Origin of the sequence: Mesorhizobium sp. NFR06, from assembly GCF_900115245.1 — a bacterium.
In the GTDB taxonomy this organism is placed as follows: domain Bacteria; phylum Pseudomonadota; class Alphaproteobacteria; order Rhizobiales; family Rhizobiaceae; genus Mesorhizobium.
The window spans coordinates 55,611-111,953 of record NZ_FOVT01000007.1 but is presented as its reverse complement, the minus strand read 5'-3'; the positions used below and the strand labels follow the sequence as shown (position 1 = coordinate 111,953).

Below are 56,343 nucleotides of genomic sequence, written 5' to 3'. Positions count from 1 at the left end.
CTCCTCGATGATGCCGGTCTGCCGGCTGAAGGCCTGCTCGATCTTCTCGACGTCGGCGGCAATCGCGGCCGAGATGTCGCTGCTCCTGGCGGCGATCTGGTCGATATGCCCGGAAACCGAACGATCGATCTCCTTGCGCGCGTCGGCGAGCTTGACGAGGTCGTCTTCCAGCGCCCTGGCAAGAATATTGCGGCCTTCGGACAGTTTGCCGACATGGCCGGCGATGACGCCATCGATCTGCGAGCGGCTTTCGGTCAGCTTCTGAAGATCTGCCTCAAGAGCGCGCGTGAGGATGTCCCTGCCTTCGGCGAGCTTCTCGACCTGGCCGGCGACGAGGCCATCGATCGAAGCACGGCTTTCGGTCAGCTTCTCAAGATCTGCCTCAAGAGCGCGCGTGAGGATGTCCCTGCCTTCCGCGAGCTTATCGACTTGGCCGGCGACGAGGCCATCGATCGAGGCACGGCTTTCGGCGAGCTTGGCAAGGTCGGCTTCCAGCGCGCGCTTGAGGATGTCGCGCCCTTCCGCGAGCTTCTCGACCTGACCGGACACCAGGCCGTCAATGCCGGCGCGGCTTTCGGCGAGCTTGGCGAGGTCGTCTTCGAGCGCTTTGGACAGCGTCGCGCGGCTCTGTGACAGTTGGTCGGCGTGGGTCTCCATGAGACCGCTGGCATTGGCCATATCGGCCTGGAGCGCACGCGAAAGCTCGGCTCGGTGGCCGGTTATCTTCTGCGAATGATCGACGATCGCGCCCTGGATGGTGTTGAGGTCGGCTTCCAGCGCACGCTTGAGGATATCGCGACCCTCGGCGAGCTTCTCGACCTGGCCGGCGACCAGCCCGTCTATGCTGGAACGGCTCTCCGCCAGCTTGGCGAGATCGTCTTCCAGTGACTGCGATAGCACCGAACGGTCCTGGACGAGCCGGTTCTGGTGATCGGCGATGGCGCCGCTGACGGCCTGCAGGTCGGCGTCGAGAGCTTTCGACAGTTGCGAACGATCCTCCAGCACCTTGTCGGAATGTCCCGCAATGGCACCCTTGATGGTGTTGAGATCGGCCTCCAGGGCGCGCTTGAGGATATCGCGGCCCTCGGCGAGCTTCTCGACCTGGCCGGCAACCAGGCCGTCGATCGAGGCGCGGCTTTCGGCCAGCTTGGCGAGGTCGGCTTCCAGCGTCTGCGACAGCAGGCTGCGGTCTTCGGCGAGCTTGCCGGCGTGGCTGTCGATCAGGTTCCTGATGCCGATGATATCTGTTTCAAGCGCCTTGGCGAGCACGGCGCGGCCCTCGGCGATCTTCTCGACCTGACCAGCGACGAGGCCGTCGACGGAGGCGCGGCTGTCGGCCAGCTTGCCGAGATCGGCTTCCAGCGCGCGGGCCAGAATGTTGCGGCCTTCGGCCAACTTTCCGACATGGCCGGCGACCATTTCATCAATCATTGTACGGGCTTGAACGAGCCTGCCGGAGTCTTCGTTCAACGCCTGGGCAAGGCGGTTGCGGCCTTCCTCGAGCTGCTCCAGATGGCTGCCAAGCGAAGCGTCGATGGCTGCGCGCGACTCGTTCACCTTGCGCAGGTCTTCTTCCAGCGCGCGCGAGATCAGGCCGCGGCCTTCCGCCAGCTTCTGCACCTGGTTGGTGACGGCGGCATCGATTGCCTCGCGGCCCTCGGCGAATTTCGCCAGGTCCTCCTGCATGGCGGCGGCCATGCGCTCGCTGCTCTCGGAAAGCTTGCGGCTGTGGTTTTCGACGGCTTCCTCGATGCCGAGGCGGGCGTCGGCAAGCCGCTGGATGTCGGAATCGAAGGAGCGCGAAACCACGTGCCGGGCCGCTTCCATGCGGCCGGCGAAGTCAGAGGCACGGGCTTCGAGCATGGAAGATGTCGACGAGATGATGTCCGCCATATCGGCGCCGATCTGCGTCTTGCCTTGGTCGATCATCGAGGACAGCTGGTCCTTGCTCTCGGCGAAGGTGTGGGCAATCTCGCGGGCGCGCTCGACCAGCGTCTCGTTGATCTGGCGGGCGCGCGCCTCGAGTGCGGCATTGAGCTTCTGCGTGCCGGTGTCGAGCGCCTCGGCGCGGGTCTGGAATTCGCTGATCAGCGCCTGACCGCGTTCGGCCAGCGTCCGCTCGATGCCGCTGAGGCTCGTCTCGAATTCGGAACTCAAGGTGCGCGCCGCGCCGCCGAGCAGCGAGACCATGCCATTGGTGCGGTCGTCGAGCAGGTCGGTCAGCGAGCGGGTCAGGCCGTCGGTGGTGTCGGTCAGCTTGGCGATACGGGTGTCGAGCAGGCTGGCGAAAGCCTCACCGGAGGTCGAAAGCCGGTCGGTGATGTTGTCCAGGCGCGATTCGACCGAATCGAAGATCGACGTCGAGCTTTCATTGATGCGATCGATCAGCGTGTCGCCGGAATTGTTGATCGTCATCGACAGCTTAGTCGACGCGTTGAGGATGGAGTCGCGGATGATGTCGCTGGCCGCGCCAATCTCGTCGCGCAGCGTCTCGTGGGCGCTCGCGATGGAGGCGCGCACGCGCTCGGCATGCGTGACGACGGCCTCGCGCTCGCTGCCGAGACCGTCGACCAGCGAACGGATGCGGGCCTCGTTTTCGGAATAAGAGCGTTCGAGCTGGTTGACTTCGCCGTGGACGAGCGTTTCGAGCTCGACCGCGCGAGCCAAGGTGCGCTCGATGCCTTCGCCCATGGCCGCGACCTCGCGGCGAACGGCCTGGCCGATCATCATGACGCGGTCCTGCGCGAGGTTTTCGGGCTCGGCCAGGCGGAAGGCCACCTCGGTCATCGATTGCGCGGCGATGCGCATTTCCTGGGCGCGCCGGATCATGGCGGCGAACGCCCAGAACAGGATGACCGGGACGATCGCGGCAACCGCCAGGCCGATCAGTTCGGGACGGGCAAAGAACTGGTCGAAGGTGCGGATCTTCCAGATGCCCGGGCCGAACAAGAGGTTGGCCAGGCCGCCGGCGCCGGCGATCCAGGCCAGCGAGATAAAGGCGATCACCCAGTAAACGGTGCTCGACGCACGCCGGTTGAGGCTGTGCAGCAGCGTCTTGTAATCCTTCTGGCGGTCGTCATTGGCGGGCGTGAAGCCGTTGGGGGGCGTAAGGCCCGACGGCTGCTGGGCATTGCGCGATTCGAAGGGACGCAACTCGGCAGGCTTGGCCGCGGACGCGTTGGCGGGCTGGGGGGTGTTTGCCGGCTCTATCCTGTGGCCGCGACCCTCGCGCGCGAGTTCGTCGGCTGCCGCCGAAATCTGCGCTTCGAGATCCTCCATCGACGCCGCCATGTCGAGACCGCCGTCGCCGCTGTTAAGGTCAAGGTCAAGCGCCTTTTCCAGTTCAGCAGCTACGTCATTTTCGAGAGACTTCGTCGTGGTTGGTTTCTTAGCCATGCCTTCGCTACCCTGTACTAGCTGCCGCGGGACTTATGATTTTGGCCTGATTCTGGCTTGTCGATCCCGCGCAGGAGGCTGAAAAATGGACCTTCGTATCGTAATGACACACTGGGGTAAAGAAAACATGCATTCCGGGCGATACGTAAAACTTTAAATATAAGGTTAACGCAAGCGTGATCCGGACGCCTCCGTGACAACATTTTTCCCCTGCAACCGTTAACCCGTTGGCGACTGGAATCGCCTATTTTCATGGGCTCGTCTGCCCGCTTGATGGAGTTGCAGTGCGTATGCGTGGCGAAAGTGGCATTGCGTTTTCGATGCCGGGGGGCGACGCCTCCGGAACGGCCGGGGCCCGCCCCGTGGATCTCGCCCATCTGGCGCGCCAGACAATGGGCGACCGCGAACTCGAACGGGAAGTGCTGGCCCTTTTCGTCAACCAGTCGCTGTCCGTTCGCGACCAGATCGTCGACGCCGACACCGGGCAACGAGTTCTTCTGGCCCATGGTCTCAAGGGGTCGGCGCGAGGCATCGGCGCCTTCGCTGTCGCCGATTGCGCCGGGTTCATCGAGCAGCAGCCGGAAGACATGCGGGCTCTCAAGAAGCTCGGTACGCTGATCGAGGAAGTGCGCGACTTCATCGCCGGCATCAGCCGTTAGCGTTACCTTCTGAAAAACGTCATTTCGTGGCGCTTTCGCGCCGCAGTTGACTTGTCCGGTGAAGTGATTATCTCCGCTGCGACTCCTCAGGTGACTTAATGACCAAGCTGACTTACATCGCCCATGACGGGACCCGATTTGACGTGGACGCCGAGAACGGCTCGACGGTCATGGAAAACGCGATCCGCAATGCGGTGCCCGGCATCGAAGCCGAATGCGGCGGCGCCTGCGCCTGCGCGACCTGCCATGTCTATGTCGACGAGGCCTGGACGGCCGAAGTCGGCGAGCCGGAGGCGATGGAAGAGGACATGCTGGACTTCGCCTACGAGGTCCGGCCGAATTCGCGCCTCTCCTGCCAGATCAAGGTGCGCGACGCACTCGACGGCCTGATCGTCCGCGTCCCCGAACGCCAAGGCTAGAACGCCTGTCGTTTTTCGCAAACGGCCAACCGCTATACCTCGCGGGTTTGTCGCTATTCCGGACGGAAGCGCCACGGCGAAGTCGCCGGGCCTAAACGCTTCGCGCTTATCCTGGAGTTGCTTCCACTCCGGCTGCCCTTCTTCGATTTTGGGGGTGGGCGCTTGGCAGCAGGCCAATGCTCATGCAGTGTCGCGTCATTTCCGGACGAGGCGCCCGCATGACCGATACCATCAAGACAGACGTTCTCATTGTCGGGGCAGGGCCGGTCGGCTTGTTCGCGGTGTTCGAACTCGGCCTGCTCGATTTGAAATGCCACCTCGTCGACATTCTCGACCGCCCCGGCGGGCAATGCGCCGAACTCTATCCGGAAAAGCCGATCTACGACATTCCCGGCTGGCCGATGATCACGGCGCAGGGCCTCGTCGACAAGCTCATGGAGCAGATCCACCCGTTCAATCCGGACTTCACCTTCAACCGCATGGTTTCGAGCCTTGAAAAGCTCGAGGACGGCAGCTTTCGCGTCACGACCGACGAAGGCGAGGTGTTAGAGGCCAAGGTGGTGGTAATCGCCGCCGGCGGCGGTTCGTTCCAGCCCAAGCGCCCGCCCATTCCGGGCATCGAGGCCTATGAAGGCAAGAGCGTCTTTTATTCCGTCAGGCGCATGGAGGAATTCCGCGGCCACGACCTCGTCATCGTCGGCGGGGGCGATTCGGCGCTCGACTGGACGCTCAACCTGCAGCCGGTCGCCAAAAGCGTGACGCTGGTCCATCGCCGCCCGGAATTCCGGGCCGCGCCCGACAGCGTCAACAAGATGTATGCCATGCAGGAGATGAAGCAGCTCGAATTCGTGGTCGGCCAGGTCAGCGGTCTTGCCGGCGCCGACGGCCAGTTGTCATCGGCGACCATCAAGGGCGGCCCGGACGGCGACGTCGAGGTGCCGTGCAGCCGCATGCTGCCGTTCTTCGGCCTCACCATGAAGCTCGGGCCGATCGCCGAATGGGGCCTCAACCTGCACGAAAACCTGATTCCGGTGGATACCGAGAAGTTTCAGACATCGATCCCGGGCATCTTTGCCATCGGCGACATCAACTGGTATCCCGGGAAGCTCAAGCTGATCCTGTCGGGTTTCCACGAAGTGGCTCTGATGGCGCAGGCCGCCAAGCGCATCGTCAGCCCGGGCGAGCGCATCGTTTTCCAGTACACCACCTCGTCGACCAGCCTGCAGAAAAAGCTAGGCGTTCACGATTAATACACGCCGGCTTGGCAGAAAGATGCATTAAAACAAAGACTTGAAACGCGTCGCCTGATCCGGTTCGACGCGACGCGCTTGACGGCGTCATTCCGCCAGCACCGGTGCGGCGTGCTCATCACGGCCGCGCAACGGCTTTTCCGGCATCAATGCCAGCGTAGCCAGCGCCAGGACAAGCGTGATGCCTGCGGTGATGAAGATCATCACGAACGGCATTGCCGATGTCAGCTGGACATGTGTCTGCGAGCCTTCGGTGGCGATGGGCAGGCCAAAGCCAAGCGCGACGGCGCCAAGCATGGCCACACCCAGCGCGCCGCCCAGCGTGCGCAGGAAGGTCAGAACGCCGGTCGCCACGCCGAGATGCGCGCGGTCGACCGCGTTCTGGACCGAGACGGTGCTGACCGGAAAAGTCGTGCCGCTGCCCAGGCCGATCAGCGTCGTCAGGATTTCGACTTCGAGCAGCGAAGCGTTTCCGGCAATGGCGCTGAGCACGGCTAGGCAGACGATTGCCAGACCGACGCCGATCATGGCGATGCGCTTGTAATGGACGAAGCGCGGAATCATGCGCCCGCTGAAGGTGGCGCCGGCAACCGTGCCGAGCAGGAGGCCCAGCATAGCCGTGCCGGATTCGCTGACCGAAAGCCCGACGATCGATTGCAGGTAGATCGGCAGATAGACCGAGGCGCCGATATTCGCCGCCTGCAGCAGGAACATCGACAGCGTGCCGGCGAGAACGATCGGGTTGCTCAGCACCTCGAGCGAGATCAAAGGCTCGGCCGCCTTCAGCAGCCTCAGCGCGAACAAGGCCCAGAACACGGCCGAACAGGCGACCAGCCCAAGGATTTCACGGGAGAACCAGGGATAGGTGCTGCCGCCCCAGCTGAGCGCCAGAAGCAGCAGCGTGGTGGCCACGACCAGGAGCACGGCACCCAACCCGTCGATGCGGTGGTGCTTGGCCGCGATCGGCAGCTTCCTCAGCGGGTTGTTGATGATGGCCATGGCCAGGAAGCCGATCGGCAGGTTGATCCAGAAGATCAGCGACCAGTGTAGGTGTTCGGCAAAGACGCCGCCAAGCAGCGGGCCGGCGACGCTGGCGACCGCCCAGGTGCCGGAAATCCAGGCCGCGTAGCGGGCGCGCTCGCGCGGCGGCACAAGATCGCCGATGACGGTCTGGGCCAGCGCGAAGAGACCGCCGCCGCCGGCGCCCTGGATGGCGCGACCGATGACCAGCACCAGCATGTTGGGAGCGAGCGCGCTGACCAGCGACCCGAGCAGAAAGACGAGGATGGCGCCGTAAATGACGGGACGGCGTCCATAGACGTCGGAAATCTTGCCGTAGAGCGGCGCCATCGCGGTCGCGGTCAAAAGATAGCCGGTGACGATCCAAGGCAGATACTCGGCATGGCCGAGGGCGCGCGCGATCGTCGGCAGGGCGGGGGCGACGATGGTTTGATCAAGGGCCGCCAGCAGCATCGACAACAGCACGCCGCCGATGATGGCATTCTTCTCGCTCTCGCTCATCGGCGGCGCGGCTTTCGGCGCCATCGCCTGTTTCTCGACGGTCTGGTCCATGCGTCATTCTTTCAAAGGCTGATGCTCAGTGCGCCAAAACACACTCCAGCCGGCCCGTAGCGCGTCCGGGCGCCTGTCATCACTTTCGCGATTCGGGGCTCGGGGTGTTTCGAACCCGCTATATGTCGTTCGATATAGGCGGATTTCGACCGCTGCTCGAAAGTTTTTCCGGTCTGGCACCATGCTTGGGCGAAATTGGCCTTCGGCGCGGCCAGCCGCAGGTCAGGGCGGCGGCAGCTGGCCGGCTTGGACGCGCTGCATCCGGTATCGCATCAGCCGAAGGATACGGCTTTCGAAATTGACGCCCTCGACGCGGTCGAAGCGCACCTGGTCCTGATCGTGCATGGCGAGCTCAGCGGCCTGGATCGCGGCGGCCTTGGCCTTTGCCTGCTCGCACGTCTTTTGCGGCGGGGCCGCCTTCAGGGCATCCTCGAGCAATCGGGCATGGTTCTTGGCGATCTCGACATGGCGTTCCTCGTGCCGCTTGATGTCGGCCGAGAGCGTGTCCCAGAAAAGCCTGACATCGGCATCGGACTTGCGCGGGCGCCGCCACTCGGGGAGGATCACCTTGACCTTGACGGTGACGGCCGCGTCGGCAATGCGGCAGGACCCGGCGCTCTGCGCGTAGCTGATGCGGGTGGTAAAGGCCATCTTCGTGGCGCCTGGGTGGCGGGAGCCGGTGCTCTTCACCTCCGGGCCGTTTTTCGACAGCTGGTTTTGAATATCGCCGAGCGTGCGACCGCCGACGCTGAAATAGCTGTAGGTCTTCACCAGATTTGCCGCGCCCGCCGGCAGGGTGGCGAACGTGAGCATCAGGGCGCAGAGCAGGGTTTGCTTCATCATGTTGCCTCTTCACGCACCTTGCTTTAGGGCCGTTGCCGGCGCAACGGAATTGATTTCGCCCGGATCACACATGGTTGATGGACAATGACGACAAGGCGATGGCAGCTGGCGCATGGGCGCTCTCTCGACCTCGGTCAGAAAGCGGTCGTCGTCGGCATCCTCAACGTGACGCCCGACAGTTTCTCGGACGGCGGCCTCTTCATCGAGCCTGACAAGGCGGTCGAACAAGCGCGCCGCATGGTGGAAGAGGGCGCCGCCGTCATCGATGTCGGTGGGGAATCGACGCGGCCTGGTTTTGCCCCGATCACCGCCGAAGAAGAACAGGCGCGCGTGCTGCCGGTCATTGCGGCGCTCGCCGCTTCCGGCGAGGCGCTGATTTCGGTCGACACCTATCGCGAGGATACCGCGTGGCGCGCCGTCGCTGCCGGCGCGCATATCGTCAACGATGTCTGGGGCTTGCAGCGCGAGCCCGGCATCGCGCGCGTCGCAGCCGAGACCGGCGCCGGACTCATCATCATGCATACCGGGCGCGAACGGCAGAAACTGCCAGATGTGATCGAGGACCAGTTCCTGTTCCTGCGCAAATCGCTCGAGATCGCGCGCGCCAGCGGCGTTGCGGCCGGCCAGATCGTGCTCGACCCGGGTTTCGGCTTCGCCAAGGAAACGGCAGAGGAAAATCTCGATCTGATGGCCCGGTTCTCCGAGCTTCAGGCGCTTGGCTTTCCGCTGATGGCGGGGACGTCGCGAAAGCGTTTCATCGGCGGCGTCACGGGACGCGAACCTGCTGAGCGCGGGGTCGGCACAGCGGCCACCAGCGTCATCCTGCGGCTCAAGGGGGCCGATCTTTTTCGCGTCCACGATGTCGCAATCAACGTGGATGCGCTGGCGGTGACCGATGCTATGCTTGCGCGCGAAACCGAGCTTCCTCCCGGACACTGATCATGTACGTCATTCGCATGAAGAACTGTGCCTTTTTCGCCCGCCACGGCGTGCTGGACGAGGAGGAGACGCTTGGCCAGCGTTTCTATGTGGATGCCGAGTTGACCGTCGAGCCCAGCCGGCCGCTGGCGGAGGATTCCATCGAGGACACCGTCAATTACGGCCTCGCCTTCGCGGTTATCGAGAAGATCGTGACTGGACATCGCCGCTTCCTGATCGAGGCGCTGGCGCTGGAGGTGGCGAAGGCGCTGACCGAACGATTTTCGCAAATCAGGAAGGCCGAGATCACGGTGCGCAAACCGAACGCCCCGGTGCCCGGCGTGCTCGATCATGTCGAGGTGACCGTTGTCTGGCCAGAATAGCGCTGTCTATCTCAGTCTCGGCGGCAATCTCGGCGACCCGGCAAAGTCGATGGGCGCGGCATTGCGCATACTGGATGGCGACGACGCAACGCGCGTCACCGCCGTCTCGTCGCTCTACCGCACGCCGCCCTGGGGCAAGCTTGACCAACCCGATTTCCTCAATGCCGCCGCCGCGATCGAGACGTCGCGCTCGCCGCGTGCGCTGCTCGACCTTTGCCTCGACGTCGAGCGGCGGTTGAAGCGCGTGCGCGAGGAGCGCTGGGGCCCGCGCCTGATCGATATAGACATTCTGGTGTTCGGCGACCGGGTGATCCATGAGACCGGGCTCGAAGTGCCGCATCCGCGCATGCTGGAACGAGCCTTCGTGCTGGCGCCCCTGGCCGAGATCGCGCCAGGGCTTTCGGTCGGCGGCAGGAGCGTGTCGGAGCGGCTCGGCGCTGTCGACACGTCCGGGATCGAGCGGCTGCCTTCGGGCCGGGAGTGGTGGTTGGCTTAACGTCGCCTAATTCTCGACAACGAAAGTGCCGTCGGCGTCTTGGTAGACGAACAATTCGACGGCATCGTACTTTTGGCGGTCAGTCGATATCGCCAGGAAACCATGCTCGCCCAAATGCAAGATGACCTCTTGTTTGGTTGATGTAACGCGCTCGATTCCTGCCGCTGTATCGCTCATGCGCAGCGACACCTCCGTATGAACAACGAGCCCTGTCCCGTCGGTGAAAAGAACGCTGATTCCAAACCCCGGTTCGTTCCTTTCGACAGAGCGGATTGACTTGCCAATCATTCGCGCTTCGAAGCTTTTCACAACACGGTTCCCAATCTATGGTTGGCCGGATCAGCCGGAGAAACCACCGCCGTCCAGGAAGGCCTGCTCTTCGGCGGTGGTCGCGCGGCCAAGCATCCGGTTACGATGGGGGAAGCGTCCGAAGCGCTCGATGATCGCCAAATGCTCTTTGGCGTATTTGAGATAGTCCGGCGCTCGCGCGGCGGTGAGCTCCACGGACCGCTGCTGGTCCGCAATCAACTCCGAATGCTCGAAGGGCAAATAGAGGAAAACGCGCAGGCTCTCGTCGAGCACCAGGTCATGCCCAGCCGCGATTGCCTTGTCGGCGAAATACCGGGCCAGAGGATCGGTCGCGTACATGTGGCCGGTGCCGCGGAAGCAGTTGCGCGGGAACTGATCGAGCAGGATCATCAGCGCCAGCGATCCTTCGGGATGCGCGTTCCACTCGTCGCATTCGCGCCGCGCGGCTGCATAATGCAGCTCGAGAAAGCGGCTGCGGAAATCCGCATCGAAGGCGTCGTTCTTCTCGAACCATGCATCCTCGCCGGCATCGCGCCAGAATTTGGTGACGGAAAGCGCTCGCCCATCGAGTTCTGCCATGCGTTGCCCCTCAGTTCTTGGTCTCTGCGCTGTTCAGCACGACGGCGGTCTCCTCGTTCAACGCCCGGCCGGCGCGACGCGGCTGGGTCAGCGGCGTCGGGATCGGCGTGCCGATATTGCCCTTGAGGAAACGCTGGCCGGCGCGCACGCCCTCGGCCAATTGCGTCTCAAAGCGCGCTTCGTCGCGACGGCGGACGTCTTCGATGACCTCGGCCACTTCTTCCGGATCGACGCCAAGCGCCTCCAGCGCGGAGCCGCCGAAGACCAGCGCCGATTCGAAGGTTTCGCGCAGCTGATAGTCGACGCCGGCGCGCACAAGCCGCAGCGCCGTGCCGCGGTCGAAGGCGCGCGCCAGGATGGTGACCAGCGGGAATTCGGCCTTGAGCAACTGCGCGATGCGCACGGCGGCGTCGGGCTTGTCGACGCAGATCAGCACCGCTCGGGCCCGCCCGGCGCCGGCCGCATGCAGGATGTCCAGCCGGGTGCCGTCGCCGTAATAGACCTTGAAGCCGAAATCGGCCGCCGCCTGGATCATCTCCACCTCGTTGTCGATGATCGAGACGTCCATGCCGCGCAGCAAAAGCGGCTGGCTGGCGATCTGGCCGAAGCGGCCGAAGCCGATGATCAACACATTGCCGGTGAGGCCGTCGGCGATGTCGACGCCGTCGAGGGACTGCTCGTCGCGCGGGGTCAGGTAACGCAGCGCCACGATCGCCAAGGGCGTCAGCACCATGGAGATGATGATGATGGCGGTCAGCGTTGCGTTGGCCTGGCCATCAATGATGCCGACCGCGGCGGCGGAGGAATAGAGCACGAAGGCGAACTCGCCGCCCTGCGCCATGAAGACGGCGCGTTCGAGCGCCTCGCGGTGACCGCTCTTGAGAATACGCGCGACGATGTAGATGCCGAGCGCCTTCATCGCCATGTAGGCGACGACATAGATGGCGACCAGCCGCCAGTTCTGGGCAACGACGCCAAGGTCGAGCGACATGCCGACGGCGAGGAAGAACAGGCCGAGCAGGATGCCGCGGAACGGCTCGATATCGGCTTCGAGCTGATGGCGGAAGGTCGATTCCGACAGAAGCACGCCGGCGAGGAAGGCACCCATCGCCATCGACAGGCCGGAGAGCTGCATGGCCAGGGCCGATCCCAGCACCACCAGCAGCGCCGCGGCGGTCATGACTTCGCGGGCGCGGGCGTCCGCCAGGATGCGGAAGAGCGGATTGAGCAGGTAGCGGCCGGCCACGACCAGCCCGACGATCGCGGCAATGCCGATACCGACTTCGCTCAGCCGTTCCGAGAGGCTAGTCTCGGCGCCGCCGGGCGCGAGAAACGCGACCAGCGCCAGCAGCGGCACGATCATCAGGTCTTCGAGCAGCAAGATGGAGACGATGCGCTGGCCTTTTGGCGTGGCGATCTCGCCGCGCTCTTCCAGCAACTGCATGACGATCGCCGTCGAAGTCAGCACGAAGCCGGCGCCGGCAACGAAGGATTGCGCGATAGGAAAGCCTCCGGCCAGTCCGACCAGGGTCAAAAGCACGGCACAGACGCCGGCCTGGAGGGCGCCCAGGCCGAAAATTTCGCGACGCAGCCCCCAGAGCCGCGACGGCTGCATTTCCAGGCCGATGATGAACAGGAACATGACGACGCCGAGTTCGGCGACGTGGAGGATGGATTCCGATTCGGAAAAGATGCGCAGGCCGAACGGGCCGATGACCACGCCGGCGGCGAGGTAGCCGAGGATCGAGCCGAGCCCCATGCGCTTGAAGATCGGAACGGCGACGACGCCCGCGGCGAGCAGCGCCACCACCTGAACCAGATCGCTGCTCGACGCTTCAGCTGCCATGCCTCTTGTCCCTGTGTCTCGCAGCACTCCTTGCATGCACTGGGAGCGAGAGGCAAGGGCGGAGGGCCTGCCAGGAAGGCTGGGGTGCCGTTGAAGCGGCCTTCGCTTGCCTGCCGGACGTTCGGCATCTATATCAACCGAATGCCTGACTATTCGTCCCGATCGTCCTCGGCGCCACATATCCCGATGGATGCGCTCAGCGAAGTCCTGCAAGACTTTCGCTTGAGTGGCGTCAACTATGGCCGCTGTGAACTCCGACATCCATGGAGCATCGCCTTTCCGCAACAACCGCTGCTTCGCTTTCACTTTGTCGGCCAAGGTCCATGCTGGATTTATACCGAAGCGGAGGGCTGGCAGGAGTTGCGCGATGGCGATCTGGCGCTGCTGCCGCAAGGCATTGGCCATCGGCTGGCCAGTGCGCCGGACGTTGTTGGCGACTCGCTCGAGGGTTGCCAGGTGACCAAGTTGGGGAGCAATGTCTGCGAAGTGGTGCGGGAAGGGACGGGGGCGACAAGCACTCTTTTCTGCGGCTCCATGGCCTTGGGCGCTTGTGCGCTTAACCCATTGATCACGTTGATGCCGCCTATCATCAAAGGGTGCGACGTAGCTGGCAATGACCCGGTAGTTGGTCCTTTGCTGGCGGCTATGACGGCGGAGGCCGCGCAACCGCAGATGGGCAGCGCCACCATCTTGTCGCGTATGGCGGACTTGCTGACAGCCCGGCTCATCCGCTGCTGGGTCAATTGCACTGGAGCCTCGACCACCGGTTGGCTCGCCGCTATCCGCGACCCCCATATCGGCCGCGCGCTGGCAGCCATGCACCGAGACCCCGGCCATAACTGGACCTTGGAAAGCCTTGCCGCCCTGGCAGGCCAATCGCGCTCGATTTTCGCCGAGCGCTTCAGCGCTGTATTGGGGGAAGGCGCGGCCCGCTATCTCGCCCGTTTGCGTATGCAGCTTGCCCGCGAGTTGTTGGGGCAAAACGGCTTGTCGGTTGCCGAGGTCGCCACCCGATTGGGCTACGATTCCGAAGCATCTTTCGCGCGTGCGTTCAAGCGCATCACCAATGTCTCGCCGGGCGTTGTGCGTCGCTCAATTTCCGGACGAATGGACATGGATTTCGGATTTTAGGATACATATCATCCGGAAGGACTCGTCTATGAATATCTCCAATCCTTGGAGATCATTCAGTGACAGACACAACATTACAGCTTGAAGACGCGACGATAGATGCCGGTGCGCCAGCCGCGTGGAGCGCGGCCACCTGGTTCGCGGTCATTTCATTGGCGGCTACCAGCTTTGCTCTGGTGTCAGCGGAATTCCTGCCGGCAGGTCTGCTGACGCCAATGGCGCGCGACCTCGGCATCAGCGAGGGAACGGCCGGACAGGTCGTCACCGCCACCGCTTCCATCGGCGCCGTGACGGCCATGTTGAGCAATGTTCTCATCGGCCGATTGAACCGCAAGACGGTGATGGTTGGCCTCTGCGCCTTGGCGGTCGGTTCCAATATTCTTGCAGCGCTGGCCCCCAATTTCTGGCTGTTGCTGTTAGGCAGGGCCGGGCTCGGAATCTCTATCAGCGCCTTCTGGGCACTTTCGGTTGCCGTCGTGGCCAGGCTGGTGGGCGCCAATGCGACAGGTCGAGGCATGGGTATCGTCACCCTCGGCGTCTCGCTTGCTACCATCGCCGCACCGTCGATGGGCGCGTTGATCAGCGACTGGCTGGGATGGCGCAGTGCCATGGCCATGACAGCGGGACTGGCTGTGGTTGCCATGCTGCTGCAGTTGCTGAGCCTGCCGACCTTGCCTGCAACAGCCAGCAATAGTCTTGCGGACGTATTTCGGCTGACACGGCGGCGCGGCATTCAACTCGGCATGCTTGCCATTCTTTTGCTGATGACGGGGCATTTCGCCGGCTCTGTCTATGTGCGCCCCTTCCTCGAACACGTGACGCTCCTTGCAACCGGGCCGATTGCGCTGGCTTTGCTCGGATTTGGCATCGCCGCCGTGATCGGCAACGTTGCCGGCGGCCGCATGGCCGACGCCAATATCCGCTTCGCTCTGGTGGTTACTGCAGCGTTGATGGCGTTCGCGGGGTTGGCATTGGTGCTTTGGGGCGTGCACATCGGCGCCGCCTTCGGCTTCGTCACGCTTTGGGGCCTGGCCTTCGGCATGGGGCCGGTGGTGCTGCCGACCAATCTGTCCCGTGCGGCACCTGATGCGCTGGAAGCAGCTGGCAGCCTGATGGTCGTCTCTTTCCAGGTGGCCATCACCACCGGCGCGGTTGTCGGCGGCTATGTCGTGGACACCTATGGCGCCACGGGGCCTTTGACCCTCACCGCCGTCCTTGCCGTAGCGACCGTGGTGCTGGCTCTGCTGCAGCCTCGCGGGTGAACTTTGCTCCAGCTGATACAGGCGGGCTGAATCCGGAACGCCGCGATATTGCCACTCCGTTACACAAGTTTACGCGGCCCGGTTGTTGCGTGCCGATACAATCAGCGGTTATGGCACGTTCGGCTTCGGCCATCGGAGGCAGCGGCGATGGGCGGCTGCCTTTTTTGAGGAGATGATTGATATGAAGAAGTTTTTGCTCGTTGCCGTGGGTGTTGCGGCGCTGGCTGGTTCCGCGTGCTCCAAGGGACCTGAATGCACGCAGGAAATCGCCGCCAAGAAGGCACAGGACATGGCCGCCGCGCTGCAGGCGGCGATCACCAAGGATCCGAGCAAGGCGGCCGACCTGACCGCCAAGGTGCAGGCCGTGACGACGAAGTATCAGGGCGCGACCACGCTCGACGAAGCCTGCAAGGCCTATGACGAGCTGACCGCCACCATCAAGGGTTGAGCGCAGCCGTCGACAAATGCGAAGGCGGTGGCCGGACGGCCGCCGCCTTTTTGTTTGTGCGTCGCTTGGGTCAGCGCAATTTGCCGAGATGCCCTAAGCGATGGCCATTGCCCGCTTATGGTCGGCGATCTCGGCGAGCAGCCAATCCTGGAACAGGCCGGTGCCCGGCTTGTTTCCGATGCTTCGGCGCTGATGCAGGTAGATGCCGGCCGGATAGGTGTGGCGGGCGCTGAAGGGGGCGACGAGCTTGCCTTGCTGCAGAAGGTCTTGCGCCATGATCGTGTCGGCGAGCGCGATGCCGGCGCCGTTCATCGCCTCGCGCATGATCAAGGTGCAGTCATCGAGGGTCGTGCTGGATTTCGGCGTGGTGTCCAGGACGCCTTCCTGCTCCAGCCACCGCTTCCAGCGCATGGTCTCGCATTCGTGGATCAGGTGATGATTGACGAGATCGGCTGGCGTTCTGAGCGGTACCGGCCCCTCCAGCAGCGAAGGCGCGCAGACCGGCGTCAGAACCAATGGGACCAGCAGCGTCAAGGCCGGGCCGGCCTTGTAGACGAACTCGTCGACAATGGCCAAATCGAAATTGGCCCGCTTGCCGGACGTCGAGATCTCCAGGTCCACGGACGGGTGCAGCTTGCGGAAATTCGGCAACCGGTCCGCCAGCCAAAGGTTCAAGACCACCGGCACGCAGAGAACCCTGACACGCTGGGTCCTGCCGTGACCCGGGCCGTGGGCGAAGCTGACGTCGTCGGTGGCGCGCCAGATGGCCTCGAATGCCTCCGAGAGAGAGCGCGCGTAATACGAGCCCCTGGTGGTCGGGGTGATCTGGCGAAAGCCGCGCTCGAACAGGTCCTGTCCCAGGTTTCTTTCCAGTGCACGGATGTGGCGGCTGATGGCCGAGGGCGTCAGGTGCAGCTCTTCCGCCGCATCCTTGATGCTGCCGAGGCGCGCGGCGGCCTCGAAAGCGCGCATGCCATTGAGTGAGGGCAGGGCCATTGGCCAATCATGAATTGTCAGTTGAGTTTTTGTCAATCGACTTGGGCAAAATTGGCGTTTGATCGCCTGGCCGGTTCGGGGATACCCAAAAGACAAGAGCGACTAAGTCGCCTTAAGAAAACGCCTATTTGGGAACCTCGGTATCATTCCACCAAGGGCGGCGACCGGTTTGGCCGGCTCGCACCAGTGGAGAGCGGAGCTTTGCGCGTGACGCGAGCGGCCGGTCGCGCCGGAGTTGCCCGCAAAGGGAGAACGCCTGCCAATGCCTCAATCGCCAGTGCCTGTCTTCGAAGCGACGGACGAGATTTCCGCGGAGGCCTCTGTCGTCGTGATCTTGAGAACGGCCCAAACGGGCTTTGGTCCTCGGGCGGCGGCACTGGACGCTGAAATGGGCGGAATTCTGTCCCGTGCCTGTTCCGATCCTGCCGCGTTAGCCGAATCCGGCACCTGCATCGACGTGATCGCTCCGCAATCGGTATTGGCCCGGCGCGTGATCGTTCTGGCCTTGGGCAAAGCAGAGGCCTTGGACGCACTCTCGCTGGCGCGCGCCGGCGGTTTGCTTGCCGCGCATCTGGAAGGCAAATGCGAATGCGCGGCCACGCTTGTGCTTGACGCCATTCCCGGCGTCGACCTGCCGGCAGCGGAAATGCTGGCGCGGGTCGCGCTCGGCATGCGGCTGCGGCGCTATCGCTTCGACATGCGCAACCGGCGGCAAGGGGCTGGGGCGGATAGAACCCTGCGGGTGCAATTGATCGGCGCGGCCGGCCCGGACGTCAACGCGGCGCTGGCGCGGACCAACGCCATAGCGGACGGTGTCGAATATGCGCGCACGCTGGTCAACCTGCCGCCGAACCATCTCCACCCCGACAATTTCCATGATCATCTGGAGCCGCTGCGCGAGGCCGGCATCGATGTCGAGATCCTCGACACGGCGCGGCTGAAGGAACTCGGCATGAACGCGATCCTGGCCGTCGGGTCAGGTTCGTCGCGACCGCCGCGCGTCGCGGTCCTGCGCTACCGCGGCAAGGGTGCTCCCGCACAGCCATTGGCCTTCGTCGGCAAAGGCGTCTGCTTCGATTCAGGCGGCCTGTGCATTAAGCGTGGCGAGCAGATGTTCGACATGAAGGCCGACATGGGGGGCGCCGCCGCCGTGGTCGGCCTGTTGATCGCGCTGGCCCGGCAAGGCAGCCCGGTGCATGCCATCGGCGTTCTCGGCATTGCCGAGAACCTGCCGTCCGGCACTGCGGTCAAGCCGCGCGACATCATCACGACGGCGTCGGGGCAGACCGTCGAGGTGTTCGACACGGACGCGGAAGGGCGGCTCATTCTGGCCGATTGCCTCTATTATGCCGCTTCGCGCTTCAACCCGTCGGTGATCGTCGATCTGGCAACGCTGACCTATTCGGTGATGCGCGGCCTAGGCTCGGTATTCGCCGGTCTTTTCAGCACCGACGACACGATCGCCTCACGCATGATCGCGGCCGGGGAGAAGGTCGGCGAGCGGTTCTGGCAGTTGCCGCTCGACCGGGCCTATGACAAGGGACTGCAATCGCCCTTCGCCGATATCCGGCATCACGCCAAGGACATGGAAGACGGCGACGCGCCCTATGCCGCGGCCTTCCTGCGCAATTTCACGGAAGACCGTCCCTGGGTGCATCTCGACATTGCCGGCAAGGAGCTGGCCGACAAGGATCAGCCGCTAGGCCGAGAGGGCGCTACGGCTTTCGGTGTGCAGATGCTGGAAGAGTGGTTGCATTCCGGCCGGGCGGCGAACTAGGCGACAACAGCATGTCTTCAACCACGCAGGGAACCGGTATGTCGTCCGAGATCGTCAGCAAGGAAGGTCGGGCCGGCTTCGGCGCCTATGAAACCTGGTACCGGATCAGCGGTGAGCTGGACGCCGGCAAGGCTCCGGTCGTGATCCTGCATGGCGGCCCGGGCGCCGCGCATAATTACGTCGACGCCTACAAGCTTCTTGCCCGAGACGGTCGCGCCGTCGTCCACTACGACCAGCTTGGCTGCGGCAACTCCACCCTGCTGCCGGAAAAAGGCGCCGATTTCTGGACACCCAAGCTCTTCGTCGACGAACTGGAAAACCTCGTCGACCATCTCGGCATCCGCGGCGGCTTCCACGTGCTCGGCCAGAGCTGGGGCGGCATGCTGGGCGCCGAATATGGCGTCGCCCGGCCGAAAGGCCTGAAGTCGCTGACCATCGCCAACTCGCCGGCTTCCATGAAGCTTTGGGTGGAGGAGGCCAACCGGTTGCGCGCCGACCTGCCCAAGGACGTGCAGGAGACGCTGACCCGTCACGAACAGGCCGGCACGACGGACGATCCGGCCTATCAGGCGGCGACGATGGTGTTCTACGAGCGGCATGTCTGCCGGGTGGTGCCGTTCCCGCCCGAGGTGACGGAGACTTTCGCCCAGATCGTGCGCAACCCGACGGTCTACAATGTGATGAACGGCCCGAACGAGTTCCACGTCATCGGAGCGCTGAAGAGCTGGAGCATCATCGACCGCCTGCCGGCCATCGAGGTTCCCACACTGATCATCTCCGGCCGTCACGACGAAGCCACGCCCGCGACCGTGCAGCCCTTCAAGGACGGCATCAAGGGATCGCGCTGGCAGATATTCGAGCATTCCAGCCACATGCCGCATGTCGAGGAGCAGGATCTGTGCATGCGGGTGGTGGGAGACTTCCTGGACCACAACGACAACTGAAAAAAGGGGAACTATGACATGAAGAAGGTTCTTTTGGCGGCGTCGGCCGCGGCATTGCTGGCCGGCTCGTGGCTGGCTCCGGCGCAGGCCGAATATCTCAAGGAGCACCGAGGCGGCACCATTCGCCTCCTCGCCCGATCGGCGGCCGGAACGCTCGATCCGCATATCAATTACACGGACCAGGGCTGGCAGATGTACCAGCCGATCTATGACGGCCTGGTCGCTTTTCGCAAAGCCGAAGGCGTCGAAGGCTTCAGCGTCGTTCCCGACCTGGCCGAGGCCCTGCCGCAGGTCAGCAATGACGGCAAGACCTTCACATTCAAGCTGCGCAAGGGCATCAAGTTCTCCAACGGCCAGGATCTTGGCTTGAAGGACGTCGTCGCCTCCTTCCAGCGCATCTTCAAGATTTCCGGGCCGACGTCGGGCACCTTCTATGCCGGCATCGTCGGCGCCGACAAATGCCTGGCCGACGCCAAGAGCTGCACGCTGGAAGGCGGCGTTGTCGCCGACGAGGCGGCGGGCACCATCACCATCAACATCACCAAGCCGGATGCCGAGCTGCTCTACAAGCTGGCTTTGCCGCATGCCGTGATCCTGCCGGCCGACACGCCAGCGGAGGACATGGGCTCCAAGCCGATCCCCAGCACCGGCGCCTACATGATCTCGGCCTTCGATCCCAACAAGGGCATGACGGTTTCCCGCAATCCGAATTTCAAGCAGTGGAGCGAAGAAGCCCAGCCGGATGGTTATCCGGATGTCGTCCAGTATGATTTCGGCCTGTCGGAAGAGGCAGCCGTCACGGCGATCCAGAACGGCGAGGCGGACTGGATGTTCGACGCGCTGCCGAGCGACCGTCTCGGCGAACTTGGCAGCAAGTCCATGGACCAGTTGCACATCTCGCCGCTTTCGGCATGGTGGTACGCGCCGCTGAACACCCGCCTCGCGCCGTTCGACAACGAAAAGGCCCGCCAGGCTGTCGCCTATGCCGTCGACCGCAACACGCTGGTCAAGCTGTTCGGCGGCAAGGTGCTGGCTTCGCCGGTCTGCCAGGTCCTGCCTCCGGACTTCCCCGGACATGAGGACTATTGCTCCTTCACCAAGAATCCGGGCGCCAAATGGTCGGCTCCGGACGTTGACAAGGCCAAGCAGCTCGTCGAGGAATCGGGCACGAAAGGCCAGAAGGTGACCATCATCGTCGAGGATACCGCCATCTCGCGGTCAATCGGCGTCTATCTGCAGAGCGTGCTGACCAACATCGGCTACGTCGCCGACGTCAAGCCGATCTCGTCCAACCTGCAGTTCACCTATATCCAGAACACCAACAACAAAGTGCAGATGTCCGTCACTCAGTGGTACAAGGATTATCCCGCGGCTTCGGACTTCCTGAACATCCTGTTCAGCTGCGCGTCCTACCGCGAGGGTTCGGATGCTTCGATCAACATTTCCGGCTTCTGCGACAAGGATATCGACGCCCAGATGCAGAAGGCGCTGGACCTCGGCGTAACCGACCAGAAGGCGGCCGACAAAATGTGGGCCGAAATCGACAGGCAGGTCACGGACAAGGCGCCGGCGGTCGGTCTCTTCACGCCGAAGCGGCTTGATTTCGTCAGCAAGCGCATCGGCAATTTCAAGTTCAACCCGCAGTTCAACTGGATTGTTACCCAATCCTGGGTGCAGTGAGGGGCCTGGGTGCAGTAACGAACCGCGGAAGGCACATCCCGGTGTCCAGCCAAGTCGCCGCCATGCCGCGCAAGACGCGAGGGCCCTGGGCCGTCGCGTTTGCGAAGCTGGCTACGGACAGGGCCGCCATGGCGTCCCTGGCCGTGTTCCTGCTCATCGTTCTCGCCTGTTTCAGCGCGCCTCTCTATGCGAAATGGGCGGGCACCGACCCGTTCGCCTCGACGCTCGACGCCGTCATCCAGATCGACGGCGCCGACGTTCCGGTGATGGAGCAGTCGACCGAGGGGCTGGGGCTAGGCTACACGCCGATCGGCCCGACCTGGCGGCTCGGCAACTATTTTCTCGGCGCTGACAGCCAGGGCCGCGATGTCATGGCTCGGTTGCTCTATGGCGGGCTCAACTCGCTTTTGATCTCCGGCGCGGCCACCATCTTCACGCTTATCTTCGGCACGCTGGCGGGGCTGATCGCCGGCTATTTCGGCGGCGTAACCGACACGGTCCTGTCGCGCTTGCTGGACGTCCTTTGGGCGTTTCCGATCTATCTTCTGGCGATTTCGCTTTCCATCGTCACCATCGCGCAAGGCATCTCGATCGGCCCGATCGAGATCCAATCGGGCAGTCTGTGGCTGCCGATCATTATCATCGGCATCGTCTACGTGCCCTATGTGGCGCGCCCGATCCGCGGGCAAGTCCTGGCATTGCGCCACAGCGAGTTCGTGCACGCCGCGATCAATCTTGGCGTGCCGGGCTGGCGCATCCTGTGGCGTGATATCCTGCCCAACATCACCACCACGCTCATCGTCTTCGTGCCGTTGATGATGGCGCTCAACATGCTGACGGAATCGGCGCTGTCGTTCCTGTCGATCGGCGTGCAGCCGCCGGCGGCGAGCTGGGGCACCATCATCCAGGACGGGCAGGCGCTGCTTTACACCCGGCCGCTGGTGGCGCTGGTGCCCGGGCTGGCGATCGCGGTTTCCGTCATGGCGCTCAACGTCTTCGGCGACGGCCTGCGCGATGCGCTCGACCCGCGCTCCAAGGTCCGGCTGGGGCGCGACTGATGATCTACGCCATCCTGCGCCGTTTCGGTCAGATGCTGTTCGTGATGTTCGGCATCTCGGTCATCGTCTTCCTGATCTTCTTCGCGACCCCGGGCGCCGATCCGGCCGCGCGCATCGCCGGCCGCAATGCTTCGCCGGAAGTACTAACAGCGGTGCGCCACAGCTTCGGCTTCGACCAACCGCTCTATGTGCAATACACGCGGATGATGGAGAAGATCTTCGTCACCGGCGATCTGACCTCCTTCGTCAATCGCGGCTGGAAGGTGGTGCCGGCCGTGCTGGATTCGATCCCGGTGACGCTTTCGCTGGTGTTCGGGGCGGCGATCCTTTGGGTGGTTGTCTCCATCGTCATCGGCATCGTCGCCGCGGCCACGCGCGACAGCTGGCTGGACAAGCTCTTGATGGCATTGGGCCTGCTCGGCATTTCAATGCCGGTCTACTGGCTGGGCGAGGTGATGAACCTGATCACCCAGAGCCGTTATCACGACAGCTGGGCGTTCTCCTGGGTGCCGCCGCTCGGCTACAAGAATTTTTCCGACGATCCCAAGGGCTGGTTCCTGACGCTGGTCATCCCATGGATCACGCTCGCCATCCTCTATATCGGCATCTACGGGCGCGTGCTGCGCGCCGCCATCATCGAATCCCTGCAGGAGGACTATATCCGCACGGCCCGCGCCAAGGGCCTGTCGGAGACCCGCATCCTGCTTCGTCATGCGCTGCGCACCTCGCTCATCGCCTTCGTCACCTTGTTCGGTCTCGACTTCGGGGCCTTGGTGGGCGGCTCGGCCTTGCTGACTGAAGTGGTGTTCGGTCTGAATGGCATCGGCAAGCTCACCTATGACGCGCTGCAGAACCTCGACCTGCCTATGATCATGGCAACGGTCATGTACGCATCGATGTTCGTGGTCATCGCCAACGCGGTGGTCGATTTCGTCTACATCCTTCTCGATCCGCGCCTGAGGGCATCATGATACTGTCGGTGCGCGATCTTAGAGTATCCTTCCGCACCAATGAGGGGCTGGTGCGCGCCATCGACGGCGTTTCCTTCGACCTCGAGGAAAGCGAGATCCTTGGCGTCGTCGGCGAATCCGGATCGGGCAAGACGGTGTCGCTGCTCGCCGTGATGGGGCTCATCACCGACCCGAACGCGGTCATCGATGGCTCGATCCGCTACAAGGGCCGCGAGCTCGTCGGCTTGCCTCCGCGCGAACTGAGGCGCCTGCGCGGCAACGAGATCGCGATGATCTTTCAGGATCCGATGACGGCGCTGACGCCGGTCTACACCATCGGCTGGCAGATCGCCGAGCAGATCCGGGCGCATCGCGGCGTCAGCAAGGCCAAGGCGATGCAGCGCGTGGAACAGTTGCTGGCGGAGGTGAATTTCCCCAACCCGCATGAGGCGATGTCGCGCTATCCGCACCAGCTTTCGGGCGGCATGCGGCAGCGGGCGGTGATTGCAATGGCCTTGTCCTGCGATCCGGCGCTGCTGGTGGCGGACGAGCCGACCACTGCGCTCGACGTCACCGTGCAGGCCGGCATTCTCGACCTCGTGCGTAAGCTGCGTGCGACGCATAAATCGGCCGTGGTCTTCATCACGCATGACATGGGCGTGGTCTCCGAACTCGCCGACCGGGTCATGGTCATGTACGCCGGGCGCGTTGTGGAGCGCGGCACCCGCACGGAACTGTTTTCCGATCCGCGACATCCCTATACACGCGCGCTGCTTGGCTCGATCCCGCCGCTGACAGGCGACAAACCGCGTCGCCTGCCGGCCATCCCCGGTTCGCCGCCGTCGCTGCTGCGGCTGCCGCAAGGCTGCGCCTTCGGCCCGCGTTGCCCGGTTCGCTACGAGCCTTGCGAGGCCGACAAGCCAAGTCTCGGCAGCGGCGCGCATGCCGCCGCATGCTTTCGGGAGGCACAGGCATGAGCGAGCCGATGACCGATACAGATCGCCCGATCCTCGAGACGCGTTCGCTGGCAAAGCGCTTTTCGATCGGCAGCCGCTTTTCCGCCGAAGGCAGGCGAACCGTCCATGCGGTCGACAATGTTTCGCTGACCGTGCGGCGCGGCGAGACGGTCGGGCTGGTCGGCGAATCGGGATGCGGCAAGTCCACGCTGGCGCGCTGCCTGGTGAGGCTCCACGACATCACCGACGGCAAGCTTCTGTTCGAAGGCGACGACATCACCTCAAAGTCGTTGTCCGAACTCCGGCCGCTGCGGCGGCGCCTGCAAATGGTCTTCCAGGATCCGTCGGCCTCGCTCAATCCGCGCCGGCGCGTCGGCGACCTTGTGGCCGAGCCGCTGCGCATCCATGGCAAGCTCCCGTCTGCCGAGATCAAAAAACGTGTCGCCGGGCTGTTCGAGCTGGTCGGACTGCTGCCGGACCATGTGATGCGCTATCCGCACGAGCTCTCCGGCGGTCAGCGCCAGCGCGTCGGCATAGCGCGGGCGATCGCGTTGAACCCCGACCTTGTCGTGCTGGACGAACCTGTCTCAGCCCTCGACGTGTCGGTACAGGCCCAGATCGTCAACCTGCTTGCCGACCTGCAGGAGAAGCTGAAGCTCACTTATATCTTCATCGCCCACGATCTCTCGGTGGTGCGCCAGATCTCGACCCGCATCGCCGTGATGTATCTCGGCTCGATCGTCGAAGAGGGACCGGCGGAAGAGGTATTTGCCGCACCGGCCCATCCTTACAGCCAGGCGCTGATCTCGGCGGTTCCCGTCGTCGAGACGACGCCCGGCGGGACACGCAAGCGCATCATCCTCGCCGGCGACGTGCCGAGCCCGCTCAAGCCTCCGTCGGGATGCCGCTTTCACCCGCGATGCCCGATCGCGGCGGAACGCTGCCGCTCGGAGCGGCCGGAATTGAAGGAATATCGTCCAGGCCGCAAAGTGGCCTGCCACTTTCCGACGCTGACCTGATCTAGTGCCGGATGGCTGGCCGGCCGCGTTGGAGGAAAGCGCCCCCGCTGGCCGGATCAGTTCTTGGCGATGGCGCCGACTTCGACCGAATCGACCCGCTTCAGGCTCATGCCGATCACCGGCACCAACTGTTTGTCGACACGCACGGCCACCGTCACGGTCATCGAATTGTCGTCAGGAACGCGGGCCTGCATGACGCCGTTCAGCTGCTTGCGGTTGATGGTGAACACGACCTTCTGGGCATCGACGACATTGCCGCCGACGATATCCATTCCGTTGCCGGTCGAGCCGCCCATGAAGCTGCCCCGGTAGCCATCGCGGCCCTTGCGCTCGACGCTTGCCGACATCTTTTGCGTGAACACCCCGACCCGACAGTTGCCGTCGAGCGTCATGCCGAGCTTGCCGTCCGGGGTCGAGCCATTGAAATCGCAGGTGAATTTGGTGCCCTTGTACTTGCCGGCGATGATCTCGCCGGGGCCCACCCATCTGCCTTCGACGGAGCGGAAAAACTGCTTGTCCGGCTCTGCCCCAAAAGCCTTTTCGACGAGGCCGAGCGGCGCGGCGATCGCAACGCTGGCAGTCAGCACGCAGGACAGGATTACGCTTCTCATCGACGACACCCGGCACGAAAGAGTCTTATCTTGGGACCTGGCTGACCATGAAGAAGATTGGTTAATGCTTCGTCACTGGCGACGGTTTTGGCGTTTACCCTATTGCTCCGTCTGACCGTCCTTTTTTGCCGCGAACGACGTCAGCGCCGAGAGGAAATCCCCAAGGCCGGGGCGCTTCACGGCGATGAACGGCAAGGGCCGCGCCGTTTCCATCGCCGCGATGCCGATGCGCGCCGTCATCATGCCGTTGACCACGCCTTCGCCGAGCTTGGCGGAGAGTTTCGCGGCGAGGCCGTGGCCGACGATCTGCTGCACGAAACTGTCGCCGACCGCGATCGAGCCGGTCACCGCCAGATGTGCGAGCACGCCGCGCGCCAGGCGGAAGAAGCCGAGCGTGCCTGGACGGCCGCCGTAAAGCTCTGAAAGGCGCCGGATCAGCCGTCCGGCCTCGAACACGACATAGGCGATGTCGACCAGCGCGCGGGGGCTGACCGCCGTTATCAGGGACACGCGCTTCGCGGCCTCGAGAACCATGATCTTGGCGCGCGCATCGAGAGGCGACAGGATCTCGGTCTCGGCGAGCCGCACCAGATTGGCGCCGTCGATGATCTCGCCGCGTAGTTCGGCAAGTGAACGCCGGCCAGCCGCGGTTTCGGGCTTTGCGGCCACAAAGGCCGAGAGCTCGTCGACGAGGGCGCGCGCCGCCTTGGGATCGTCGCGCGCCACCGCGTCCAGGGCCCGTTTCTGCATCTTTTCGACTTCGGCAAGGCGGGCGATGGCGAGGAATTCGCGGATGAGGATGACGAGCAGCGACAGCAGCGCGATCGCCACCATGCCTGCGGCGACCCAGCCAAGCCACTCGGCCCGCGCAAACAGATCGCGGATCAACTGGTCGGCCCACAGGCCGACCGCCAGCGAGACGAGCGCGCCAACAGCGCCAAAAAACAGCCGGGCCAGAAGTGAACGTTTTCTCGGCGCCGTTGCCGGCGGCGGGGCCGCGGCCTCGACATCCTGTTCGTCGAAGACGTCGACTTCCGAAGGGATCACCACCGCCACATCGGCCCTTGCGGTGCGTGGCCGGCGCGCCAGCGGTTCCTCGCCGATGCGGCCCCGCGGTGCTTGCGGCCTCGGCTCAGCCTCGGGCTCGATGCGGAAGGCCGCCGGTTTGCGGGGCGCGGTCATGCCAGACGATCTCCAATCAGGAACTGCAGCGCGCGGTCGAGCCTTATATGCGGCAAGGACAAGGTGACGCCTTCGGCGGTGCGCTCTAGCTTCGGCGGTCGAAAGCGCACGAAGCGGATCGCCGGTTCGTCGATGTCCGGCGACGATCCCGAAACATCGAACACCGCATCGACCTTTTCCGGCAAATCGCCTGGGAATATGGCGGTTTCAGTCTTTCCGTCGAATGCCTCGCCGTCGATCCTTTCGCCCTTCAAGGGTGTGCCGATGATCACCGGCAGGGTCTCGCGTCCCTGTTTGACCGTGCCCTCGCGAGTCGAGCGAACCGCGGCCATGGCGGCGACATCGACGGCGGCGCCGCTGAAATTCGCCCTTGCGAGCGCACGGTCGGTCAGCCGGCGCACGATCGCCTGCAGCCGGTCATGGCTTTCGTGATGCAAATGGTCGGCCTTGGTCGCGGCCACCAGAATGCGGTCGATGCGACGCGAGAAGAAGTCGGTCAGGAAATTGCCCCGTCCGGGCCGGAAGCAGGACAGGATCTCGGTGACGGCGCGCTCCAGATCGGCCATGGCGGCCGGGCCGGCATTGAGCGCCTGCATGGCGTCGATCAGCACGATCTGCCGGTCGAGACGCGTGATGTGCTCGCGGAAGAACGGTTTGACGACATGCGTCTTATAGGCCTCGTAGCGGCGCTCCATCATCGCCTGCAGCGACCCGGAGCGGGGCCGGCCCTCGGAAAGGGTCATTAATGGCGCGAAGGTGAGCGCCGGCGAGCCTTCGAGATCGCCAGGCATCAGGAAACGGCCGGGCGGCAATGTCGACAGTGCTCGCTCGTCCAGCTTGCAGGCCGTGAGATAGGCGGCAAAGCTTTCGGCCAGCCGCCGCGCCGTCATCTCGTCGGCGTCGGCATCGGGATTGATGGTGAATGCCAGCTCACGCCAGGCTTGCGACAGGTCGGAGCGGACGGGCAGCGCGGCTAGCTCGACCGCCTCGCGCGAAAAATCGGCGAAGGATTTGCCGAGCAGCGGCAGGTCGAGCAGCCATTCGCCGGGATAATCGACGATGTCGACAGATAGTTTTCCGGCTGAAAACAGGCGGTTCCAGCCGGAAGCCGACTCATATTCGATGGTGAGCCGGAGTTCGGAAATGGCGCGGGTGGAGTCCGGCCAGACGCGGTCGTTCACCAGCGCCTCGACATGGTCTTCATACTGGAAGCGTGGAACGGCATCGTCCGGCTGCTCCTCGAGGCAGGCGCGGGCAATGCGGCCCGACTTCTGTGCTTCGAACAGCGGCAGGCGTCCGCCATGGATGAGGTTGTGGACGAGGGCGGAGATGAACACCGTCTTGCCGGCGCGGGACAGGCCGGTGACGCCCAGGCGCAAGGACGGAGAGAAGAGCCCGGTGGCGCGGCCGGACAAGGTGTCGAGCGCAATCCTGGCCTCGTCGGTAAAGCTGGTCAGCGATGATGCCAAATCGGGCCTCGGGTTGCGTCAGCGCCCGATATAGGCGTTGGGCCGCGCGTTTGAAATGGCCTCAGAGGTCGGCGGGCGTGAGAAAGGCTTCGAGATAGCCGTTGCCCTGCGCCGCTTCGGCAAGGTTGCCGGGAAAGCGCACCACCGCCAGGCCGGAGGTCGGAAAACCGTGGTTCATCATCCCGCGCGCGGCCTCCTCGCCGTCGCCCGACACCGCCAACGCCAGATCTTCAGTCATGGGGTTGTGGCCGATCACCAGCAACTGGTCGGCGGCGCCATTGCTGCGGATGATATCGAGATAGCCGGCGGCATCCTCGCTGTAGAGCGTGTCGAAAAACAGGACCCGGCCGGTGTCGGTACGCCCCGCCAGGCCTTCCAACGTCTGCCGGGCCCGTTTGGCGTTGGAACAAAGGGTGACGTCCGGTACGTAATTGCGGGCCCGCATGGCCTCTCCGATCGCTTCGGCGTCGGCCATGCCCGATTCGTCGAGCGGACGGTCGAAATCGCGGACGCCGGGCAGCGCCCAACCGGCTTTGGCATGCCGCAACAGATAAAGTTTGCTCAACCGGACCCCCATAGCGCCGCCTTCCCGGCAAAGTGCGATTAGTCACCAGAACCATGTCACGCACAATGGCCGGCGCCTGCAACTGCAACAAATCATGCGCGAATTCGTTGTCCGCCGTTGAAACAATGTCGTCGCTCGGGCCGCCGATGCGATACTAACAATTGCGTGAAACTGTCGCCGATAGCGCTTGTGCAGCCTCTTGTCCCCGAATATATAGGCGCCAAATTTGGGGTTGTTGGGTGAGTCGAATGAACGACATCGTTACCGCCGATTACGTACCCTCCGAAGACGAGCCGTTCATGAACGAACGGCAAAAATCGTACTTCCGCCAAAAGCTTATCACCTGGAAGAACGACATTCTCCGCGAAGCGCGCGAAACTCTCGAAATCCTGCAGCAGGAAAACGCCAACCATCCCGACCTAGCCGATCGTGCCTCCTCGGAAACAGACCGCGCCATCGAATTGCGCGCCCGCGATCGCCAACGCAAGCTCATCTCGAAAATCGACTCCGCGCTCCAGCGCATCGACGAAGGCACCTACGGCTATTGCGAGGAGACCGGCGAACCGATCGCGCTGAAGCGGCTTGACGCACGCCCGATCGCGACGCTCTCGATCGAGGCGCAGGAGCGCCACGAGCGCCGTGAGAAGGTCTATCGCGACGATTGACGCGAAGCGACTAGCAAGGAACGTCAAAAATGGCCGGATTTCCGGCCATTTTTGTTTTCGATACCAAGGGCGTGAAAAGGCTCGCCTGAGCCGGCAAGCCGGTGTTCGGTCAGCGCTTGTGGCTGCCCAACTCGCCAAGAAGCTTGGTCATCTCGTCGTCGAGCGAAGGCTTGGCCGCCGGCTTGCCGATTGCCGGCTGGGAATGCGACTCCTCGAGAGAAGTCTCGAGTTCGTGCATCAGCGTGTCGTCGATGGAATCGTTTGAGGGCGGCGGCGTGTGCCTGGTGCTGCCGTTCGTTGTCCCGTAGCTCGGCAGCGGCATGACCTTCGCCGTCGGTTGGCTCGGCTCCACCGGCCTGGGTGCAGGTGCAGGCGCCGGCGCACGCGGATGTGTGGCGACAGCCGGTTGCGCGGCAGGCGGCGGTGGCTGCCTGACTGGCGCGGGAGCCGGTGCCGGTTGCGGCGCGCGCGGGCGTGGCGCGGCGGTTGCCTGCTGCTGGCCGCTGTCGCCGGTCAACGCCGGGCGGCGCGGCGCGGCAAGCCTTATATCGCGCTCGACCACGACATCGGTCGGTCCGCCGATCAGGATCAGGTGCTCGATGTCGTCGCGACGCACCAGCACCAGCCGGCGGTGGCTGTCCACGGCGGTGGCGTCCATGACCGCAAGACGCGTCTTGCGATTTCTGCCGCCGGCCACGAAGGTGCCGAAGGTCAGGTTGCGAACCACCTTGATCACGAGCAGGACGACAACAAGCAAAACGAGCGCCGCGAACGTCCACAGGATCGCAGCGACATAACCCGGACCCGCCACGTTATCCAGCCACTGCAGCATCGGTGCACCCAATCGCCTTTTGAGGTGAGCGACACTAGACCGCGGTGGCGGCCCGCCGCAAGTTCACATCACCTATCGTGAACAGTTTGAAACGTGAATCGTTGATTTTATCGGACATTTGCCGCCGGGGTCTTTTCCGTTACAGGAGAATGTGATTCAACCGACCGTCCGCGCCCATCGGACACCGGAATCACGAGCAGGGGGAACATGGCCAAGGAAGCGCGCGGCGATTTCTATCCGGTACCGATCGTCGACCAGAACACGCGTCCGGGCGCCGTCACCAGGCTCATCGTCTTCATCGTCGTGCTGACCGGCGCCGCGATCGTCTTCGGCCTTTTCCGCGAGCGCCTCGGCGATCCTTTCCTGCTCGGCATGCTCGGCGTGCTGGCCATGATAGGCGTCGGCTTCCTGTTCGCGACGGCGATCGGCTTCGTGCAGATCGCGCCGCGTTCGACCGGCGACGAATTGTCGAAGGCCTTTGTCGACTCCATGTCGCAGGGCCTCCTGGTTACCGACACCAAGGGCCGCGTCGTCTATGCCAATCGCGCCTATGCCGACATGACGGGCGCTGCGTCGGCCGCCGATCTCAAGACGGTCGAAGGGCTGCTGTCGGACGTTCCCGAGGCTTCGATGACGATCTACCGGCTGGCGTCTGGTCTTCGCGACGGCCAGGCGGGTGACGGCGAGTTCCGCCTGGCGCAGTCGATCAAGCCGGGCTCAGAGCCCGGCGCGCGCTGGTATCGCGCCCGCGCCCGCGCCTTCAGCATGCCCGGGCAAAGGCTGCCGATGCTGGCCTGGCAGCTCGCCGACATTTCGCAGGAACGCGCGGAGCAGGAGCGTTTCTTTCTCGATCTGCAGCAAGCCATCGACCATCTCGACCATGCGCCGGCCGGGTTCTTTTCGGCCGATCAGGAAGGCCGCGTCACCTATATCAACGCCACGCTCGCCGAGTGGCTCGGCGTCGACCTTGCCAGTTTCACGCCGGGCGCCATCACGCTGCCGGAAATCATCGCCGGCGACGGCATGGCGCTGGTCCGTTCGGTCAAGGCCGACCCCGGCACCACCCGCAACGCCGTTATCGACCTCGACCTCACGACCATGAGCGGGCAGGCGCTGCCGGTGCGCTTCATGCACCGGGTTTCCGCAAGCCGCGAAGGCGTCAACGGCCCGACGCGCACGATCGTGCTCAACCGCACCCAGGGCGAGGACGCTTCGGCGGAACTGCGGGCCTCCGAGGTTCGCTTCACCCGCTTCTTCAACTCGACGCCGATGGCGATTGCCGGTGTCGATGCGAAAGGGCGTATCCTGCGCACCAACGCGCCGTTCCTGCAGCTGTTTTCGTCCGTGGTGGACCGCGATGCCGTCGACCGGCGGGTGCGGTTCGAAACCATCGTTCACGAACGCGACCGGCCGGCTTTCGCCGCGGCCTTCGAGAAGGCCCGGCAGCGGCAGGCCAATATCGAGCCCATCGACTCCGTGTTGCCGGGCAATGAAGAGCGCCACATCCGCTTTTACGTCAACGCCGTCGCCGACAGCGCAGGCGGTGAAGGCGCCGAGGAATCGGCGATCGTCTATGCGGTCGACATCACCGAGCAGAAGGCGCTCGAGGGGCAGATGGCGCAGAGCCAGAAGATGCAGGCGGTCGGCCAACTCGCTGGCGGCATAGCGCATGACTTCAACAATGTGCTCACCGCCATCATCATGGCGTCCGATCTTCTCTTGACGAACCACCGGCCGTCGGATCCGTCCTTCCCCGACATCATGAACATCAAGCAGAACGCCAACCGGGCGGCCTCGCTGGTGCGGCAATTGCTGGCCTTCTCGCGCAAGCAGACGCTGCGGCCGGAGGTGCTCAACCTGACCGACGTTCTGGCCGATCTCAGAATGCTGCTCGCCCGCCTTGTCGGCAACGACATCAAGCTGAAGATCGACCACGGTCGCGATCTGTGGCCGGTCAAGGTCGATATCGGCCAGTTCGAGCAGGTGGTGGTCAATCTCGCCGTCAATGCGCGCGACGCCATGCCGAACGGCGGCGATCTCACCGTGCGCACCCGCAACGTCGCGGCCGACGAATGCAAGTCCTTCGCCTATCGCGAACTGACACCGGCCGACTATGTGCTCGTCGATGTCGAGGACACCGGAAGCGGCATCGCGCCCGACGTGCTGAAGAAGATCTTCGAGCCGTTCTTCACGACCAAGGAAGTGGGCAAGGGCACCGGCCTGGGCCTGTCCATGGTCTACGGCATCATCAAGCAGACCGGCGGCTTCATCTACTGCGATTCCGAAGTCGGCAAGGGCACTGTGTTCCGTATCTTCCTGCCGCGCCATATTGCCGAGGTGAAGAAGCAGGCCGAGCCCGGCGAGGCGGCGGTAACCGCGGCGGCGGTGCCGGCCAAGCCGGCCGACACGGTCAAGGACCTTTCCGGCTCGGCCACCGTGCTTCTGGTCGAGGACGAAGACGCCGTGCGCATGGGCGGCGTCAGGGCGCTGATCTCGCGCGGCTACACCGTCCACGAGGCGTCATCCGGCGTCGAGGCGCTGGAAGTGTTCGAGGCGCTCGGCGGCAAGGTCGATATCGTCGTGTCCGACGTGGTGATGCCGGAGATGGACGGGCCGACATTGCTCGGCGAGCTGCGCAAGCGCCAGCCGGACATCAAGTTCGTGTTCGTTTCGGGCTATGCCGAGGACGCCTTCGCCAAGAACCTGCCGGCCGACGCGCATTTCGGTTTCCTGCCCAAACCGTTCTCGCTCAAGCAACTGGCGACAATCGTCAAGGACGTGCTGGAATCCTAAAAAAGCTAGCGCTTGCACATTGCGGCGGCCCTGCCATGATGCTGCTCGGATTGGTCTATCATGGGGGTGGTAGCGCGTGACGCCGCATATCGAGGCGGGCCGGGGGGATTATGGCGAAACGGTGCTGTTGCCGGGCGATCCCGAGCGCGCCCGTTGGATGGCTGAAACCTTTCTCGAAGCGCCGCGCTGCGTCAACCGCCGCAGGGGCGCCCTCGGCTTCACCGGCAGGTTCCGCGGCAAGCCGGTCAGTATCCAGGCAACCGGCATCGGCGTTTCATCGTTCCTCATCTATGCCCACGAATTGCTCGACTATCATGGCGTCAAGACGCTGATCCGCACCGGCACATGCGGCGCTCTGAGCGAGGACGTCGCGCTGCGCAGCGTCGTTATTTCCGGCGCCGTGCGGGCCGAGGGGGCAATCAGCGGACAGGTGTTCGGACTATACCAGCCGGCGGGACCGGACCAGGCGCTCCACGCGCTGGCGCTGCAACGCGCGGCCGATCTCGGCATCGCCTGCAGCACGGGGCTGACGGTCTGCAGCGACGTGTTCCACCATCCCGACGGCCGCGCGCGGTTCGACGAGCCGAGGGCGCTCGGAGCGCTGGCGGTCGACATGGAGACCAGCGCGCTCTACCGCATCGCGGCGCATTTCGGCGCGCGCGCCTTGTCGCTCCTCACTGTGGTCGACCATGTCGTCACCGAGGAGCAGACCGCCTACTCGGAACGGCAGGCGCTTTTCACCGACATGACGCGGCTGGCACTGGAAGTCGCGGCCGAAAGCTAGGCGGCTTCCCGCTTCAATGCAGCCTGCTCCCGCACGTTGGGGCGGTGGCCCCGCAGATAGAGCGCACAGGTCGTACGCAGCATGGAAGCGAAGTTGGGGATCTGGCCGTTGATCTCGATCGCCTCGTCATAGAGTTTCGAGATGAATTTCGGTGTCGTCAGCCCCTGGCTGTCGGCAATTTCGTCTAGCAGATCCCAGAACGTCGCCTCGAGCTGGATACTGGTCGAATGGCCGTCGATGCGGATCGACCGGTTGATCTGCCGGTAGCCTTCCGGGTCCTGCCCGGCGAAGACTCTGCACATCGTTACCTCCCGTTGTTGTTGGTCTTGGGCGCCGATTGCGTGGGTTGGCGCCTTTTGAACACTGCCTGCGCTGGTCATCTTCGATCCGACGGCCGGCAACGGCAATCAGACTTTCGTCCTTAAAACGGGCGCGAGACTACCGGTTTTCCAGCCCCATGCGTGGTAATCGGCTGCCACCACATTTTTTCGCTGGCGCGCATAATCGGCTTCGAAAGCCAAGAAAAGCCGCGGAGTCCGAGTTGGCGAAGACGATCCATTCCATGATCAGGGTCCTCGACGAGGCGCGGTCCGTCGATTTCTACGGCAAGGCCTTCGGCCTGAAGGTCGCGCAGCGGCTCGAGTTCGAGACCTTCACGCTCATCTATCTCAGCAACGCCGACTCGCCGTTCGAGCTGGAACTGACCGTCAACAAGGGGCGCACCGAGCCCTATGCGCTCGGCGACGGCTACGGGCATCTCGCGGTTTCGGTGGCCGATCTGGACAGCGAGCACGACCGGCTCGGCGCGCTCGGGTTCAATCCGCGGAAGATCGTGGAATTCAACCGCGATGGAGCGCTCTTCGCCCGCTTTTTCTTCATCGAAGACCCCGACGGCTACAAGATCGAGGTCCTGCAGCGAGGAGGGCGCTTCCAATAGGCGACAAATAGGCCGCGGACCGGCGCGGCGCCAGCAACGGCATCTTCGGATGCGAACAGCAAGCAGGGAGGAAATCATGGTCACAGTTTACGAGAAGAAACCGGGCTACGAGAAGAAAGTTGGGCTTTCGCGGCGCGAGCTTCTCAAGCGCGGCGGCGCGGGCGCGCTGCTCATCATCTCCGGCAGCGCCGTCATCAGCCCCGAACACGCCTGGGGTCTCGAAACCTCGGCGCTGAAACCCGAGACGATGGCGACGCTGATCCAGGTGGCGCGCGACATCTATCCGCACGACCAGGTGCCGGACAAATACTACGCCATTGCCGTCAAGGGCCATGACGAGACGGCCGCCAAGGATCCGGCCCACAAGGAACTGATCGAGCACGGCATCGCCGATCTCGATAAGAGGGCAGGCAAGGGCGGCTACCGGGGGCTCGGCTGGGAAGAGCAGCGGGTCGCGCTGCTTACAGACATCGAAAAGACGCCATTCTTCCAGGCGGTGCGCGGCGGCCTTGTCGTCAGCCTCTACAACCAGAAGGAGGTGTGGCCGATCTTCGGTTACGAGGGCGAGTCCTACTCCAAGGGTGGCTACATCGCGCGCGGCTTCAACGACATCGAGTGGCTCTGAGCCGCTCTGTCCTCGAACCGCTTTTCGATAGATTTCATGGGAGGAAACCATGGCAGCATCATTTGATCTCAACAACGGCGGCGTGGTCGTCATCATCGGCTCCGGCGCCGGCGGCGGCACGCTCGGCAACGAACTCGCCCAGAAAGGCATTGACGTCGTCATCCTCGAGGCGGGCGCCCGCCACGAATATGAGGACTTCATCAACGACGAGTGGGATTCCTTTGCCCAGCTTGCCTGGAAGGACAAGCGCACCACGTCGGGCGACTGGCGGGTGGCCAAGGACTTCCCGAACCTGCCGGCCTGGATCGTCAAGTCGGTCGGCGGCTCGACGACGCACTGGGCGGGCGCGTCGCTGCGCTTCCAGGAGCATGAATTCAAGGCGGCCTCGACCTACGGCAAGGTCAAGGGCGCGAACCTCCTCGATTGGCCGGTGATGCTCGCCGAGATGGAACCCTATTACGCCAAGGCCGAAGCCAAGATGGGCGTCACGGGCACCAACAACTGGCCGCGGCTGCCGGGCAACAACAACTTCAAGGTGCTCAAGGCCGGCGCCGACAAGCTCGGCTACAAGGAATGCCACACCGGCAACATGGCCATCAATTCGGTCGAGCGCGACGACCGCAACTCCTGCCAACAGACGGGCTTCTGCTTCCAGGGCTGCAAATGGGGCGCCAAGTGGTCGACGCTGTATACGGAAATCCCGAAGGGCGAAGCGACCGGCCACTTGGAAGTGCGGCCGAACTCGATGGCGATCAAGATCAACCATGACGCTTCAGGCAAGGTGACCGGCGTCGTCTATGCCGACAAGGACGGCAAGCTGAAGGAGCAGAAGGCCCGCGTCGTCGCGGTCGCCGGCAATTCGATCGAGAGCCCACGCCTGCTGCTCAATTCGGAGTCGTCCAAATTCCCGCATGGGCTTGCCAATTCTTCCGGGCAGGTAGGCAAGAACTACATGCGCCATACGACCGGCTCGGTCTACGCCATCTTCGACAAGCCTGTGCATATGTATCGCGGCACCACCATGGCCGGCATCATCCGCGACGAGGCGCGCCACGATCCCTCGCGCGGCTTCGTCGGCGGCTATGAGATGGAGACGCTGTCGCTCGGCCTGCCGTTCATGGCGGCCTTCCTGAACCCCGGCGGCTGGGGCCGTTCCTTCACCACCGCGCTCGACCATTATGACCATATGGCGGGGCTGTGGATCGTCGGCGAGGACATGCCGCGCGAGGAAAACCGCATCGCGCTGCATAAGAACGAAAAGGACGAGCACGGCATGCCGATCGCCGACGTTCATTTCGACGACCATCCCAACGATACGGCCATGCGCGACCATGCCTACAAACAGGGCCAGGCGCTCTATGCCGCGGTCGGCGCGACGCGGACCTTCCCGACGCCGCCTTATCCCTCGACCCACAATCTCGGCACCAACCGGATGAGCGAGAAGGCGGAAGACGGCGTCGTCAACAAGCATGGACAGACGCACGACATCAAGAACCTGTTCGTCTCCGACGGCAGCCAGTTCACCACCGGCGCGGCGGAAAACCCGACGCTCACCATCGTGACGCTGGCGATCCGGCAGGCCGACTACATCGCCGCGCAGATGTCGGCGAAAAGCATCTGACCTCCCGACTGCCTGCTGGCGCGGGACCCGAGCGGGTTCCGCGCCTTTTTTCAATCAGCGTTTGGTGCAGGTCGAGGCCGTGAAGGCGCCGTCCTGCTGCTTCATGATGATGTCGAAGGAAGGGCCGCCTGGGTCATCCAGCGTCGCCTGGGTCATCGAGATCGAATTGCCGCCGCTGGTGTAGCCGCCGAGCGGACCAAGCCAACTGATCTCGCCATTGGCGTTCATCTGGTAGTTGTAGGTTCCCGAAGCGCCAAAGGTCACCGGGCCACTGTAGACATTGCCTCTGATGGTGATGTCGCCGAGATTGAGGAACAGGCCGAGCAGGTAGACCTCGCAATGATAGGTGCCGTCGGGCAGCTTACCGTCGGCGAAATCGGCGCGAGCGCCGCCGGTAGCGGACACAAGAATCAGGAAACTCAGGATAACGCGTAAGGCCATGACGTCGCTCGTTTGCGCGGCGACCTTGCCCCATTTTGCCATGATCCCGCAACAGGGCCGGTAAGCTGCCTTCGGTCGCATGATGAAATATGAGGCAATCTTGCGATTTGGGCAAAATCTAGGCAGCGTTGCGTAAACTTTTCTCAATGTCGCTGCGGCGCAGCTGATGGGAAAGTTTCCAGGCTACCGGATAAACGTCTGTAATCTCTTCGTTATCCTGAAATGCTGCCTCGCGCATTGCCGTCTGGCACGTCGCTTGCACTGCTTATGTTGCGGTGCAAAGCAACCAGCTTGGGAGTGTGTCATATGAGGGGTAACTTCGCCAAAATAACAAAGATCCTGTCCGCAGGCGTCGTCGCCGCCGGCCTGCTGGCGTCGGCTTCCGCCAAGGCGGCCGAGGATACGATCAAGGTCGGCATCCTCCATTCGCTGTCGGGGACAATGGCGATTTCGGAGACGACGCTGAAAGACGTCATGCTGATGCTGATCGAGGAGCAGAACGCCAAGGGCGGGCTGCTCGGCAAGAAGCTCGAAGCCGTGGTCGTCGATCCGGCGTCCAACTGGCCGCTGTTCGCGGAAAAGGCGCGCGAGCTGATCTCGAAGGACAAGGTCGCGGCCGTTTTCGGCTGCTGGACCTCGGTGTCGCGCAAGTCGGTGCTGCCGGTGTTCTCCGAGCTCGACAACATCCTCTTCTATCCCGTCCAGTATGAGGGCGAAGAGAGCGAGCGCAACGTCTTCTACACGGGTGCCGCTCCGAACCAGCAGGCCATTCCTGCCGTCGACTATCTGATGAGCGCCGATGGCGGCTCAGTGAAGCGCTGGGTGCTCGAAGGCACCGATTACGTCTATCCGCGCACCACCAACAAGATCCTCGAAGCGTATCTGAAGTCGAAGGGCGTGCCGGCCGAGGACATCATGGTCAACTACACGCCGTTCGGCTTCTCCGACTGGCAGACCGAGGTTTCGGCGATCAAGAAATTCGGCTCGGCCGGCAAGAAGACGGCCGTCGTGTCGACCGTCAACGGCGACGCCAACGTGCCGTTCTACAAAGAACTCGGCAACCAGGGCATCAAGGCCGAGGACATCCCGGTCATGGCCTTCTCGGTCGGCGAGGAAGAACTGGCCGGCCTCGACACCGGGCCGCTTGTCGGCCATCTCGCCGCCTGGAACTATTTCGAGAGCGTCGACACGCCCGAAAACAAGAAGTTCATCGACGACTGGCACAAGTTCATCAAGAACGAAAAGCGCACCACCAACGACCCGATGGAAGCCCATTACATCGGCTTCAACATGTGGGTGAAGGCGGTCGAGAAGGCCGGTACCACCGATCCCGACAAGGTCATCGACGCCATGGTCGGCGTTTCCGTGCCGAACCTGACCGGCGGCTATTCGACGATGATGCCCAACCACCACATCACCAAGCCGGTGCTGATCGGCGAAATCCAGGCCGACGGCCAGTTCGAGACCGTCTCGCAAACGCCCGGCCTGGTGATGGGCGACGAATGGTCGGACTACTTGCCGGACTCCAAGAACCTGATCTCCGATTGGCGCGCGCCTCTGTCCTGCGGCAACTTCAACGTCGCCACCGGCAAGTGCGGCGGCAAAGGCACCAACTGATCCGGTCCGGACCTTGGTCCGTGACCGCCGGTCTGTCGGATCGCGGAGTGGCCCCGCGATCCGATAACGCTGCCCGGGCAGGTTGCTCGACCCGCCCGGGCAGGATCCTCGAAACCAGGAAAGCCGCTTGAAGACGACGATGCTGTTGCTGCGCGCGATTGGTCTTACGCTTTTGCTGACGATGGCAGGTCTGTTGCCGTCGAAGGCCGGCGAAGCCGAGCTTCGCGCGACGATCGCCAAGTTCGCGACCGCGACCGGTTTCTCGGCCACCGAGGCCATCGTGCGCGAGCTCGCCGCGAGCGGCGATCCCGCTGTCGAGCGGCCGCTTTCAGCTCTGGCCGATGGCAATCTCTACATCCGCAAGGCGGATTCCCAGGTCTTCGTCGGCAAGGAAGCCGGCGATGCCATCGAGTTGCTCGATCCGTTGACCGGTGACAAGGCGGTCGACGCCGCAAAGACCGATCTCACCAAGATCAAAGTCAACAACGGCCTGCGCCGTGTCATCCGTGATGCTCTGGGCACGCTGACCTTGCGCGCCAAGGACGCGAGCGTGCGCCTTGCCGCGGCGATGACTATGTTCAAGACGCCCGATGCGGCGAATATCGAACCGCTCGACGCCGCCATCGCCGTCGAAACAGATCCCGCCGTCAAGGCGGTGTTCGACGAAGCGCGTGCCGCATCCGTCCTGGTTTCCGACAAGCCGGAGACCGACAAGTTGGCCGCGATCTCGATCATCGCGGCGCGCGGCGACCGCGACGCGCTTTCATTGCTGACCTCGGTCGAGGCCGGTTCGCAGGGCTCGGTCAGGGATGCGGCGACCGCCGCGATCGGCAAAATCAACTCGACGCTGGCTCTGTGGGACGCCGGCCAGAACATCTGGTACGGCATCTCGCTGGGATCGGTGCTGCTGCTGGCTGCGATCGGCCTCGCCATCACCTTCGGCGTCATGGGCGTCATCAACATGGCGCATGGCGAGATGGTGATGCTCGGCGCCTACACCACCTTCGTCGTCCAGCAGGCGATCCGCACCTCGTTTCCCGGCCTGTTCGACTGGTCGCTGGTGATCGCGCTGCCACTCGCCTTCCTCGTCGCCGCCCTGGTCGGCCTCGCCATCGAGCGCGGCATCATCCGCTTCCTCTATGGCCGGCCGCTGGAAACGCTCTTGGCCACCTGGGGCGTGTCGCTGGTTCTGCAGCAGGCGGTGCGCAGCATCTTCGGGCCGACAAACCAGGAGGTCGGCAACCCGTCCTGGATGTCCGGCTCCTTCGATATCGGCCAGCTTGCGATCACCTGGAACAGGCTGTGGATCCTGGTGTTCGCGTTGGCCGTCTTCGCGGTGCTCCTCTACGTCATGAAGCGCACGCCCTGGGGCCTGCAGATGCGCGCCGTCACCGCCAATCGACGCATGGCCGCTTCGATGGGCATCAAGACGCCTTGGGTCGACGCGCTGACCTTCGCGTTGGGCTCCGGCATTGCCGGCATCGCCGGCGTGGCGCTCAGCCAGATCGACAACGTCTCGCCCAATCTCGGCCGCGGCTACATCATCGACAGCTTCATGGTCGTCGTCTTCGGCGGGGTCGGCAATCTCTGGGGCACGCTGGTCGGCGCCTTTTCGCTGGGCATCGTCAACAAGGTTTTGGAGCCCTATGCCGGCGCGGTGCTCGGCAAGATCGTCGTGCTGGTCCTCATCATCCTGTTCATCCAGAAACGCCCGCGCGGCCTGTTCGCGCTCAAGGGCAGGGCGGTGGAAGCATGATCACAGGACGCTTCTTCGCCGCCGGCGCTGACCGCCGCATCGCCATCACGATTCTCATCCTGTTGGCCGCCGCCATCATCGTGCCGCTGCTCAACCTTGCGGTGTCGCCGACCAGCGCCTTCTACATCCCGCCCTATATCGTGGCGCTGACCGGCAAATATCTCTGCTATGCATTGCTTGCCTTGGCGCTCGATCTCGTCTGGGGCTATTGCGGCATCCTCTCGCTCGGTCACGGCGCCTTCTTCGCGCTCGGTGGCTATGTGATGGGTATGTATCTGATGCGCCAGATCGGCTCGCGCGGCGTCTACGGCAATCCGATCCTGCCCGATTTCATGGTGTTCCTGAACTACAAGGAACTGCCCTGGTTCTGGCACGGGTTCGATCACTTCTGGTTCGCGGCCATCATGGTGCTCGCGGTGCCCGGCCTGCTCGCCTTCGTCTTCGGCTGGTTCGCCTTTCGCAGCCGTGTCACCGGCGTCTATCTGTCGATCATCACCCAGGCGATGACCTACGCCCTGCTGCTCGCCTTCTTCCGCAACGACATGGGATTTGGCGGCAACAACGGCCTGACCGATTTCAAGGATATTCTCGGCTTCAGCGTGCAGGCGGACGCGACGCGCTCGGCGCTGTTTGCGGCCAGCGCCGTCACGCTTGCGCTTGCCGTCTTCGTCACCGCGGCGATAGTGCGCTCCAAATACGGCAAGCTTCTCATGGCGGTGCGCGACGCGGAGAGCCGCACGCGCTTCCTCGGCTGGCGCGCCGAGAACGTGAAGCTGTTCGCCTTCACCGTCTCGGCGATCATGGCCGGCATTGCCGGCGCGCTCTACGTGCCGCAGGTCGGCATCATCAATCCCGGCGAGTTCGAGCCGTCCAATTCGATCGAGGTGGTGATCTGGACCGCCGTCGGCGGACGCGGCACCATCGTCGGCCCGATCATCGGCGCGCTGCTCGTCAACGCCGGCAAATCCTGGTTCACCGGCGTGCTGCCGGAATTCTGGCTGTTCGCGCTGGGCGGGCTGTTCGTCGCCGTCACGCTGTTGCTGCCCAAGGGCATCGTCGGCATGTGGGACAGTTGGCGCGGCAAGGCAAAGGCGATGCGCGCGGCCTCGCTTTCCGCCGAAGCCGGCGCCGATCCCGAGGCGCCGGAACCGAAGATGGTACGCTCGGCGGCAAGGGCGCCCGGCGCCTGGTCGGCCACCGGCCCCGAACCGCAGCCGGCGGAGTGAGCGACCATGAGCAAGTCGAACACCATCCTCTATCTCGACGGCGTCTCGGTCTCCTTCGATGGTTTTCGCGCCATCAACAATCTGTCGCTGGTGCTCGACAAGGGCGAGATGCGCGCCATCATCGGACCCAACGGCGCCGGCAAGACGACGATGATGGACATCGTCACCGGCAAGACGAGGCCGGACGAAGGTGAGGTCTTCTTCGACGGCCAGGTCGATCTCACCCGGCATGACGAGGCTGAGATCGCCATGATGGGCATCGGCCGCAAGTTCCAGAAGCCGACCGTCTTCGAGAGCCACAGCGTCGAAGACAACCTCATGTTGGCGCTGAAAGGGCCGCGCTCGATTTTTCCGGCGCTCTTCCATCGCCGCTCGGCGACGGAGGCGCGGCACATCGACGACATCCTCGGCATCATCCGCCTTGGCGACAAGCGCGACGAGTTCGCAGCCAATCTCAGCCACGGCCAGAAGCAGTGGCTGGAGATCGGCATGCTCTTGGCTCAAGACCCGAAGCTGCTGCTCGTCGACGAGCCGGTCGCCGGCATGACCGACGCGGAGACCGAGGAGACGGCGCGCCTGCTCAAGGACATCGCCCGCGACCATTCGGTGGTGGTCGTCGAGCACGACATGCATTTCGTGCGCGAGCTTGGCGTCAAGGTCACCTGCCTGCACGAAGGCTCGGTGCTGTCGGAAGGCACGCTCGATTTCGTCTCCGCCGACGAGCGCGTCGTCGAAGTCTATCTGGGGCGCTGAGCATGGTCTGGCGGGTTCCGTTTTACCGGTTCGATTTCGCTTTTCTGAAGCGCTGGAGAAGGGGCTGAGCATGCTCGAAGTCTCCAACGCCACGCTCCATTACGGCGCCGCCCAGGCATTGCGCGGCGTCTCGCTGAAGGCCGGTGCGGGCAAGATCACCTGCGTGCTCGGCCGCAACGGCGTCGGCAAGACCAGTTTGATGAGATCCATCGTCGGCCATCACCGGCTGACGAGCGGAAGCGTTGCCTTCGAGGGGAAGGCGCTCGACCGGAGCGCGGCGTATGACCGCGCCCGGTCGGGCATCGCATTCGTGCCGCAGGGCAGGGAGGTCTTCCCGCTGCTGACGGTGCGCGAAAACCTGGAATCCGGCTTTGCGCCGCTGAGGCGCGCCGATCGCAATGTTCCAGACTATGTCTTCGAGCTGTTTCCGGTGCTGAAACAGATGCTGTCGCGCCGCGGCGGCGATCTTTCCGGCGGCCAGCAGCAGCAGCTCGCCATCGGCCGCGCGCTGGTGATGCGGCCGAAGCTCCTGGTGCTCGACGAGCCGACAGAAGGCATCCAGCCCTCGATCATCAAGGATATCGGCCGCGCCATCCGCTACCTGCGCGATCGGGCGGGGATCGCCGTGCTTCTGGTCGAGCAATATCTAGACTTCTGCCGCGAGCTTGCCGACGAGGTCAACATCATGGATCGCGGCCAGATCGTTCACACAGGGCCGGCCGAAGACCTCGACAGGGCGGATGTGAGGAGGTTCCTGACGGTCTAACCGCGGTGGGGCCAGCGAGCCATCCTGGATGGCAAGCCTTGGAGAATTAGCTGAAGCATCTCTCGCGTCGTCATCCTTGGGCGAAGCAAGGAGCGCAGCGACGCGCGTAGACCCAAGGATCCAATGCCGTTACGTCTGCCGAGTGGTGCGGCGGTCCAGAATAGAATCCGCTCTTCCCGCGCCGAACAATTCAGATTCCGCACCGTTAGTGATGCTTCGAAGTAACGGCATGGATCCTCGGGTCTTCGCTCCGCTTCGCGTCGCTACACCTAAGGATGACGAGAGTGATGGACGGCTCTGGCGCCTCCGATACCGCGTGCTAGTCTTTTCCTGGCCTTGGTGAGTCGGCCGCTTTCCGTACCAGTCGCGAGTGAGGGGGATGGTGCCGGCTCCGCCCGCAAGTTCCACGCAAGCAAGTCCAGCTAGCTTTCGCCCAGTGATTGTCGGTCAACGCGTCCAAAAAGAATCTTGCCAGGGGACGGCGATGGAACGTTTTGTCGAGGACTACCAGAAGCGGCGCCTCACCGATCGCATCGATATCATGACCGCGATCAACATCCTGATGTCGCAAGGCTATGATGAGGATGATCTGCTGGGCGAAATCACCAAGGTTTTCTACGTCGATCTCGACGCCTTCAATGATGTGATCGCGCATCATTGATGGTTCGCATTCAACCTCGACTGCAGACGGAACGAGTGCCGACCTCAATTCTCAGGTTGCGCCAACGGAAATAACCACCTGATAGCGATGAAGATGCCGGAGTTCCTGCGTTATAGGATCGCTGCCGACAATAGCAGGATAAGGCCGATCGCCATCATCAACATACCTGGCCAATTCTGTGAAAGGCCGAGGAAACGGAGGCCACGCCGGCGTGGCTCGAGCGTCGGGCCAGGCGTTGCGAGATATGGCTTCGGGCGATCCGAGGCTGCAGGTGCCGGATCGCTAAGTCGCCCGCGCCAGAGAACCGCACTCGCCATGTACACAATCCCGGCGACAGTAAGCAACGCCCCGATGAGGATGACAGCCATATCTTCGGGTTCTCCCGATACCGCAGCCCTGTCCAACGTCCTGGAACGCCCAGCCGCTATGAAACCTACCGCTGGCGAGATAGGCAAAACGGTCGAGATGCCCGGCAAGTTCCGACGGAGCCACGCAAGGTGTATCCGACACCAAGAGGGCAAATCCGATGCTTACACAAAAAGCAAATGACCGCAGTGAAGGCTCGTCGCTTCAAGGCGCGTTGATATTCAGGTGATGCCGGCCTGCAAATGCGGTTTCCTGCGCTTCCGGCCTTCCCCGGCCGAAGCCCTCATAAGTGTCTCCGCTCTATGAAGATGGCCGGCGCAGGCCGGTTCTCGGAAACCAACATTTTCGGCTCGGTCTAACCTAAATCTCAACGCGCTTTAATCGGCTACCCGCTTCATCAGCGCCATGGCGCCGAAAGGCGCGCGCACCTTGCCTTCGGTGATGAAGTAGGCGAACACGTCGCGCGGCTTGACCGGCGCATCGGTCTTCGGATCGGCGCGCGGCAGGTCGGCGGGTTGCTTGCCCTCGGCCCAGGTCTTTGTCCGCGCTGCCCATGCGTCGAGACCCTTCGGTGTGTAGCAGTCGGGATTGTCGTCGCTGCCGCTCTGCAGCCGCGCATAGACGAAATCGCCGGTGACGTCGGCGATCGCCGGATATTTGGCGTGGTCGGCATAGACGATCGCGGCTTTGTATTTTCGCGCCAGCGCCGGGAATTCCGGCACGATGAAGCTGTCATGCCGAACTTCGAGCGCGTGGCGCAGAGGCACGCCGTCCTGTTTCTCGGGCAGCAGCTTCAGGAAGGCCTCGAAGTCGTCCGCGTCGAATTTCTTCGTCGGCGCGAACTGCCAAAGGATCGGCCCGAGCTTGTCGCCGAGCGCGGCGACGCCGGAGCCCAGGAAGCGCATTATCGATTCGCCTGCCTCGCCGAGCACGCGGCGGTTGGTGACGAAGCGGTTGCCCTTGAGCGAGAAAACGAAGCCCTCCGGCGTGTCGTTGGCCCACTTGACGAAGGTCGGTTCCTTGAAGCTGGAATAGTAGGTGCCGTTGACCTCGATGCTCGGCACCTGCCGGCTGGCATAGTGCAGCTGCTTCGCCTTGGCGAGCTTGTCCGGATAGAAGGAGGTATCCCAGGGCTCAAAAGTCCAGCCGCCCATGCCGGAGCGGATCTTTCCTTGGCTCATCGTCTTCCTCCTTCCGGGTTCAAGATGCGATCAGCCGCTTTGCCGACCGATTTGGCCATATCGACCACGGTCCATCCTGGCCGGTATGGATTGGCGCGGCGACCCGTTTCGCGATAGCCGTAAGCTGAATAGAGCGCGATGTTCCGCTCCATGCGCGAATTGGTGTAGAGCCGCACCTCCGGCACGCCCCATGACTGTGCCTGCTCGTAGGCGAAGTCGAGCAGCGCGATGCCAAGCTTCCTGCCCTGGAAGGCCGGAGCGACCGCGACGCTGAAGATCATGGCGTGGTCGGGGTGACGCTCCAGCACGATAAGCCCGGCCAGTTCGACGCATTCTTCCTGCAGCCAGACCTCGCCGCGCCCGATGCGCGGCGCGTAGTCCTCGGTCACCGGGATCGGCGGCGCGCCGAACAAGGCGGTGTATGGGGCGTAGGCTTCGCTGGTCAGAGCGACGATGGCGGCAAGATCGTCTGCGCGGGCAAGTCTCATGATCGATCGGCTCCAGCGGCGGCCGCGATGACCTTCTGCATGCCCGCGGCAATCGCAGCGACGGCATCGCGGCTGGCATCGCCGAGGCGATGGCGCTCGGCAAGCCAGTACGCATCGTTGTAGGAAAGCCGGACCTTGCCTCGCGCGTCTTCCCAGGCGAGCGCCTTGACCGGCAGGTCGATGCCGGCAAGCTGCTGGTCCTGCATCAGCGGCGTGCCACCCCTTGGATGGCCGAAGATCAGCAATTCGGTCGGGCGCAGGGAAGCGCCGATATCCCGTGCACCGGCGGCGTGGTCGATCCGCGCGAAGACGCACAGTCCGGCGCGCGTGATGGCTTCAACCAGCCGATCGATGGTCTCCGTGACGCCGAAGCGACTTTCGACGGAGATTAGGCCGTCACTTGCCATCACTCAGCCGCTTCGCGTTTGCCTCCCGGGCGCCGCTCCAGAAGCTCTTTCAGGAACTGGCCGGTATAGCTGCGCTTCTCGCGCACGATCGCTTCCGGCGTGCCCGACGCGACCAGCTCGCCGCCGCCGTCGCCGCCCTCGGGGCCGAGGTCGAGCACCCAGTCGGCGGTTTTTATCACCTCGAGATTGTGCTCGATGACCACCACCGTGTTGCCCTGGTCGACCAACTCGTGCAGCACTTCCAAGAGCTTGGCGACGTCGTGGAAATGCAGGCCGGTGGTCGGCTCGTCGAGGATGTAGAGCGTCTTGCCGGTCGCCTTGCGCGACAGTTCCTTGGCGAGCTTGATGCGCTGCGCCTCGCCGCCCGACAGCGTCGTCGCCTGCTGGCCGATATGGATGTAGCCGAGGCCGACCTGCTTCAGCGTCTCCAGCTTGTCGCGTACGCCGGGCACCGCCGAGAAGAAGTCGACGCCTTCCTCGACCGTCATGTCGAGCACATCGGCGATCGACTTGCCTTTAAACAGCACATCCAGCGTCTCGCGGTTATAGCGCTTGCCGTGGCAGACGTCGCAGGTGACGTAGACGTCGGGCAGGAAGTGCATCTCGATCTTGATGACCCCGTCGCCCTGGCAGGCCTCGCAGCGGCCGCCCTTGACGTTGAAGGAGAAGCGGCCCGGCTGATAGCCGCGCGCCTTGGCCTCGGGGAGACCGGCGAACCAGTCGCGGATCGGCGTAAAGGCGCCGGTATAGGTGGCCGGGTTGGAACGCGGGGTTCGTCCAATGGGCGACTGGTCGATGTCGATGACCTTGTCGAGGAACTCCAGTCCCTCGATGCGGTCGTGTTCGGCCGGATGCTCGCGCGAGCCCATGATGCGGCGCGAGGCCGCCTTGAACAACGTCTCGATCAGGAAGGTCGACTTGCCGCCGCCGGACACGCCGGTGACGGCGGTGAAGGTGCCGAGCGGGATCTCCGCCGTCACGTTCTTCAAATTGTTACCGCGCGCGCCGATGATTTTCAGCCGCCGGTTCTTCTTGGCCTCGCGCCTGACAGCGGGCGTGGCCACCTCGAGCTCGCCCGACAGATATTTGCCGGTGATCGAGGCAGGCGTCGCCATGATCTGCTGCGGCGTGCCCTGGGCGATGATCTCTCCGCCATGGATGCCGGCGGCCGGGCCGATGTCGACGACATAGTCGGCGTGCAGGATGGCGTCCTCGTCGTGCTCGACGACGATCACCGTATTGCCGATGTCGCGCAGGTGCTTGAGTGTATCGAGCAGGCGCGCATTGTCGCGCTGGTGCAGGCCGATCGACGGCTCGTCCAGAACGTAGAGTACGCCGGTCAGGCCCGAACCGATCTGCGAGGCGAGACGAATGCGCTGGCTTTCGCCACCCGACAGCGTGCCGGAATTGCGCGACAGCGTGAGATAGTCGAGGCCGACATCGTTCAAGAAGCGCAGCCGCTCGCGGATTTCCTTGAGCACGCGCACCGCGATCTCGTTCTGCTTCTCGTTGAGCTGCGCCGGCAGGCCCGTGAACCACTGGTCGGCCTTGCGGATCGACATCTCGGTGACTTCGCCAATGTGCTTGCCGCCGATCTTCACGGCAAGCGCTTCCGGTTTCAGCCTGTAGCCGTTGCAGGTGGGGCAGGGGGTGGCCGACATGAAGCGCTCGATCTCCTCGCGCATCCAGGCCGATTCCGTTTCCTTCCAGCGCCGGTCGAGATTGGGGATGACGCCCTCGAAGGTCTTGGTCGTCTTGTAGGAGCGCAAGCCGTCGTCATATTGGAAGGTGATCTCACGCTCGCCGGTGCCATGCAGGATTGCCTGCTGCGCCTCGGCGCTGAGGTCCTTGAACTTGTCGCCGAGCCTGAAGCCATAGGCCTTGCCGAGCGCTTCAAGCGTCTGCGCGTAATAGGGAGAGGTCGACTTCGCCCACGGGCTGATGGCGCCGTCGCGCAGCGAGACGTTTTCGTCCGGCACGACGAGATTGGCGTCGATGGCGCGCTGGCTGCCGAGGCCATCGCAGGTCGGGCAGGCGCCGAACGGATTGTTGAAGGAAAATAGCCTGGGCTCGATCTCGGGAATGGTGAAACCGGATACCGGACAGGCGAATTTTTCCGAGAACATGATGCGCTCATGCGTCTCGTTCTTCGACTTGTTGACCGAGTCCTCGCCGGTCTGGCTGGCGTCGAGCGGTCTGTCGGCGAATTCGGCCACGGCAAGGCCATCCGCCAACTTCAGCGCGGTTTCCATCGAGTCCGCAAGCCGCGTCGCCAGATCGCCGCGCACGACGATGCGGTCGACCACGACGTCGATGTCGTGCTTGTACTTCTTGTCCAGCGCCGGCACGTCGGCGATCTCGTAGAAGACGCCGTCGACCTTGACGCGCTGAAAGCCCTTCTTCTGCAACTCCAGGAGTTCCTTGCGGTACTCGCCCTTGCGGCCGCGCACGATCGGCGCCAGCAGAAAGAGACGCGTGCCCTCCTCGAGCGCCAGCACGCGGTCGACCATCTGGCTGACTGTCTGGCTTTCGATCGGCAGGCCGGTGGCCGGCGAATACGGGACGCCGACGCGCGCGAACAGCAGGCGCATGTAGTCGTAGACCTCGGTGACGGTGCCGACCGTCGAACGCGGGTTGCGCGAGGTGGTCTTCTGCTCGATCGAGATGGCAGGCGACAGGCCGTCGATCTGGTCGACGTCCGGCTTCTGCATCATCTCCAGGAACTGGCGGGCATAGGCCGACAGGCTTTCGACGTAACGGCGCTGGCCCTCGGCGTAAATGGTGTCGAAGGCGAGCGACGACTTGCCCGACCCCGAGAGGCCGGTCATGACGATCAGACTGTCACGCGGCAGGTCGAGATCGACGTTCTTGAGATTGTGTTCGCGCGCCCCGCGAATGGAAAGGTATTTATGGTCGGCCATCGCCGGTCGCCGCCTCAGGTCTTGAATTTGCTGGATTGGGCGGGGTTATCCCGGCCATCCCCTATGTAGGTATTTTCGCCGCCACGTCGAGAGACGCCACAACCTCGACGGAGGAAGCCGATCGTCGGTTTAACCGTCTTTCGCGCGAACGGGCAAGCGGAAAGAACAAAGGCCGAACACGCTCCTGACAAAGCGTTGTGCAGACAATCGCGAAAGCGTTGTGGAAACAATCGCGATAAGCTGTGGAAACAATCGCCGCCGAGGCGGGTGCCGTGGTGCGTCGAAGCCCTCGACTTACCCCGAATGTACCTCCAGGCGATCACATTTTTCCGTAACCGGCTATTCAACGGTTGACGCCAGCGACTCACGGGAGCAGTCTCAACGCGTCAACGAAGCCGGCTGTCTTTCGATGGCCTCGCCGCCCAATAGGCGGCCTGCGAGACGCCGCAGGCGAAAGCGATTTGCGCTTCGAACGACATTGTCGCAACGGACACAAGGAGCGGAGCATGACGCCACCGGACAGTCCCTTGAGGCTCCACACAGAGATGGAGCCGCGGCAGGCATAAGTGCCAGGCAGACTTGAAACGCCAGCCCGACAAACCGTGACTTGCCGATTCCGAACAATCAGAGACTATAGTCGGATCGTCGGCTGAACGCCGCGTTGCATCCGAAACAGAACGCCGGCAGTCCACTCCCGGCTAAAATTGGATTTCAGATCCATGAAGCCCCATCCATTGCACAGCAGGGATGGGGCTTACATTTTGCGATCTTGCCAGGTTCGCAGTTGGCCGGAGGCTCCCCCAACTTCGTCATCCTTGGGCGTAGCGACGCAAAGCGGAGCGAAGACCCAAGGATCCATGTCGTTACCTCAGCCGAGGAATACAGCGGAGCAGAATTCTGCACCGTGGCGACGCGTTCAAGTCACGGCATGGATTCTAGGGTCTGCGCGCGTCGCTTCGCTCCTTGCTTTGCCCTAGAATGACGAAAACGCTTCAGTCGATCGCTGCTAAATCAGTGGTTCGGAATCTTGATGCCGCCCGTCGCCATATCAACGGTGATGCTGCCCGAAATCCTGACGTCGGTGTCGCCTATCTTGAACGTGCCGTCGCTGCCAGCGGGCAGGGCGTCGTCCGGTTCAGGCTGTGGCGCTGGCTTGGCGATGCTATAGTCGCCGCTCACGCCTGGAAGATTCTGTGCCGAATTGTCGTCGGCAAAGGCGGCGGTGCCGGCCGTCAACGCGCCGGCCAGTGCGGCGATGGCGATGCCCAGATGTCTGAAGAAGTGGCCCTCGATCATCGGCTGACTATAAAGGCGCGCCGGATTCGAGACCAGTCGCGCGGCGATCAATTTGCCGCGTGTCGTCCCGTGCCTCACGCCGCCTTCTTGCGCGTGTCGTAGACATGGTCGACGAGGCCCCAGGCTTTGGCTTCCGCGGCGCTCATGAAATAGTCGCGGTCGAGCGTGCGTTCGACCTCCTCGTAGCTGCGGCCGCAATGCTTGGCATAAAGCTCGGTCATATGCTGCTTGGTGCGCAGAATGTCCTCGGCATGGCGCTGGATGTCGGAGGCCTGGCCCTGGAAACCGCCAAGCGGCTGATGCAGCACGATCCTTGTGTTGGGCAGTGCGATACGCTGTCCCGGCGCGCCGGCCATCAACAGGAAGGAGCCCATCGAGGCGGCGAAGCCCATGCACACCGTCGACACCGGGCAGGAGATGTACTGCATCGTGTCATAGATGGCGAAGCCGCTGGTCACCATGCCGCCCGGCGAGTTGATGTAGATCGAGATCTCCTTGTCGGGATGGTCCGATTCCAACGACAAAAGCTGGGCGCAGACCAGCGCCGAGACGCTGTCGTTGATCTCGCCATTGATGAAGACGATGCGCTCGCGCAGCAGCCGGGAAAAGATGTCGAAGGCGCGTTCGCCGCGGCTCGACTGTTCGATGACCATCGGCACCAGATTGGCCAGGGCGCTCATGGCAAGTCTCCTCGGTTTTCTTATCGATCAGGCAGCGCGCAGCATCATGCAGGGCGCGTTGGCGGCGACGGGATTCTTGCGGGCATCCAGCGAAAGCCTGCAACCGGCGCCGGCGATCGCGACAACTGGCTGCGCAACGGGTGCGAAGCCGTCATGCACGATGCGCAGACGGGTGCCGCCGGAGGGCGTTCGCGCGAGCGTGAAGGTGACGATGCTGTCAACGGCAGGGAACCGGTCTTGATCGTCCGTGCTTGGCAGCTCGCGCCAGGAGTAGCGCAACTGCTCGCCGGGCTCGGCTTCGAGCACCTCGCATGCGATCGGCGCGTCCGGTCCGGCAAAGGCGAAGCGCTTGCCTGGCTCTGGTTTCATGTCGTTCGGCATCATCCAGGCGGCGAGCAGCTCCGGCTCCGTCAGTGCGCGCCAGACTTTTTCCGGCGGATCGGGAAGCTCGCATTCGAAGCTTAGCGGCGCCTGTGTCTCTGTCTGGTTTTCTGCTGCGGTCATTGGTCCATTCCCTTCAGAACGGTCTTCAGCTTCTCGATGTGTTCGGGCCAGAAGGCACGGTAGCGTTCGACCCAGCCGAGCAGCGGATCGAGCCCATGTGGATCGGCGCGGTAATAGGCGTTGCGGCCGGCGCGCCGCTCGACGACCAGACCGGCGCCACGCAGGACGGCAAGGTGTTGCGAGACCGCCGGTTGGGACACGCTCATGCCGGCGCGCAATTCCGATACGGTCAATTCTCTGGCCGCCAGCCGCTCATAGACGGCGCGCCGTGTCGGATCGGCCAGGGCGCGGAAAATCTCTGCTTCCATCATGAACAAAGCATAAGTCGATACTTATTGATTTGGCAAGTGGCTATTTGATCGCCATATCGGTACGTACGTTCAAACCCCGCCTTTGCTGACATTCCTTGACAGAACAGGCGGCTGCGCCTAGAACGAAAAGAGAACAAAAACCTTGTGGGAAAAGCCAGCCTTTTGCGGGCGTGGGCGAACCGCAGGCTATAAGGTGAGCGACTTCAAATTTGTTTCGGATGAGCGCGGAGAAGTACGATGGCGGGTAGCGTCAACAAGGTCATTCTGGTCGGCAATCTCGGGGCGGACCCTGAAATCCGCCGTCTGAATTCGGGCGAGCCGGTCGTCAACATTCGCATCGCCACGTCGGAAAGCTGGCGCGACAAGAATTCGGGCGAACGCAAGGAAAAGACCGAGTGGCACAATGTCGTCATCTTCAACGACCAGATCGCCAAGGTGGCCGAGCAGTATCTGAAGAAGGGCATGAAGGTCTATGTCGAGGGTCAGTTGCAGACCCGCAAATGGCAGGACCAGACCGGTAACGACCGCTATACGACCGAAGTGGTGTTGCAGAAATTCCGTGGCGAGTTGCAGATGCTCGACGCGCGCGGCGAGGGCGGCGGCCAGGTCGGCAATTATTCCGGCGGCAACAGCCGTGGCTCGGATTTCGGCCAGTCCGGTCCGAATGAAGGTTTCAGCCGTGGCGGCGGTGGTGGTCCGAAGGGCGGCGGCGGCGGCTCGTCGCGCGAGCTCGACGACGAGATCCCGTTCTAAGCGTCTCGAAACGGCCGTTTGAGGGGACGGGGCGATGTCGCTCGGACCGCTTGTGTCGGCGTCGCCTCCCATTCCAGGGCATGCCTTCGCGGCCTTGGCCGCGCTGGCGGCGGGTGGCGCCCAACTGGCATTGCCAAAAGGCACTACGCGCCACCGTGTGATGGGCGTGGGTGGCGCTGATGCTGGTCATCGCCGTTTCGAGTTTCTGGATCCAGCAAATCCGGCTCATCGGCCCTTTCAGCCCGATCCATGTGTTGTCGATCCTGGTGCTGGTCACCGTGCCGCTGGCGGTATGGTATGCGCACACCATAAGGTGGCTGCGCATCACGGCGCCATGATCAAGCTCTATCTGTTCGCGTTGGTCGGCGCCGGCATTTTCACATTGCTGCCGGGGCGGATCATGCACACCGTCGCATTCGGCCAGTAGGACGGCAGAAACTCGTAAGGAAGACAACGTGAAAGCACGCGTCAAATGGGTCGAGGAACGCACCTTTGTCGGCGAATCCGGCAGCGGACACAAGCTCGTGCTGGGCACGGCGCACGGACCGGATGGCAAGACGCCGGGGCCGAGCCCGATGGAGCTGGTGCTCATCGGCACCGGCGGCTGCTCGGCCTATGACGTCGTGCATATCCTCGAAAAAGGCCGAGAGGCAGTGGAGGACTGCGTGGTCGAGCTCGACGCCGACCGGGCCGAGACCGATCCGAAGGTGTTCACCCGCATCCATATGCATTTCATCGTCAAGGGCCGCGCGCTCTCGCACGACAAGGTGAAACGGGCGATCGACCTGTCGATCGAGAAATACTGCTCGGCTTCCGCCATGATGGCCAAGACGGCGACCATGACCCACGATTTCGAGATCGTCGATACAGCCGCGAAATAGGGCAGTCGGGCAGTGTCGAACGCCTGCGGTTCGCGGTTGATCCCGAGGTCCTAGGCCGCCATCAGCGCCCTGATGCCGTCCGCCACGAACTGCACTGCCAGCGCTGCCAGGATGACGCCCAGCAGACGAGTCAGGATCGAACGGCCGGTCTGGCCGAGGATGCGGTCGATGCGTTCCGACAGCACGAACACCAGATAGGTGATCGCCAGGCAAACAAAGATGATGCCGACCAGCGCTGCTTGAGCGGCAAAGCCTTCAAAGTGCCCCGACAGCAGCACCGTCGCCGAAATCGCGCCGGGACCGGCGATCAGCGGGATGGCCAGCGGGAAGGCGGCGATGTTGTGGATCATGTCCTTGGTGATGGCGACGTCGCCGATCTTCTCCTTGCGGTCCTGGCGGCGCTCGAACACCATTTCGAAGGCGATGAAGAACAGCAGGAAACCGCCGGCGACGCGGAAGGCCGGCAGCGTGATCCCGAACACCGACAGGATCGAGGCGCCGGCAACCGCAAACAGCGCCATCACCAGGAAGCCGATCACCGAAGCGCGCACCGAGACCTGCTGGCGCTCGTCGCGGTTCATGCCGCGCGTCACGGCGAGGAATAGTGGCGCCAGTCCCGGCGGGTCGATGGTCACCAGGATGGTGACGAAGGCGTTGAACAGGCTGTCGAAACTCGGCATCGCTGGTCCCCTCCCGCCGGGCGAAGCCCAAGCGCCCGATTGGTAGAGCAAAGCCGGGGCGGTGAAAAGCGGAAGGAAATGGTGCGCGCGAAGCTGTGAGAGCAGGCGGGACAGTGCCCCCCTCTGTCCTGCCGGACATCTCCCCCACAAGGGGGGAGATCGGATGTCGCATCGGCCTTCGCCAATCACCAGCGTGCAGGAAGGGCGCCGTCGCCGAAACTGCAAATCTCCCCCCCAAGTGGGCCCAAGTGGGGGAGATGCCCGGCAGGGCAGAGGGGGGCGCGAAGGACCGCTGCTTTCAATTTCTTGCGACTTTCCCATCGCTATCGAGGTTCATCCACCCGCCGGGCCAGGAACTCGACCTCCATGCGCCAGGTGGCGCCGCCGTCATGCGAACGCTCGCCCAGCCAACGAAACGAGTTCTCGGTGATGCGCGAAAAACTCCAGCGCACCGACGAGCCGGTGCCGTCGGCACCGATCTGGACGATGGTGTCGCCCTCGGCGCGGCCAAGTTGCCGGCTGTAATACTGGTTGCGCGGATCGCTCCAAAAAATGTGCCATGCGTCCGCGCCCGGATCGTAAACGCGCAGTGTCGTGCCGTAGAAGGTCCACGGCCCGAGCGAGGGCGAGGGGCCGGCGTCGCGCGCGGGCAGGATCCAGACATCCTGGACAGCCCTGCCTTCGAGTACCCAGCCGAAATGCACCTCGCCGCGCCCGGTAAGCCTGGTGCCGTCTTCGAGGGTGCGAGTGGCGTCGAATGTCCAGGCGCCGGCCAAGCGGCCATAGAGCTTCAACTTTTCGGCAAGACCCGGATCGGGGCCGTCGCTGTGCAAGGCCTGTGCAAAGGGATCGGTCATGGTTGCTGCCTCGTTTGTCAGGAGAGGACGAGCATAAGGGCGCGGCAGCGTTCCTCGCTTGGGAAAAATTGCTATCTTTCAGCCATGACGACAGCCCAGAACACCCTCGCTTCCGGACCTGGCTGGCAGGTGTCCGACGTGGTGTGCACCGCCGGCGCCGGCGACAAATCGTTCGAAGAAGAGCATCGCAGCTTCTGCGTCGCGGCGGTGACAAACGGCACGTTCCGCTATCGCACGCGCCAGGGCACGGCGATGCTGGCGCCGGGCGCAATCCTGCTCGGCAATCCTGGCGCATGCTACGAATGCGGGCACGAGCACGGCGCCGGCGACCGCTGCCTCTCCTTCCATTTTGCGCCTGCATACATGGAGCGCGTGGTGGCCGAATTGCCGGGCGCGAAGCGGCTCGGTTTTGCCGATCCGCGCCTGCCGCCTTTGCCGGCGCTGGCGCCGCTGTTGGCCGAGGCGGAGGCAGCGCGGGAAACCGGCGACGCCGACGCGTTCGAGGAACTCGGCCTGCGCATTACGGGTGCAGTCGTCGCGGCCGGTTCCGGCACCGTTCAGGCAGCCCGTACGCCCAGCCGCCGCGACCAGAAGCGCGTCGCCGAGGCGGTGCGGCGCATCGAGCTGGAAGCGGAGCAACCACTTTCACTGGCCGATCTTGCCGCCAGCACGGCGACCAGCCCCTACCATTTTCTGCGCACGTTCCGTCAGGTGGCCGGCATGACGCCCTACCAGTTCCTGCTGCGCACAAGACTGCACCGCGCCGCGGTGCGGCTGCGCAGCTCGGATGCCGCGATCTCGACGATCGCGTTCGATGCCGGCT

The 56,343-nt window shown here is 63.6% G+C and carries 56 protein-coding genes (2 of these 56 running past the window's edge); 32 read left to right on the top strand and 24 right to left on the bottom strand.

Annotation, left to right across the window (positions count from 1 at the left end; all coding sequences use genetic code 11):
* On the bottom strand, positions 1-3,396 hold the 5' portion of the coding sequence (locus F3H96_RS14865) for a kinesin (protein WP_149802487.1). Its footprint begins 2,721 nt before the window's first position; the window shows 3,396 of its 6,117 coding nt (coding positions 1-3,396); its start codon is at positions 3,394-3,396; the stop codon falls past the left edge of the window.
* 290 nt (positions 3,397-3,686) lie between these two features.
* On the opposite strand from F3H96_RS14865, the gene F3H96_RS14860 reads away from it, so the two are divergent.
* From F3H96_RS14860 to F3H96_RS14850, 3 genes are all read left to right on the top strand, one after another.
* Positions 3,687-4,055, top strand: coding sequence for an Hpt domain-containing protein (locus F3H96_RS14860; RefSeq protein ID WP_149802486.1), 369 nt, complete (start codon positions 3,687-3,689; stop codon positions 4,053-4,055).
* A 98-nt stretch (positions 4,056-4,153) separates the two neighbouring features.
* Complete coding sequence (locus F3H96_RS14855; RefSeq protein ID WP_149802485.1) at positions 4,154-4,474, top strand: 2Fe-2S iron-sulfur cluster-binding protein; 321 nt, start codon at positions 4,154-4,156, stop codon at positions 4,472-4,474.
* 218 nt (positions 4,475-4,692) lie between these two features.
* Positions 4,693-5,724 (top strand): NAD(P)/FAD-dependent oxidoreductase, encoded by a 1,032-nt coding sequence (locus tag F3H96_RS14850; RefSeq protein ID WP_149802484.1) that lies wholly within the window; start codon positions 4,693-4,695, stop codon positions 5,722-5,724.
* Between the two features lie 87 nt (positions 5,725-5,811).
* On the opposite strand, the gene F3H96_RS14845 is transcribed toward F3H96_RS14850, so the two are convergent.
* A complete protein-coding gene (locus F3H96_RS14845) occupies positions 5,812-7,296 on the bottom strand; it encodes an MDR family MFS transporter (RefSeq protein ID WP_149802483.1) in 1,485 nt (494 codons plus the stop codon).
* A gap of 222 nt (positions 7,297-7,518) precedes the next feature.
* Complete coding sequence (locus F3H96_RS14840; RefSeq protein WP_149802482.1) at positions 7,519-8,139, bottom strand: DUF922 domain-containing protein; 621 nt, start codon at positions 8,137-8,139, stop codon at positions 7,519-7,521.
* 84 nt (positions 8,140-8,223) lie between these two features.
* Here F3H96_RS14840 and folP point away from each other — a divergent pair, with 84 nt between their 5' ends.
* The 3 genes from folP to folK are packed head-to-tail and all read left to right on the top strand — an operon-like array spanning position 8,224 to position 9,936.
* Positions 8,224-9,078: a dihydropteroate synthase gene (folP, locus tag F3H96_RS14835; protein ID WP_149802481.1), complete on the top strand. Its 855-nt coding sequence runs from the start codon at positions 8,224-8,226 to the stop codon at positions 9,076-9,078.
* A gap of 2 nt (positions 9,079-9,080) precedes the next feature.
* Entirely contained in the window at positions 9,081-9,440 is a 360-nt protein-coding gene (folB, locus tag F3H96_RS14830; protein ID WP_149802480.1) for a dihydroneopterin aldolase, read from the top strand.
* Positions 9,424-9,936 (top strand): 2-amino-4-hydroxy-6-hydroxymethyldihydropteridine diphosphokinase, encoded by a 513-nt coding sequence (gene folK / locus F3H96_RS14825; RefSeq protein WP_149802479.1) that lies wholly within the window; start codon positions 9,424-9,426, stop codon positions 9,934-9,936. The genes folB and folK overlap by 17 nt, the downstream gene beginning before the upstream one ends.
* A gap of 6 nt (positions 9,937-9,942) precedes the next feature.
* Here folK and F3H96_RS14820 read toward each other — a convergent pair whose 3' ends face one another.
* The 3 genes from F3H96_RS14820 to F3H96_RS14810 are packed head-to-tail and all read right to left on the bottom strand — an operon-like array spanning position 9,943 to position 12,670.
* Positions 9,943-10,245, bottom strand: a complete 303-nt coding sequence (locus tag F3H96_RS14820) for a hypothetical protein (RefSeq protein ID WP_149802478.1) — start codon at positions 10,243-10,245, stop codon at positions 9,943-9,945.
* A 30-nt stretch (positions 10,246-10,275) separates the two neighbouring features.
* Positions 10,276-10,824 (bottom strand): DUF924 family protein, encoded by a 549-nt coding sequence (locus F3H96_RS14815; RefSeq protein WP_149802477.1) that lies wholly within the window; start codon positions 10,822-10,824, stop codon positions 10,276-10,278.
* A 10-nt stretch (positions 10,825-10,834) separates the two neighbouring features.
* Complete coding sequence (locus F3H96_RS14810; RefSeq protein ID WP_149802476.1) at positions 10,835-12,670, bottom strand: monovalent cation:proton antiporter-2 (CPA2) family protein; 1,836 nt, start codon at positions 12,668-12,670, stop codon at positions 10,835-10,837.
* 141 nt (positions 12,671-12,811) lie between these two features.
* On the opposite strand from F3H96_RS14810, the gene F3H96_RS14805 reads away from it, so the two are divergent.
* From F3H96_RS14805 to F3H96_RS14795, 3 genes are all read left to right on the top strand, one after another.
* Positions 12,812-13,801 carry an AraC family transcriptional regulator gene (locus tag F3H96_RS14805; RefSeq protein WP_188131413.1) on the top strand — a complete coding sequence of 330 codons (990 nt, stop codon included), beginning with the start codon at positions 12,812-12,814 and terminating at the stop codon, positions 13,799-13,801.
* 59 nt (positions 13,802-13,860) lie between these two features.
* Positions 13,861-15,063: an MFS transporter gene (locus F3H96_RS14800; RefSeq protein WP_149802474.1), complete on the top strand. Its 1,203-nt coding sequence runs from the start codon at positions 13,861-13,863 to the stop codon at positions 15,061-15,063.
* Positions 15,064-15,244: 181 nt separating this feature from the next.
* Positions 15,245-15,511 carry a hypothetical protein gene (locus tag F3H96_RS14795; protein WP_140672770.1) on the top strand — a complete coding sequence of 89 codons (267 nt, stop codon included), beginning with the start codon at positions 15,245-15,247 and terminating at the stop codon, positions 15,509-15,511.
* A gap of 93 nt (positions 15,512-15,604) precedes the next feature.
* Here the strand turns inward: F3H96_RS14795 and F3H96_RS14790 are convergent, their stop codons facing one another.
* On the bottom strand, positions 15,605-16,507 hold the full coding sequence (locus tag F3H96_RS14790) for a LysR family transcriptional regulator (RefSeq protein ID WP_149802473.1): 903 nt from the start codon (positions 16,505-16,507) through the stop codon (positions 15,605-15,607).
* 262 nt (positions 16,508-16,769) lie between these two features.
* Here F3H96_RS14790 and F3H96_RS14785 point away from each other — a divergent pair, with 262 nt between their 5' ends.
* Genes F3H96_RS14785 through F3H96_RS14755 form a run of 7 tightly spaced genes read left to right on the top strand, consistent with a single transcriptional unit; the run spans position 16,770 to position 24,891 of the window.
* Entirely contained in the window at positions 16,770-18,284 is a 1,515-nt protein-coding gene (locus F3H96_RS14785; RefSeq protein ID WP_149802472.1) for a leucyl aminopeptidase, read from the top strand.
* A gap of 38 nt (positions 18,285-18,322) precedes the next feature.
* Positions 18,323-19,228 carry a proline iminopeptidase-family hydrolase gene (locus tag F3H96_RS14780; RefSeq protein ID WP_149802621.1) on the top strand — a complete coding sequence of 302 codons (906 nt, stop codon included), beginning with the start codon at positions 18,323-18,325 and terminating at the stop codon, positions 19,226-19,228.
* A gap of 18 nt (positions 19,229-19,246) precedes the next feature.
* The gene (locus F3H96_RS14775; RefSeq protein ID WP_149802471.1) at positions 19,247-20,908 is read left to right on the top strand and encodes an ABC transporter substrate-binding protein; all 1,662 of its coding nucleotides are present in this window, start codon (positions 19,247-19,249) and stop codon (positions 20,906-20,908) included.
* Positions 20,909-20,949: 41 nt separating this feature from the next.
* Complete coding sequence (locus tag F3H96_RS14770; protein WP_149802470.1) at positions 20,950-21,966, top strand: ABC transporter permease; 1,017 nt, start codon at positions 20,950-20,952, stop codon at positions 21,964-21,966.
* Positions 21,966-22,937, top strand: coding sequence for an ABC transporter permease (locus F3H96_RS14765; protein ID WP_149802469.1), 972 nt, complete (start codon positions 21,966-21,968; stop codon positions 22,935-22,937). The genes F3H96_RS14770 and F3H96_RS14765 overlap by 1 nt, the downstream gene beginning before the upstream one ends.
* The gene (locus F3H96_RS14760) at positions 22,934-23,893 is read left to right on the top strand and encodes an ABC transporter ATP-binding protein (protein WP_149802468.1); all 960 of its coding nucleotides are present in this window, start codon (positions 22,934-22,936) and stop codon (positions 23,891-23,893) included. Before F3H96_RS14765 ends, F3H96_RS14760 begins: the two co-directional genes overlap by 4 nt.
* Entirely contained in the window at positions 23,890-24,891 is a 1,002-nt protein-coding gene (locus tag F3H96_RS14755; RefSeq protein ID WP_280177777.1) for a dipeptide ABC transporter ATP-binding protein, read from the top strand. The genes F3H96_RS14760 and F3H96_RS14755 overlap by 4 nt, the downstream gene beginning before the upstream one ends.
* Positions 24,892-24,947: 56 nt before the next feature.
* On the opposite strand, the gene F3H96_RS14750 is transcribed toward F3H96_RS14755, so the two are convergent.
* From F3H96_RS14750 to F3H96_RS14735, 4 genes are all read right to left on the bottom strand, one after another.
* Positions 24,948-25,502, bottom strand: a complete 555-nt coding sequence (locus F3H96_RS14750; protein WP_149802467.1) for a hypothetical protein — start codon at positions 25,500-25,502, stop codon at positions 24,948-24,950.
* Positions 25,503-25,601: 99 nt separating this feature from the next.
* Entirely contained in the window at positions 25,602-26,684 is a 1,083-nt protein-coding gene (locus F3H96_RS14745; protein ID WP_149802466.1) for a TIGR01620 family protein, read from the bottom strand.
* Positions 26,681-28,153, bottom strand: a complete 1,473-nt coding sequence (locus tag F3H96_RS14740; RefSeq protein ID WP_149802465.1) for a YcjX family protein — start codon at positions 28,151-28,153, stop codon at positions 26,681-26,683. The genes F3H96_RS14745 and F3H96_RS14740 overlap by 4 nt, the downstream gene beginning before the upstream one ends.
* Positions 28,154-28,214: 61 nt before the next feature.
* Positions 28,215-28,718: a histidine phosphatase family protein gene (locus F3H96_RS14735; protein ID WP_149802619.1), complete on the bottom strand. Its 504-nt coding sequence runs from the start codon at positions 28,716-28,718 to the stop codon at positions 28,215-28,217.
* 248 nt (positions 28,719-28,966) lie between these two features.
* Between F3H96_RS14735 and dksA the strand changes: the two genes are divergently transcribed.
* Positions 28,967-29,383, top strand: a complete 417-nt coding sequence (gene dksA, locus F3H96_RS14730; protein ID WP_040972254.1) for an RNA polymerase-binding protein DksA — start codon at positions 28,967-28,969, stop codon at positions 29,381-29,383.
* Between the two features lie 109 nt (positions 29,384-29,492).
* Here dksA and F3H96_RS14725 read toward each other — a convergent pair whose 3' ends face one another.
* On the bottom strand, positions 29,493-30,215 hold the full coding sequence (locus tag F3H96_RS14725) for a flagellar biosynthetic protein FliO (protein WP_149802464.1): 723 nt from the start codon (positions 30,213-30,215) through the stop codon (positions 29,493-29,495).
* A gap of 207 nt (positions 30,216-30,422) precedes the next feature.
* On the opposite strand from F3H96_RS14725, the gene F3H96_RS14720 reads away from it, so the two are divergent.
* Both F3H96_RS14720 and F3H96_RS14715 read left to right on the top strand, forming a co-directional pair.
* Complete coding sequence (locus F3H96_RS14720) at positions 30,423-33,008, top strand: PAS domain-containing sensor histidine kinase (RefSeq protein ID WP_149802463.1); 2,586 nt, start codon at positions 30,423-30,425, stop codon at positions 33,006-33,008.
* Positions 33,009-33,084: 76 nt separating this feature from the next.
* The gene (locus F3H96_RS14715; protein ID WP_149802462.1) at positions 33,085-33,792 is read left to right on the top strand and encodes a DeoD-type purine-nucleoside phosphorylase; all 708 of its coding nucleotides are present in this window, start codon (positions 33,085-33,087) and stop codon (positions 33,790-33,792) included.
* Here the strand turns inward: F3H96_RS14715 and F3H96_RS14710 are convergent.
* Complete coding sequence (locus F3H96_RS14710) at positions 33,789-34,094, bottom strand: ribbon-helix-helix domain-containing protein (protein ID WP_149802461.1); 306 nt, start codon at positions 34,092-34,094, stop codon at positions 33,789-33,791. The two genes, F3H96_RS14715 and F3H96_RS14710, sit on opposite strands and share 4 nt — an antisense overlap.
* Positions 34,095-34,333: 239 nt before the next feature.
* On the opposite strand from F3H96_RS14710, the gene F3H96_RS14705 reads away from it, so the two are divergent.
* The 3 genes from F3H96_RS14705 to F3H96_RS14695 all read left to right on the top strand — a co-directional run bounded on the left by F3H96_RS14705 (position 34,334) and on the right by F3H96_RS14695 (position 36,975).
* A complete protein-coding gene (locus F3H96_RS14705; protein WP_149802460.1) occupies positions 34,334-34,729 on the top strand; it encodes a VOC family protein in 396 nt (131 codons plus the stop codon).
* A gap of 76 nt (positions 34,730-34,805) precedes the next feature.
* On the top strand, positions 34,806-35,354 hold the full coding sequence (locus F3H96_RS14700; RefSeq protein ID WP_149802459.1) for a gluconate 2-dehydrogenase subunit 3 family protein: 549 nt from the start codon (positions 34,806-34,808) through the stop codon (positions 35,352-35,354).
* Positions 35,355-35,403: 49 nt separating this feature from the next.
* On the top strand, positions 35,404-36,975 hold the full coding sequence (locus tag F3H96_RS14695; RefSeq protein ID WP_149802458.1) for a GMC family oxidoreductase: 1,572 nt from the start codon (positions 35,404-35,406) through the stop codon (positions 36,973-36,975).
* Between the two features lie 54 nt (positions 36,976-37,029).
* Here the strand turns inward: F3H96_RS14695 and F3H96_RS14690 are convergent, their stop codons facing one another.
* Positions 37,030-37,416: a hypothetical protein gene (locus F3H96_RS14690; protein WP_149802457.1), complete on the bottom strand. Its 387-nt coding sequence runs from the start codon at positions 37,414-37,416 to the stop codon at positions 37,030-37,032.
* A 306-nt stretch (positions 37,417-37,722) separates the two neighbouring features.
* Between F3H96_RS14690 and urtA the strand changes: the two genes are divergently transcribed.
* From urtA to F3H96_RS30550, 6 genes are all read left to right on the top strand, one after another.
* The gene (urtA, locus tag F3H96_RS14685) at positions 37,723-39,033 is read left to right on the top strand and encodes an urea ABC transporter substrate-binding protein (protein WP_149802456.1); all 1,311 of its coding nucleotides are present in this window, start codon (positions 37,723-37,725) and stop codon (positions 39,031-39,033) included.
* Between the two features lie 139 nt (positions 39,034-39,172).
* A complete protein-coding gene (gene urtB, locus F3H96_RS14680; RefSeq protein WP_149802618.1) occupies positions 39,173-40,789 on the top strand; it encodes an urea ABC transporter permease subunit UrtB in 1,617 nt (538 codons plus the stop codon).
* Positions 40,786-42,015, top strand: coding sequence for an urea ABC transporter permease subunit UrtC (gene urtC, locus F3H96_RS14675; protein WP_149802455.1), 1,230 nt, complete (start codon positions 40,786-40,788; stop codon positions 42,013-42,015). Before urtB ends, urtC begins: the two co-directional genes overlap by 4 nt.
* 6 nt (positions 42,016-42,021) lie before the next feature.
* The gene (gene urtD / locus F3H96_RS14670; protein ID WP_149802454.1) at positions 42,022-42,768 is read left to right on the top strand and encodes an urea ABC transporter ATP-binding protein UrtD; all 747 of its coding nucleotides are present in this window, start codon (positions 42,022-42,024) and stop codon (positions 42,766-42,768) included.
* Positions 42,769-42,838: 70 nt separating this feature from the next.
* Positions 42,839-43,534 (top strand): urea ABC transporter ATP-binding subunit UrtE, encoded by a 696-nt coding sequence (gene urtE, locus F3H96_RS14665; protein WP_149802453.1) that lies wholly within the window; start codon positions 42,839-42,841, stop codon positions 43,532-43,534.
* A gap of 484 nt (positions 43,535-44,018) precedes the next feature.
* Positions 44,019-44,195 carry a hypothetical protein gene (locus F3H96_RS30550; RefSeq protein ID WP_188131397.1) on the top strand — a complete coding sequence of 59 codons (177 nt, stop codon included), beginning with the start codon at positions 44,019-44,021 and terminating at the stop codon, positions 44,193-44,195.
* Between the two features lie 743 nt (positions 44,196-44,938).
* Here the strand turns inward: F3H96_RS30550 and F3H96_RS14655 are convergent.
* The 8 genes from F3H96_RS14655 to F3H96_RS14620 all read right to left on the bottom strand — a co-directional run bounded on the left by F3H96_RS14655 (position 44,939) and on the right by F3H96_RS14620 (position 52,349).
* Complete coding sequence (locus F3H96_RS14655) at positions 44,939-45,742, bottom strand: DUF72 domain-containing protein (RefSeq protein WP_149802451.1); 804 nt, start codon at positions 45,740-45,742, stop codon at positions 44,939-44,941.
* A complete protein-coding gene (locus tag F3H96_RS14650; RefSeq protein ID WP_149802450.1) occupies positions 45,739-46,230 on the bottom strand; it encodes an N-acetyltransferase in 492 nt (163 codons plus the stop codon). Before F3H96_RS14650 ends, F3H96_RS14655 begins: the two co-directional genes overlap by 4 nt.
* Entirely contained in the window at positions 46,227-46,637 is a 411-nt protein-coding gene (locus F3H96_RS14645) for a DUF302 domain-containing protein (protein ID WP_244620015.1), read from the bottom strand. Before F3H96_RS14645 ends, F3H96_RS14650 begins: the two co-directional genes overlap by 4 nt.
* Positions 46,637-49,558 carry an excinuclease ABC subunit UvrA gene (gene uvrA, locus F3H96_RS14640; RefSeq protein ID WP_149802448.1) on the bottom strand — a complete coding sequence of 974 codons (2,922 nt, stop codon included), beginning with the start codon at positions 49,556-49,558 and terminating at the stop codon, positions 46,637-46,639. Before uvrA ends, F3H96_RS14645 begins: the two co-directional genes overlap by 1 nt.
* 1,011 nt (positions 49,559-50,569) lie before the next feature.
* Complete coding sequence (locus F3H96_RS14635) at positions 50,570-50,905, bottom strand: hypothetical protein (protein ID WP_348530062.1); 336 nt, start codon at positions 50,903-50,905, stop codon at positions 50,570-50,572.
* Between the two features lie 23 nt (positions 50,906-50,928).
* On the bottom strand, positions 50,929-51,534 hold the full coding sequence (locus F3H96_RS14630; RefSeq protein WP_149802447.1) for an ATP-dependent Clp protease proteolytic subunit: 606 nt from the start codon (positions 51,532-51,534) through the stop codon (positions 50,929-50,931).
* Positions 51,535-51,561: 27 nt separating this feature from the next.
* Positions 51,562-52,038, bottom strand: coding sequence for an SRPBCC domain-containing protein (locus F3H96_RS14625; RefSeq protein WP_149802446.1), 477 nt, complete (start codon positions 52,036-52,038; stop codon positions 51,562-51,564).
* Complete coding sequence (locus tag F3H96_RS14620) at positions 52,035-52,349, bottom strand: metalloregulator ArsR/SmtB family transcription factor (protein WP_149802445.1); 315 nt, start codon at positions 52,347-52,349, stop codon at positions 52,035-52,037. Before F3H96_RS14620 ends, F3H96_RS14625 begins: the two co-directional genes overlap by 4 nt.
* A gap of 237 nt (positions 52,350-52,586) precedes the next feature.
* Between F3H96_RS14620 and F3H96_RS14615 the strand changes: the two genes are divergently transcribed.
* The 3 genes from F3H96_RS14615 to F3H96_RS14605 all read left to right on the top strand — a co-directional run bounded on the left by F3H96_RS14615 (position 52,587) and on the right by F3H96_RS14605 (position 53,983).
* Entirely contained in the window at positions 52,587-53,102 is a 516-nt protein-coding gene (locus F3H96_RS14615) for a single-stranded DNA-binding protein (RefSeq protein WP_149802444.1), read from the top strand.
* A gap of 179 nt (positions 53,103-53,281) precedes the next feature.
* A complete protein-coding gene (locus F3H96_RS31620) occupies positions 53,282-53,440 on the top strand; it encodes a hypothetical protein (RefSeq protein WP_348530061.1) in 159 nt (52 codons plus the stop codon).
* Between the two features lie 117 nt (positions 53,441-53,557).
* Complete coding sequence (locus tag F3H96_RS14605) at positions 53,558-53,983, top strand: OsmC family protein (protein WP_149802443.1); 426 nt, start codon at positions 53,558-53,560, stop codon at positions 53,981-53,983.
* Between the two features lie 50 nt (positions 53,984-54,033).
* On the opposite strand, the gene F3H96_RS14600 is transcribed toward F3H96_RS14605, so the two are convergent.
* Both F3H96_RS14600 and F3H96_RS14595 read right to left on the bottom strand, forming a co-directional pair.
* Positions 54,034-54,663 (bottom strand): MarC family protein, encoded by a 630-nt coding sequence (locus tag F3H96_RS14600; protein WP_149802442.1) that lies wholly within the window; start codon positions 54,661-54,663, stop codon positions 54,034-54,036.
* 323 nt (positions 54,664-54,986) lie between these two features.
* Entirely contained in the window at positions 54,987-55,520 is a 534-nt protein-coding gene (locus F3H96_RS14595; protein WP_149802441.1) for a hypothetical protein, read from the bottom strand.
* A gap of 84 nt (positions 55,521-55,604) precedes the next feature.
* On the opposite strand from F3H96_RS14595, the gene F3H96_RS14590 reads away from it, so the two are divergent.
* Positions 55,605-56,343, top strand: the 5' portion of a protein-coding gene (locus F3H96_RS14590; protein ID WP_149802440.1) for an AraC family transcriptional regulator. It continues 104 nt past the right edge of the window; only the first 739 of its 843 coding nucleotides appear in the window; the start codon lies at positions 55,605-55,607; the stop codon falls past the right edge of the window.

Coding starts and splice junctions, on each gene's coding strand:
- F3H96_RS14710 (WP_149802461.1), bottom strand. CDS start 34,094: ATGTGCAGAGTCTTCGCCGGGCAGGACCCGGAAGGCTACCGGCAGATC.
- F3H96_RS14600 (WP_149802442.1), bottom strand. CDS start 54,663: ATGCCGAGTTTCGACAGCCTGTTCAACGCCTTCGTCACCATCCTGGTG.
- F3H96_RS14690 (WP_149802457.1), bottom strand. CDS start 37,416: ATGGCCTTACGCGTTATCCTGAGTTTCCTGATTCTTGTGTCCGCTACC.
- F3H96_RS14845 (WP_149802483.1), bottom strand. CDS start 7,296: ATGGACCAGACCGTCGAGAAACAGGCGATGGCGCCGAAAGCCGCGCCG.
- F3H96_RS14860 (WP_149802486.1), top strand. CDS start 3,687: ATGCGTGGCGAAAGTGGCATTGCGTTTTCGATGCCGGGGGGCGACGCC.
- F3H96_RS14775 (WP_149802471.1), top strand. CDS start 19,247: ATGAAGAAGGTTCTTTTGGCGGCGTCGGCCGCGGCATTGCTGGCCGGC.
- urtC (WP_149802455.1), top strand. CDS start 40,786: ATGATCACAGGACGCTTCTTCGCCGCCGGCGCTGACCGCCGCATCGCC.
- urtB (WP_149802618.1), top strand. CDS start 39,173: ATGCTGTTGCTGCGCGCGATTGGTCTTACGCTTTTGCTGACGATGGCA.
- F3H96_RS14695 (WP_149802458.1), top strand. CDS start 35,404: ATGGCAGCATCATTTGATCTCAACAACGGCGGCGTGGTCGTCATCATC.
- F3H96_RS14755 (WP_280177777.1), top strand. CDS start 23,890: ATGAGCGAGCCGATGACCGATACAGATCGCCCGATCCTCGAGACGCGT.
- F3H96_RS14620 (WP_149802445.1), bottom strand. CDS start 52,349: ATGATGGAAGCAGAGATTTTCCGCGCCCTGGCCGATCCGACACGGCGC.
- F3H96_RS14615 (WP_149802444.1), top strand. CDS start 52,587: ATGGCGGGTAGCGTCAACAAGGTCATTCTGGTCGGCAATCTCGGGGCG.
- F3H96_RS30550 (WP_188131397.1), top strand. CDS start 44,019: ATGGAACGTTTTGTCGAGGACTACCAGAAGCGGCGCCTCACCGATCGC.
- F3H96_RS14805 (WP_188131413.1), top strand. CDS start 12,812: ATGCCTGACTATTCGTCCCGATCGTCCTCGGCGCCACATATCCCGATG.
- F3H96_RS14700 (WP_149802459.1), top strand. CDS start 34,806: ATGGTCACAGTTTACGAGAAGAAACCGGGCTACGAGAAGAAAGTTGGG.
- F3H96_RS14720 (WP_149802463.1), top strand. CDS start 30,423: ATGGCCAAGGAAGCGCGCGGCGATTTCTATCCGGTACCGATCGTCGAC.
- F3H96_RS14850 (WP_149802484.1), top strand. CDS start 4,693: ATGACCGATACCATCAAGACAGACGTTCTCATTGTCGGGGCAGGGCCG.
- F3H96_RS14750 (WP_149802467.1), bottom strand. CDS start 25,502: ATGAGAAGCGTAATCCTGTCCTGCGTGCTGACTGCCAGCGTTGCGATC.
- F3H96_RS14760 (WP_149802468.1), top strand. CDS start 22,934: ATGATACTGTCGGTGCGCGATCTTAGAGTATCCTTCCGCACCAATGAG.
- F3H96_RS14630 (WP_149802447.1), bottom strand. CDS start 51,534: ATGAGCGCCCTGGCCAATCTGGTGCCGATGGTCATCGAACAGTCGAGC.
- folB (WP_149802480.1), top strand. CDS start 9,081: ATGTACGTCATTCGCATGAAGAACTGTGCCTTTTTCGCCCGCCACGGC.
- F3H96_RS31620 (WP_348530061.1), top strand. CDS start 53,282: ATGCTGGTCATCGCCGTTTCGAGTTTCTGGATCCAGCAAATCCGGCTC.
- F3H96_RS14655 (WP_149802451.1), bottom strand. CDS start 45,742: ATGAGCCAAGGAAAGATCCGCTCCGGCATGGGCGGCTGGACTTTTGAG.
- folP (WP_149802481.1), top strand. CDS start 8,224: ATGACGACAAGGCGATGGCAGCTGGCGCATGGGCGCTCTCTCGACCTC.
- F3H96_RS14795 (WP_140672770.1), top strand. CDS start 15,245: ATGAAGAAGTTTTTGCTCGTTGCCGTGGGTGTTGCGGCGCTGGCTGGT.
- F3H96_RS14765 (WP_149802469.1), top strand. CDS start 21,966: ATGATCTACGCCATCCTGCGCCGTTTCGGTCAGATGCTGTTCGTGATG.
- urtA (WP_149802456.1), top strand. CDS start 37,723: ATGAGGGGTAACTTCGCCAAAATAACAAAGATCCTGTCCGCAGGCGTC.
- urtE (WP_149802453.1), top strand. CDS start 42,839: ATGCTCGAAGTCTCCAACGCCACGCTCCATTACGGCGCCGCCCAGGCA.
- F3H96_RS14650 (WP_149802450.1), bottom strand. CDS start 46,230: ATGAGACTTGCCCGCGCAGACGATCTTGCCGCCATCGTCGCTCTGACC.
- urtD (WP_149802454.1), top strand. CDS start 42,022: ATGAGCAAGTCGAACACCATCCTCTATCTCGACGGCGTCTCGGTCTCC.
- F3H96_RS14745 (WP_149802466.1), bottom strand. CDS start 26,684: ATGACCGCGCCCCGCAAACCGGCGGCCTTCCGCATCGAGCCCGAGGCT.
- F3H96_RS14840 (WP_149802482.1), bottom strand. CDS start 8,139: ATGATGAAGCAAACCCTGCTCTGCGCCCTGATGCTCACGTTCGCCACC.
- F3H96_RS14785 (WP_149802472.1), top strand. CDS start 16,770: ATGCCTCAATCGCCAGTGCCTGTCTTCGAAGCGACGGACGAGATTTCC.
- F3H96_RS14855 (WP_149802485.1), top strand. CDS start 4,154: ATGACCAAGCTGACTTACATCGCCCATGACGGGACCCGATTTGACGTG.
- uvrA (WP_149802448.1), bottom strand. CDS start 49,558: ATGGCCGACCATAAATACCTTTCCATTCGCGGGGCGCGCGAACACAAT.
- F3H96_RS14625 (WP_149802446.1), bottom strand. CDS start 52,038: ATGACCGCAGCAGAAAACCAGACAGAGACACAGGCGCCGCTAAGCTTC.
- F3H96_RS14815 (WP_149802477.1), bottom strand. CDS start 10,824: ATGGCAGAACTCGATGGGCGAGCGCTTTCCGTCACCAAATTCTGGCGC.
- F3H96_RS14780 (WP_149802621.1), top strand. CDS start 18,323: ATGTCGTCCGAGATCGTCAGCAAGGAAGGTCGGGCCGGCTTCGGCGCC.
- F3H96_RS14810 (WP_149802476.1), bottom strand. CDS start 12,670: ATGGCAGCTGAAGCGTCGAGCAGCGATCTGGTTCAGGTGGTGGCGCTG.
- F3H96_RS14790 (WP_149802473.1), bottom strand. CDS start 16,507: ATGGCCCTGCCCTCACTCAATGGCATGCGCGCTTTCGAGGCCGCCGCG.
- F3H96_RS14595 (WP_149802441.1), bottom strand. CDS start 55,520: ATGACCGATCCCTTTGCACAGGCCTTGCACAGCGACGGCCCCGATCCG.
- F3H96_RS14645 (WP_244620015.1), bottom strand. CDS start 46,637: ATGGCAAGTGACGGCCTAATCTCCGTCGAAAGTCGCTTCGGCGTCACG.
- dksA (WP_040972254.1), top strand. CDS start 28,967: ATGAACGACATCGTTACCGCCGATTACGTACCCTCCGAAGACGAGCCG.
- F3H96_RS14725 (WP_149802464.1), bottom strand. CDS start 30,215: ATGCTGCAGTGGCTGGATAACGTGGCGGGTCCGGGTTATGTCGCTGCG.